Origin of the sequence: Aeromonas sp. YN13HZO-058 (genome assembly GCF_001921245.1) — a bacterium.
Taxonomy (GTDB): Bacteria; Pseudomonadota; Gammaproteobacteria; order Enterobacterales; family Aeromonadaceae; genus Aeromonas; species Aeromonas allosaccharophila.
On record NZ_MQSY01000014.1, the window covers coordinates 1 to 57,193 of the forward strand.

The 57,193-nt window shown below is 60.6% G+C and carries 50 protein-coding genes, 2 tRNA genes and 1 pseudogene (1 of these 53 cut by a window edge); 23 read left to right on the plus strand and 30 right to left on the minus strand.

The window, feature by feature from the left end; all coding sequences use genetic code 11:
* Positions 1-173 precede the first annotated feature (173 nt).
* The 3 genes from BSP75_RS01750 to BSP75_RS01760 form a co-directional block, all read right to left on the minus strand.
* Entirely contained in the window at positions 174-950 is a 777-nt protein-coding gene (locus BSP75_RS01750; protein WP_058052834.1) for a hypothetical protein, read from the minus strand.
* A gap of 250 nt (positions 951-1,200) precedes the next feature.
* Positions 1,201-2,640: a pyruvate kinase gene (gene pyk, locus BSP75_RS01755; RefSeq protein ID WP_042658698.1), complete on the minus strand. Its 1,440-nt coding sequence runs from the start codon at positions 2,638-2,640 to the stop codon at positions 1,201-1,203.
* 163 nt (positions 2,641-2,803) lie between these two features.
* Positions 2,804-3,658, minus strand: coding sequence for a MurR/RpiR family transcriptional regulator (locus BSP75_RS01760; RefSeq protein WP_167335576.1), 855 nt, complete (start codon positions 3,656-3,658; stop codon positions 2,804-2,806).
* A 347-nt stretch (positions 3,659-4,005) separates the two neighbouring features.
* On the opposite strand from BSP75_RS01760, the pseudogene glk reads away from it, so the two are divergent.
* Positions 4,006-4,977, plus strand: a pseudogene (gene glk / locus BSP75_RS01765) (glucokinase); the annotation flags it as partial.
* Positions 4,978-5,182: 205 nt separating this feature from the next.
* Here glk and BSP75_RS01770 read toward each other — a convergent pair.
* Positions 5,183-5,683 carry an SRPBCC domain-containing protein gene (locus tag BSP75_RS01770; protein ID WP_042060561.1) on the minus strand — a complete coding sequence of 167 codons (501 nt, stop codon included), beginning with the start codon at positions 5,681-5,683 and terminating at the stop codon, positions 5,183-5,185.
* Between the two features lie 161 nt (positions 5,684-5,844).
* Between BSP75_RS01770 and BSP75_RS01775 the strand changes: the two genes are divergently transcribed.
* On the plus strand, positions 5,845-6,264 hold the full coding sequence (locus tag BSP75_RS01775; RefSeq protein ID WP_075112016.1) for a GNAT family N-acetyltransferase: 420 nt from the start codon (positions 5,845-5,847) through the stop codon (positions 6,262-6,264).
* A 4-nt stretch (positions 6,265-6,268) separates the two neighbouring features.
* Here the strand turns inward: BSP75_RS01775 and BSP75_RS01780 are convergent, their stop codons facing one another.
* The 6 genes from BSP75_RS01780 to BSP75_RS01805 form a co-directional block, all read right to left on the minus strand.
* Positions 6,269-6,772 carry a hypothetical protein gene (locus tag BSP75_RS01780; protein WP_075112017.1) on the minus strand — a complete coding sequence of 168 codons (504 nt, stop codon included), beginning with the start codon at positions 6,770-6,772 and terminating at the stop codon, positions 6,269-6,271.
* Positions 6,773-6,782: 10 nt separating this feature from the next.
* The gene (locus BSP75_RS01785) at positions 6,783-7,580 is read right to left on the minus strand and encodes a winged helix-turn-helix domain-containing protein (protein ID WP_075112018.1); all 798 of its coding nucleotides are present in this window, start codon (positions 7,578-7,580) and stop codon (positions 6,783-6,785) included.
* 382 nt (positions 7,581-7,962) lie between these two features.
* Positions 7,963-9,489: a methyl-accepting chemotaxis protein gene (locus tag BSP75_RS01790; protein WP_075112019.1), complete on the minus strand. Its 1,527-nt coding sequence runs from the start codon at positions 9,487-9,489 to the stop codon at positions 7,963-7,965.
* Positions 9,490-9,554: 65 nt separating this feature from the next.
* Positions 9,555-10,286, minus strand: coding sequence for a transporter substrate-binding domain-containing protein (locus tag BSP75_RS01795; RefSeq protein ID WP_042060596.1), 732 nt, complete (start codon positions 10,284-10,286; stop codon positions 9,555-9,557).
* A 555-nt stretch (positions 10,287-10,841) separates the two neighbouring features.
* Entirely contained in the window at positions 10,842-12,080 is a 1,239-nt protein-coding gene (locus tag BSP75_RS01800; RefSeq protein WP_042060573.1) for a uracil-xanthine permease family protein, read from the minus strand.
* A gap of 417 nt (positions 12,081-12,497) precedes the next feature.
* A complete protein-coding gene (locus tag BSP75_RS01805; RefSeq protein ID WP_075112020.1) occupies positions 12,498-14,213 on the minus strand; it encodes an NAD-dependent malic enzyme in 1,716 nt (571 codons plus the stop codon).
* 275 nt (positions 14,214-14,488) lie between these two features.
* On the opposite strand from BSP75_RS01805, the gene BSP75_RS01810 reads away from it, so the two are divergent.
* Positions 14,489-15,253, plus strand: coding sequence for an ABC transporter substrate-binding protein (locus tag BSP75_RS01810; protein ID WP_075112021.1), 765 nt, complete (start codon positions 14,489-14,491; stop codon positions 15,251-15,253).
* Between the two features lie 87 nt (positions 15,254-15,340).
* On the opposite strand, the gene BSP75_RS01815 is transcribed toward BSP75_RS01810, so the two are convergent.
* From BSP75_RS01815 to BSP75_RS01855, 9 genes are all read right to left on the minus strand, one after another.
* Positions 15,341-15,751 carry a DNA breaking-rejoining protein gene (locus BSP75_RS01815; RefSeq protein ID WP_232100203.1) on the minus strand — a complete coding sequence of 137 codons (411 nt, stop codon included), beginning with the start codon at positions 15,749-15,751 and terminating at the stop codon, positions 15,341-15,343.
* Between the two features lie 159 nt (positions 15,752-15,910).
* Positions 15,911-16,882 carry a formate dehydrogenase subunit gamma gene (locus BSP75_RS01820; protein ID WP_075112022.1) on the minus strand — a complete coding sequence of 324 codons (972 nt, stop codon included), beginning with the start codon at positions 16,880-16,882 and terminating at the stop codon, positions 15,911-15,913.
* Complete coding sequence (fdh3B, locus tag BSP75_RS01825; RefSeq protein WP_075112023.1) at positions 16,879-17,538, minus strand: formate dehydrogenase FDH3 subunit beta; 660 nt, start codon at positions 17,536-17,538, stop codon at positions 16,879-16,881. Before fdh3B ends, BSP75_RS01820 begins: the two co-directional genes overlap by 4 nt.
* A gap of 4 nt (positions 17,539-17,542) precedes the next feature.
* Positions 17,543-20,419 (minus strand): formate dehydrogenase subunit alpha, encoded by a 2,877-nt coding sequence (locus tag BSP75_RS01830; RefSeq protein ID WP_075112024.1) that lies wholly within the window; start codon positions 20,417-20,419, stop codon positions 17,543-17,545.
* A 23-nt stretch (positions 20,420-20,442) separates the two neighbouring features.
* Positions 20,443-20,646, minus strand: a complete 204-nt coding sequence (locus BSP75_RS01835) for a transcriptional initiation protein Tat (RefSeq protein WP_021229865.1) — start codon at positions 20,644-20,646, stop codon at positions 20,443-20,445.
* A gap of 133 nt (positions 20,647-20,779) precedes the next feature.
* Positions 20,780-21,397: a molecular chaperone TorD family protein gene (locus BSP75_RS01840; RefSeq protein WP_075112025.1), complete on the minus strand. Its 618-nt coding sequence runs from the start codon at positions 21,395-21,397 to the stop codon at positions 20,780-20,782.
* Between the two features lie 10 nt (positions 21,398-21,407).
* Positions 21,408-23,180: a 4Fe-4S binding protein gene (locus BSP75_RS01845; protein ID WP_148140588.1), complete on the minus strand. Its 1,773-nt coding sequence runs from the start codon at positions 23,178-23,180 to the stop codon at positions 21,408-21,410.
* Between the two features lie 103 nt (positions 23,181-23,283).
* Entirely contained in the window at positions 23,284-23,877 is a 594-nt protein-coding gene (locus BSP75_RS01850; protein WP_075112027.1) for a DUF3306 domain-containing protein, read from the minus strand.
* Positions 23,870-24,448 carry a DUF3305 domain-containing protein gene (locus BSP75_RS01855; RefSeq protein ID WP_075112028.1) on the minus strand — a complete coding sequence of 193 codons (579 nt, stop codon included), beginning with the start codon at positions 24,446-24,448 and terminating at the stop codon, positions 23,870-23,872. The genes BSP75_RS01850 and BSP75_RS01855 overlap by 8 nt, the downstream gene beginning before the upstream one ends.
* Before the next feature lie 70 nt (positions 24,449-24,518).
* Between BSP75_RS01855 and BSP75_RS21415 the strand changes: the two genes are divergently transcribed.
* Positions 24,519-24,809 carry a hypothetical protein gene (locus BSP75_RS21415; RefSeq protein WP_148140589.1) on the plus strand — a complete coding sequence of 97 codons (291 nt, stop codon included), beginning with the start codon at positions 24,519-24,521 and terminating at the stop codon, positions 24,807-24,809.
* 22 nt (positions 24,810-24,831) lie between these two features.
* Here the strand turns inward: BSP75_RS21415 and BSP75_RS21420 are convergent, their stop codons facing one another.
* On the minus strand, positions 24,832-25,476 hold the full coding sequence (locus BSP75_RS21420; RefSeq protein ID WP_148140590.1) for a hypothetical protein: 645 nt from the start codon (positions 25,474-25,476) through the stop codon (positions 24,832-24,834).
* Positions 25,477-25,665: 189 nt separating this feature from the next.
* Between BSP75_RS21420 and BSP75_RS01860 the strand changes: the two genes are divergently transcribed.
* Positions 25,666-26,523 carry a formate dehydrogenase accessory sulfurtransferase FdhD gene (locus BSP75_RS01860; protein ID WP_075112029.1) on the plus strand — a complete coding sequence of 286 codons (858 nt, stop codon included), beginning with the start codon at positions 25,666-25,668 and terminating at the stop codon, positions 26,521-26,523.
* 89 nt (positions 26,524-26,612) lie between these two features.
* Positions 26,613-27,479 (plus strand): helix-turn-helix transcriptional regulator, encoded by an 867-nt coding sequence (locus BSP75_RS01865; protein WP_013723539.1) that lies wholly within the window; start codon positions 26,613-26,615, stop codon positions 27,477-27,479.
* 80 nt (positions 27,480-27,559) lie between these two features.
* On the opposite strand, the gene BSP75_RS01870 is transcribed toward BSP75_RS01865, so the two are convergent.
* Both BSP75_RS01870 and BSP75_RS01875 read right to left on the minus strand, forming a co-directional pair.
* A complete protein-coding gene (locus BSP75_RS01870) occupies positions 27,560-29,638 on the minus strand; it encodes a cache domain-containing protein (protein WP_075112051.1) in 2,079 nt (692 codons plus the stop codon).
* 25 nt (positions 29,639-29,663) lie between these two features.
* Positions 29,664-31,019, minus strand: a complete 1,356-nt coding sequence (locus tag BSP75_RS01875; protein ID WP_075112030.1) for a sigma-54 dependent transcriptional regulator — start codon at positions 31,017-31,019, stop codon at positions 29,664-29,666.
* A 252-nt stretch (positions 31,020-31,271) separates the two neighbouring features.
* Here BSP75_RS01875 and BSP75_RS01880 point away from each other — a divergent pair, with 252 nt between their 5' ends.
* The 6 genes from BSP75_RS01880 to BSP75_RS01905 all read left to right on the plus strand — a co-directional run bounded on the left by BSP75_RS01880 (position 31,272) and on the right by BSP75_RS01905 (position 37,106).
* Positions 31,272-32,114 (plus strand): substrate-binding domain-containing protein, encoded by an 843-nt coding sequence (locus BSP75_RS01880; RefSeq protein ID WP_075112031.1) that lies wholly within the window; start codon positions 31,272-31,274, stop codon positions 32,112-32,114.
* 64 nt (positions 32,115-32,178) lie between these two features.
* Positions 32,179-32,880 carry an ABC transporter permease gene (locus tag BSP75_RS01885; protein ID WP_005347674.1) on the plus strand — a complete coding sequence of 234 codons (702 nt, stop codon included), beginning with the start codon at positions 32,179-32,181 and terminating at the stop codon, positions 32,878-32,880.
* Between the two features lie 34 nt (positions 32,881-32,914).
* Positions 32,915-33,610 (plus strand): energy-coupling factor ABC transporter ATP-binding protein, encoded by a 696-nt coding sequence (locus BSP75_RS01890; RefSeq protein ID WP_042658678.1) that lies wholly within the window; start codon positions 32,915-32,917, stop codon positions 33,608-33,610.
* On the plus strand, positions 33,582-34,226 hold the full coding sequence (gene mobA, locus BSP75_RS01895; protein WP_075112032.1) for a molybdenum cofactor guanylyltransferase MobA: 645 nt from the start codon (positions 33,582-33,584) through the stop codon (positions 34,224-34,226). The genes BSP75_RS01890 and mobA overlap by 29 nt, the downstream gene beginning before the upstream one ends.
* Positions 34,223-35,986: a bifunctional molybdopterin-guanine dinucleotide biosynthesis adaptor protein MobB/molybdopterin molybdotransferase MoeA gene (locus BSP75_RS01900; protein WP_075112033.1), complete on the plus strand. Its 1,764-nt coding sequence runs from the start codon at positions 34,223-34,225 to the stop codon at positions 35,984-35,986. The genes mobA and BSP75_RS01900 overlap by 4 nt, the downstream gene beginning before the upstream one ends.
* A gap of 61 nt (positions 35,987-36,047) precedes the next feature.
* Positions 36,048-37,106: an FUSC family protein gene (locus tag BSP75_RS01905; protein WP_058052814.1), complete on the plus strand. Its 1,059-nt coding sequence runs from the start codon at positions 36,048-36,050 to the stop codon at positions 37,104-37,106.
* Between the two features lie 59 nt (positions 37,107-37,165).
* Here the strand turns inward: BSP75_RS01905 and BSP75_RS01910 are convergent, their stop codons facing one another.
* The 4 genes from BSP75_RS01910 to BSP75_RS01925 all read right to left on the minus strand — a co-directional run bounded on the left by BSP75_RS01910 (position 37,166) and on the right by BSP75_RS01925 (position 40,245).
* Positions 37,166-37,720: a DUF3332 domain-containing protein gene (locus BSP75_RS01910; RefSeq protein WP_042061387.1), complete on the minus strand. Its 555-nt coding sequence runs from the start codon at positions 37,718-37,720 to the stop codon at positions 37,166-37,168.
* A 161-nt stretch (positions 37,721-37,881) separates the two neighbouring features.
* A complete protein-coding gene (locus BSP75_RS01915) occupies positions 37,882-39,177 on the minus strand; it encodes a PAS domain-containing methyl-accepting chemotaxis protein (RefSeq protein WP_075112034.1) in 1,296 nt (431 codons plus the stop codon).
* 178 nt (positions 39,178-39,355) lie between these two features.
* Positions 39,356-39,838, minus strand: coding sequence for a GNAT family N-acetyltransferase (locus BSP75_RS01920; RefSeq protein WP_075112035.1), 483 nt, complete (start codon positions 39,836-39,838; stop codon positions 39,356-39,358).
* 206 nt (positions 39,839-40,044) lie between these two features.
* On the minus strand, positions 40,045-40,245 hold the full coding sequence (locus BSP75_RS01925; protein ID WP_005334863.1) for a YbfA family protein: 201 nt from the start codon (positions 40,243-40,245) through the stop codon (positions 40,045-40,047).
* Between the two features lie 212 nt (positions 40,246-40,457).
* Between BSP75_RS01925 and BSP75_RS01930 the strand changes: the two genes are divergently transcribed.
* Entirely contained in the window at positions 40,458-40,751 is a 294-nt protein-coding gene (locus BSP75_RS01930) for a hypothetical protein (protein WP_042658673.1), read from the plus strand.
* A gap of 50 nt (positions 40,752-40,801) precedes the next feature.
* Here the strand turns inward: BSP75_RS01930 and BSP75_RS01935 are convergent.
* Positions 40,802-40,875, minus strand: a tRNA-Cys gene (locus BSP75_RS01935).
* A 57-nt stretch (positions 40,876-40,932) separates the two neighbouring features.
* A tRNA-Gly gene (locus BSP75_RS01940) sits at positions 40,933-41,008 on the minus strand.
* A 249-nt stretch (positions 41,009-41,257) separates the two neighbouring features.
* On the opposite strand from BSP75_RS01940, the gene BSP75_RS01945 reads away from it, so the two are divergent.
* The 10 genes from BSP75_RS01945 (at position 41,258) to BSP75_RS01990 (ending at position 55,928) form a co-directional block, all read left to right on the plus strand.
* Positions 41,258-44,695: an ATP-binding protein gene (locus BSP75_RS01945; protein ID WP_075112036.1), complete on the plus strand. Its 3,438-nt coding sequence runs from the start codon at positions 41,258-41,260 to the stop codon at positions 44,693-44,695.
* 415 nt (positions 44,696-45,110) lie between these two features.
* Complete coding sequence (locus BSP75_RS01950) at positions 45,111-46,796, plus strand: ABC transporter substrate-binding protein (RefSeq protein ID WP_042061376.1); 1,686 nt, start codon at positions 45,111-45,113, stop codon at positions 46,794-46,796.
* Positions 46,797-46,914: 118 nt separating this feature from the next.
* A complete protein-coding gene (locus BSP75_RS01955; RefSeq protein ID WP_033135896.1) occupies positions 46,915-47,898 on the plus strand; it encodes an ABC transporter permease in 984 nt (327 codons plus the stop codon).
* A gap of 1 nt (position 47,899) precedes the next feature.
* A complete protein-coding gene (locus BSP75_RS01960) occupies positions 47,900-48,820 on the plus strand; it encodes an ABC transporter permease (RefSeq protein ID WP_042061373.1) in 921 nt (306 codons plus the stop codon).
* A complete protein-coding gene (locus BSP75_RS01965; protein ID WP_042658671.1) occupies positions 48,817-49,836 on the plus strand; it encodes an ABC transporter ATP-binding protein in 1,020 nt (339 codons plus the stop codon). Before BSP75_RS01960 ends, BSP75_RS01965 begins: the two co-directional genes overlap by 4 nt.
* A gap of 11 nt (positions 49,837-49,847) precedes the next feature.
* On the plus strand, positions 49,848-50,840 hold the full coding sequence (locus BSP75_RS01970; protein WP_042061369.1) for an ABC transporter ATP-binding protein: 993 nt from the start codon (positions 49,848-49,850) through the stop codon (positions 50,838-50,840).
* A gap of 114 nt (positions 50,841-50,954) precedes the next feature.
* Positions 50,955-52,712, plus strand: coding sequence for a glycoside hydrolase family 9 protein (locus BSP75_RS01975; RefSeq protein WP_075112037.1), 1,758 nt, complete (start codon positions 50,955-50,957; stop codon positions 52,710-52,712).
* Positions 52,705-53,577 carry a BadF/BadG/BcrA/BcrD ATPase family protein gene (locus BSP75_RS01980; protein ID WP_075112038.1) on the plus strand — a complete coding sequence of 291 codons (873 nt, stop codon included), beginning with the start codon at positions 52,705-52,707 and terminating at the stop codon, positions 53,575-53,577. Before BSP75_RS01975 ends, BSP75_RS01980 begins: the two co-directional genes overlap by 8 nt.
* Positions 53,562-55,427, plus strand: coding sequence for a beta-N-acetylhexosaminidase (locus BSP75_RS01985; RefSeq protein WP_075112039.1), 1,866 nt, complete (start codon positions 53,562-53,564; stop codon positions 55,425-55,427). Before BSP75_RS01980 ends, BSP75_RS01985 begins: the two co-directional genes overlap by 16 nt.
* Positions 55,428-55,583: 156 nt before the next feature.
* Complete coding sequence (locus BSP75_RS01990; RefSeq protein WP_033136943.1) at positions 55,584-55,928, plus strand: MGMT family protein; 345 nt, start codon at positions 55,584-55,586, stop codon at positions 55,926-55,928.
* 16 nt (positions 55,929-55,944) lie between these two features.
* Here the strand turns inward: BSP75_RS01990 and BSP75_RS21760 are convergent, their stop codons facing one another.
* Positions 55,945-56,109, minus strand: coding sequence for a hypothetical protein (locus BSP75_RS21760; RefSeq protein ID WP_162851498.1), 165 nt, complete (start codon positions 56,107-56,109; stop codon positions 55,945-55,947).
* A 95-nt stretch (positions 56,110-56,204) separates the two neighbouring features.
* Positions 56,205-57,193 carry the end of a type I DNA topoisomerase gene (gene topA / locus BSP75_RS01995; RefSeq protein WP_042061362.1) on the minus strand. 1,633 nt of this gene lie beyond the right edge of the window, so the window shows 989 of its 2,622 coding nt (coding positions 1,634-2,622); the start codon falls outside the window, past its right edge; the stop codon is at positions 56,205-56,207.

Consider the following 57,193-nt stretch of genomic DNA (forward strand, 5'->3'; position numbering starts at 1 on the left):
GCCAAGGCCACAGAGGTATAGTGTGAAAAAAGCCAATAAAAACAATGCCAGTCAGGCTTAACTGACTGGCATTAGGGCCAGTGGCCCTCTTTTTACTGCAAGTTGCTGCGTTTAAACAGACAACAACTCACTGTGAATAAAGAAAAATTTACGATCGCTCAAAGCATGATCAATTACTGGGTCAGATCCTTGTCGATCCAGTATTTGGAGCCGGAGATATTGGCATCAAACAACAGGCCTTTCTCGCCAATCTGGTAGATCGCCATGCCGCCGTTGTATTTGGCGGTCAGCTCGGCACTCTCCTTGCCGGCCACCACCCCCACTTCGGAGGTGGCCTCCCAACCCTGAGCCACGAAGGCATCGAATCTGGCCTTGTCTTCGAACAGGATCACCTGCTGATAGAACTTGCCGCCGATCCCGGCCGCCAGACCCGCGCCAAACATCTTCATATAGGTGTGCTTGCCGTTTTTGCGATTGACCGCCACCCCGGCGCCCTGATTGGTATGCAGCATCAGGGAAAACTTGCGCGAATCGAACACCGCATAGCCATAAGCCTTGTCAAACAGCAACTTGGCTGAGGGTTGCTCGTTGAACAACCGCACCAGTGCGGTATCTGCCATGGTGTTAAGGGCCAGCCGGGCCTCTTGCGCCGTCTTTGGATTCAACATCTCGTCGAGCTTCTTGTCGGCGACTTTCAACCACTCCTTGCCGGTCGCGATGCTCTTGTCGGTCCAGACTCCGGCGGTGTTGAAAGCATCCTCACCCCAGGCGGAGATGGAGGCCCAACTCTTCTTGGAAAAATCGCTGACATCCTGCCACACCTCCTTGCCGGTCTCGCTCACCGCCGTCCCGAGATCGGAGGCAGCGGCCTTGAGCTTGGCCCAGTCGGCATAACAGGGTGAGAAGGCCAGACTCAGTGACAAGGCCAGCAACCAGTTGCGATTGTTCATCTTCTTGCTCCCATTCCGTGTTACCCGTTTAGCCGCCCTCTCACCCGCAGCTCGGGTGATGGCCAACATAAACGGGTTTGTCGTGCATGTCGTGCGCAGGTCATCTGCGCATTATCGGGACGACGCGCCATGGAGGCAATCATTGAGTCCATCCTCACCTCACACTTGGCACACAAACCCGTGCGGCAACCAAAAAAAAAAGCTGCTCGCCAATGGCGAACAGCTTTGATGACAGCACAGGCCGGGGTGATTACTCGACCATCATCACCTTGCAGGTGTTGGTACTGCCCACGGTTTCCATCTTGTCACCGTGAGTCAGCAGCACCATGTCGCCGCTCTGCAGCAGGCCTTTGGCCTTGAGCACGTCCAGCGCGTCGCGACACACTTCGTAGACCGGCTTGGTCTCGTCACCGTCAAACATCACCGGGGTAACGCCACGGTAGAGGTTGGTCCAGGCCAGGGTCTTGTTGTGGGGAGACATGGCGAAAATCGGCAGACCGGAGCTGATACGGGACATCAGCAGCGGGGTGGTGCCGGATTCAGTCAGCGCCACGATCGCCTTGACCCCTTCCAGGTGGTTGGCGGCATACATGGTAGACATGGCCACTGCCTCTTCCACCGAGGTGAAGGTGTAGTTCATGCGATGGTTGGAGACGTTCAGGCTCGGGTGCTTCTCGGCACCGACACAGACGCTCGCCATGGAGGTAACTGTCTCGATGGGGAACTGACCGGCTGCGGTTTCGGCAGAGAGCATCACCGCATCGGTACCATCCAGCACGGCGTTGGCGACGTCCATCACTTCGGCACGGGTCGGCAACGGAGCGTTGATCATCGACTCCATCATCTGGGTCGCGGTGATGACCACACGGTTCAGACGACGAGAGTGACGGATCAGCTTCTTCTGTACGCCAACCAGCTCGGGGTCACCGATCTCGACACCGAGATCACCACGGGCGACCATGACGGCATCGGAACCGAGGATGATGTCTTCCATCGCCTCATCGGTCGCGACGGTTTCGGCACGCTCGACCTTGGCCACGATCTTGGCGTTGGAGCCTGCTTCACGGGCCAGCTCGCGGGCGTAGCGCAGATCATCGCCACAGCGCGGGAAGGAGACCGCCAGGTAGTCGACGTTCATCAGGGCCGCGGTCTTGATGTCTTCCTTGTCTTTCTCGGTCAGGGCCGGTGCGGAGAGACCGCCCCCTTTCTTGTTGATGCCCTTGTTGTTGGAGAGCGGCCCGGCCACGGTCACCGTGGTGTGAATGCGGGTGCCTTCAACCTGCTCGACTTTCAGTTGCACACGGCCATCGTCCAGCAGCAGGATGTCGCCCGGTACCACATCGTTTGGAAGGCTCTTGTAGTCGATGCCGACCTGCTCCTGACAACCTTCACCCTTGCCGAGTGCCGCGTCGAGAATGAACTTGTCACCGATGGCCAGATAGACTTTGCCATCCTTGAAAGTGGAAACACGGATTTTCGGGCCTTGCAGATCACCCATGATGGCGACGTGACGACCGAGCTTGGCAGCAATGTCACGCACCTGATTGGCGCGCAGGATATGGTCTTCAGCAGTGCCGTGAGAGAAGTTCATCCGCACCATGTCGGCCCCGGCGCGGATGATCCCTTCGAGGATCCCTTCGCGGTCGGTAGCCGGACCGAGTGTGGTTACAATCTTTGTACGTCTAGGCATGAAAGACTCCAATATGAAGTTGATATGACTTGAGATTCTGCCCCATCAAGCCCATGGCTCGATGCACCCGTTTGCAAACCATCTGGGTGGTTTTTGTTATTAAATTACAATACTACACCAAGGCGGGTGGCATAGACAGTCGGGGGCCGGAGCCCCCGACGGTTCAGGAAGAGTGCGGGGTTTCGAAGCGGGATTCGCGCAATCCCTCTTTCACTTTTTTCAGATTTTCGCGAAATTTCATCCCCCGGCGCAGGGTAAAACCGGTCGCCAGTACATCCACCAGCGCCAGCTGGGCGATGCGGGATGCCATCGGCATATAGACATCGGTATCTTCCGGTACATCCATGGAGAGCACCAGATTGCACTCGCGGGCCAGCGGGGAATCCTTGGCCGTCATGCCGATCACGGTGGCATCGTTCTCGCGCGCCAGCGCGGCGATCTCGACCAGCGCCTTGGTGCGGCCGGTGTGGGAGATCAGCACCACCACATCCCCTTCGCTGCTGTTGATGCAGCTCATGCGCATCATGACGATGTCCTCAAAACTCACCACCGGAATATTGAAGCGGAAGAATTTGTTCTGGGCATCGCGGGCAACGGCAGAGGAGGCGCCAAGGCCGAAGAAGCTGATCTTCTTGGACTGGGTCAGAATATCGACACAACGATTGATGGCGGAGATATCCAGGCTGTTTTTGGCGGCATCCAGACAGGCCATGGTGGATTCGAAGATCTTGGCGGTATAGGTATCCGGCCCGTCTTCCGCTTCCACATGACGATTTACGTAAGGGGTGCCATTGGCCAGGCTCTGGGCCAGATGGAGTTTGAAATCGGGAAAGCCCTTGGTATCGAGACGACGGCAAAAGCGGTTGACGGTCGGTTCACTGACGTCGGCCATCTTGGCCAGGGCGGCGATGCTGGAGTGAATAGCGGTCTGGGGAGACGCCAGGATCACCTCGGCAACCTTGCGTTCTGATTTACTGAAACTTTCCAAGTTGTTCGTAATTTTATCAAGGGTATTCATCATCACCACCAGGCGTTTTTGTAATTTAGCTTCAGTGTCTTTGCACTCAATCTACGGCTAAGCAGGTTTCCAATCAAGCTAAGGACTATACAAGACAAGCGGTTATGGCCACTAACGCCTGCCATACAAAGTATGACTCATCTCTAATTATTTCGTACTTTTCGTTACAAAACGTCACTTTACCGTGAAAGCGCTTACAAATGTTGCAAAGCAACAACACTGTGAGCAGGCGCACGTTTGTATCGATCCGGCGAGTGAGCGGGGCCCGGCTCGGATAGAATGGGCCGTCATAATCCAACAATAATCTCGGGACACCAGAGTCGTCCCCATCCTGTAACGAAGGAGTTGTTATGCAGCATACCCATGCGCTGGTCGGCGATGTCGGCGGCACCAATGCGCGTCTGGCCCTGTGTGAGCTGGCCACCGGTACTATCTCTCAAGCAAAGACCTACTCAGGTCTGGCCCATCCCAGCCTTGAAGCCGTGGTACGTCTCTATTTGGACGAACACAAGGTAGAAGTGGGTGAAGCCTGCATCGCCATCGCCTGCCCCATCAACGGTGACTGGGTCGCCATGACCAACCACAGCTGGGAGTTCTCCATCAGCGAGATGCAGAGCAATCTCGGGCTGGCTCGCCTGCAGGTGATCAACGACTTCACCGCCGTCTCGATGGCGGTGCCGGTACTGGCTGAATCGGATCGCATCCAGCTGGGTGGCGCGGCGCCAGTGGCTGGTAAACCCATCGCCATCTATGGCGCGGGCACCGGCCTTGGGGTCGCGCATCTGGTCAAAGCGGGCGAGCAGTGGCTAAGTCTGCCGGGTGAAGGGGGTCATGTGGATTTTGCCGCCAACAGCGAAGAAGAAGATGCGGTGCTGCAGGTGATGCGTGGCGAACTGGGTCATGTCTCGGCCGAGCGTTTCCTCTCCGGCCCGGGTCTGGTCAATCTCTATCGTGGGCTGGTGAAATCCGATGGTCGTGAGCCCGAGCCATTCGCCCCCAAAGACATCACCGAGCGCGCACTGGCCGGGGAGTGTCTCGATTGCCGTCGCACCTTGAGCCTGTTCTGCGTGCTGATGGGCCGCTTTGCCGGCAATCTGGCGCTCAATATGGGTACCTACGGCGGCATCTATATCGCTGGCGGCATAGTGCCACGCTTTCAGGAGTTCTTTACCGGTTCCGGTTTCCGGGTCGCCTTTGAAGACAAGGGGCGTTTCAAATCCTACCTCAAGGAGATCCCGGTGTTCCTGATCACCCATGAAGGGCCGGGGCTGCTCGGCGCGGGCGCTTACTTGCGCCAGTCGATGGGGATCAGCATCTGATTGAAGAGGGGCATGAGGCGGGATCATCCATGGTTCAGCCTCGATTCAGTGTGAATGGCATAAAGTAGCTGCACGTAACCAAGAGGGTTGTGCTTCACAAGGAGTGGAAAGCGACTCTCATCCGCTGGATACGTTTGTCACCTGACAAGCCTGAACTGTTTCAACCGGCCTTTTGGCCGGTTTTTTTTATGTCTGATATCCGGGATTACTGAGCCAGCGCCTTCAACTGCGCCTTGTCCGGCGGATTGTTCCAGTCGATGGGGCCGTGGGTAAAACGGTACTGCAACCGTGGCAGGCTGGTCTCCAGCCACTCTTCCCGAAAATAGGCATAACCCTGATCCCAATCCGGATCATTGGCCCAACCGCTCTGCAGAAAGTAGAGGCGAGTACCCTGCCCTTCCGGCACAAAGCGCAGGCACACCTGGGTCTTTTGCTGGCGGATATGGGGCAGGCTGGGCGGGAAATTCCAGCTGAAACTGAGCAGGTCATAGGGCATGACGGCCATGACCCGGCACCCTTCGCTGCCACGCTCTCCCAAGGGAGCATCAGGCCTGAAGTAGATCTCGAAAGGGCCATTCGGTTCGGCCACCATCAAACATTCGGGAGCCAGAAAACTGCGCAGACCGCTCTCGGTGGTCCATGCGTGCCAGACATCGTCTATGTGCGCCGGAACAAAAATGTTGCCTTCAATCTGTTTATTGTCCATAAATCAGCGATCCTCAAGCCATCCATACATGGGACTCCGGCAGTATAGCCCCATGGCAAATACAATGGACAGAGCTTAATCACACCCTTGTCATTTGCATCAGATTAAGCTGCCGCCACGCGGTTGCCTCAGCGAACAGTGACTTGACCCGGGAGGTCATCATGATCCGGCTCATGGAAGAACAAGACATTCCCCAACTGGCCCGGCTGTTTTTAAAGAGCCGCCGCCACACCTTTCACTGGGTCGATCCCGCCCGCTTCCGGCTCGAGGATTTCGAGGAACAGACACAAGGTGAACAGGTGTGGGTAGCCGAACAGGGGGGCAATATCTGCGGCTTTATCGCCATCTGGCAGCCCGACCACTTCGTCCATCACCTCTATGTATCAAGCGACTGGCACGGTCAGGGGATCGGGCGCGCCCTGCTTGAGCGGGGCCTCGCTGATTCGCCGCGCGGCTCGCTCAAGGTGGCAACACGCAACACGGCAGCATTAGCCTTCTACCATCGACTTGGCTGGCAAAACAGCGACGAGACCGGCCACTGCGAGGTCACCGGCCCCTGGTGCAAACTGCTCAGAAACTAGCGAGTCACTCCGCGCCTGCGCTTTGCGGCTGAACAGGCACCCGCGGTGCCGGGGGGAAGAACCAGCGGTAGAGATCGAACCAGCCATCTCGCTGGGCAATCACGACCTCGTGCACCGGGTCGCGCTGGAAGATCGCCACCTTGTTTTCGGTCAGCGGCACCCAGGCGTAATTGACCAGCGCATATTGCGACTGGATCAGGTTGTACTCGTTGAGATAGGAGTCATCGTTACCCGACTCGTGCAGCTGGGTGCGACTGTCGATGAGGTAAACAAGCTGGTTGAAGAAGGTCAGTTGAAAACCGGTCACCCGCCACTTCTCCCTGGTTGCCTCCTCCTCTTCAATCACGGTGATTTTTCCCCAGCGACACACCCCGTGATAGTTGACCCCGTTGGCCGACATCTTCAGCTCGTAATGACAGCCCAGACTGTTGATAAACATCCCGGCCACAAACAGCAGCACCAAAAGCAGTGGCAACAGCAGCAAGGTATTTTTCAGCGTTCGTTTCATCAGAGATCCCTTACAGCGTTTTTTCGAGCTCTTTATAGGAAAGCACGCGGACCTTGTGGCCGGAGACCAGCACCAGCGATGCCGGTTTGACTGGCGGCACGTCACTCCTGGCTTCCATCTGGCAAACAACGCCGGTCGGCGAGTCGGCACACTGCACATGGAGCCACTCGAAATGGAGATAACTGGCGACAAAGACCACCAGCACAGCCAGTACCAGATTGACGTAAACCAGACTCCTGGCCAGCATCGGCCGCCCGATACTGCCGAGGCAGGCGAGTTTGACACGGTCAGCGAAGGAACGGGCCGCGGCAGAAACAGGCTCTCTGATAGCCTCATTCTCAGGCCGTGGTGATGTCGACGATAACGGCTCAGCCACAGCGGGCGTGGGTTCGCTCACCGGCTCGGGCAAGAGCTCACTCTCTGTGGGCAGCGGCTTGCCGTAATCGCACTTCATCTTGCAGTTCAGATGAAGGGAGTAGCCTTTTTTCGGGGTGCTTCTGATATCCAGCGTCTGGGGGGATGACGCAAAGTGGCGGCGAATATTGGCGATGGCCACGTTCAGGGAGTTGGGGCTGATGGGGCGACCCAGCCAGCCGATGTCGAGCAGCAGATCCTTGTCGCACAGCTCGTCCTGATGATCGAGCAGATAGCTGAAAATAAGGCTCTCGGCCGATGACAAGCGCACCACTCTGGCGCTTTGCACGTTGTCCTTGTCGGCACAGAAGATCAGCTCTCGCCTTTTGACATCAAAGACATAATCACCGAAGTGATAGGCCGATATGTTATTGCCTGGCGCAGCCCCCGTCATACCAACCACCTGTTATTTGCATTCATCATGAAGAAGATGGGATTCCACGCCCGATGAGGCCAGATGGCGACTCAGGATGTAGTGTAATGGCGCGAAATTTTAATGGGTCGGGATCAGCGGCACAATAGATGCAATCAGGCATAAGCGGGGAAAATGAAAATATGCGTCCAGCGCTGTCGGAGTGCGTATTGGCCAGAGCATGATGCTACGATGCCCACGCGTCGCAGCCATGCCAATCGCAACAACCGCGGCGTGAGCATGGCTAAAAGCACCACGACCATACAGAGTGCCCTGTCCCTCACAACATCTCGCCGCTCCGCACAGTAAAGGGAACTGGCCCCGCAGGATGAACCGGCATCATCGGCGGGGCGGAGTTGACTGACTAGACCCGAAACTGCTTGAGCAGGGTGTCGAGCTGGGCCGACAACTGGCGCAGATCGCTACTGGCTTCGGCAACCTGTGCCACTCTGGCTGCGCTCTCGCTGTTGAGCGTCGCAATGCGGTTGACGCTGTGACTGACCGCCTCCGCCACCGAGTGCTGCTCCTCCGATGCCTGGGCGATATACATGTTCATCTCGCGGATCAGGCTGACCTGATTTTTTATCTTCTCCACCGAAGCCTGCACATCTGCCGCCTCGGCACCGGCCCGGGAGGCCTTCTCCTGGCTCTGTTGCATCCCGGCCCCGACATTCTGGGTCGCTTGCTGCAGCCGCTTGATGCTGGCACTGATCTCTTCCGTTGACTGGCGGGTACGGCCTGACAGGGTGCGCACCTCATCCGCCACCACCGCAAAACCGCGCCCCTGATCGCCCGCGCGGGCCGCCTCGATGGCAGCATTGAGGGCAAGTAAATTGGTCTGTTCGGCAATGCCGTTGATCACTTCGATGATGGTGCCGATGCTGCTGCTCTCGGTCGATAGGGTACGCATCAGCGTAGCGACCCGCTCCACCTCACCCACCAGCTGATGAATCGCCTCATTGGCATGGCCCGCCAGATGGTAACCCTGCTCCACATAGTGATTGGCCTCATCGGTGGCGCCGGAGGTTTTCACCGCGTTGCCAGCCACCTCCTGCACCGCCTGACTCATTTCGGTAATGGCGGTGGCGACCTGATCCAGCTCGGACTGCTGGGCGTCACTGCCAATACGGGTATCTGCCGAGAGAGTGTCGCAGCGTTCGGCATTTTGCAGCACTCCGGCGGACAGCTCATTAATCTCCGCCACCATATCCTGCAGCTTGGCAATAAAGTGGTTGATGTTGGTGGCCAGCGTCCCCATCTCATCCTGACGGTTGATCTTGAGTCGCCGGGTCAGATCCCCCTCCCCTTTGGCCAGATCAAATACCGCCTGATTCATCTGATGAAGTGGCCTCAGCACATTGCGGTGAATGAGCACCATCAGCAGTGCGATGATGCAGAGATCGAGCACCAGGATCTGCCAGACGGTGGTAAGCAACTGCTGGCGCAAGTGGGCCTGAATGGTGGCATCACTGGTTTGCACCAGCAATCGGGCCACGGTGTTTTTCTGGCCGCTGTCGTCATAGACCAGATCATATCCCCCATAGGCAGAGATATCGGCAGGCATGGCCGTCACGGGGATAATGGCGCCCGCCGTGTCACGGGCAAACCCGGCCACCAGCTTCTCCTTGTTGACCACCAGTAAAGTGCTGAGGATGTCGGCCGCCAGCTCGGACTTGAGCGATGCCTCGATGAAGGTCGATTCATAATTCCACAGAGGGCCGGGCAGGGAGAGCCGCAGCCGGCCGATAGCCTGTTCGACCAGCGCACTCTGTTTGCTGTAGCTCTCCGCTCTGGCGGCGTTGTAGTTGTAGGCACCAAACAATACCAGCAGCAGACTCACCGACAGGGAGGTCAACACGGCAATCCTGAACGTCAGACTTTTCCAATCCATGGCTTCCTCCCGGTTTTTACGACAGCCGGCGCAGTGCCCTTGCGTGGCACCTGCTATTGGTACTGTTACTGGTACTTGGCATTGATCTTGTCGATGGTGCCATCCGCCTTCATGGCGGCCAGGATCTCGTTGAGCCTGGTGATGAGCTCATCGGGCGTATCCTTGTTAAACGCCAAACTCATCTGGGTTTCCTTGAACACGAAGACCTGCTTGGGACTGGCGACTTTCTCCTTGTTGGCCAGATAGGGGGCCAGATACTGGCCGGTAGCCCAGAGATCGATGCGGCCTGCCTCCAGTTTCTTCACGTTGGCGGTATCGTTGGCCGCCAGCTGCAACTTGGTGAATCCCTGCGCCTTGAGATACTCGGCCGCTGCATCGCCGTTATAACCCCCCACCGAATACTGCTTGGCATCGTCCAGCGAAGAGACGGTGATATTGGCGGTCGAACTGGAGAAAAAGACCCAGTTGTTATTGACCAGCGGCCCGACCCACTTGAACAGCGCTTCCCGCTCCGGGGTACGGGTCGTAGAGTAGAGGGCGGTATTGGGGGTGCCAAGGGTATCTTCGTACGCTCGCTTCCACGGCATCAGGGTCAGCTTGTATTCAACCCCGGCACGCTTGAACAGCTCTTCGACCACCTCGGTCGACAGCCCGACAATCTTGCCCCCCTCCCCCTGCATGTTGAACGGCGGGTAATCCTCGGTCATCACGTTCAATGGCGCCGCCTGAACCGCGCTCATCGCCATCATGGAAGAGACTGAAAAAATTGCACTTTTCCACAGCAGTTGATAGTTCATTGCAACCTCGCTTTGCTTGCCATTCATCCCTGAACATCCGCCATTACCGATGGCGGTGCACGTCTGACCCGCCGGGGTCATGCCGGCTTTCACGGCTCGCCGCCCACCCATGTGCAGCAGCAAACAGATCCGGATTTGGCCAGCGCGCGATAAAACACCACTGGCGAGAGAGGCTCACAACGAATCGAGATGGAAAACATGCCAGAGCAGCATGAGGGAAGCGTGTGGACAGGGGCGGATAAAACCGGTGCCGTGCAACAGCGCCGTGGCAGAGAAGGGGCGCATCGTTCCATGACAGGGGTTTGGGAGAGAAATGATTGAAAACGCCAACATCCATTTTCCCATACAGCTCAAGGAGACCTCAGAGCCAAACCTGTCCTTTAGCTAAGGTCACGAAAAGAGATACGTCAAATGAGAGAGCTAACCTCCTCATCTGCTTCCAGATTACCTTCCTGATGGGCTCAGCCGAGCCGAAAACTGGCGCAAGAGACCTGAAAAACAGAAGGCCACCGCGAGGTGGCCTTCTCCAAATCAACAATGAACGTCTGGCGACACTCAATCCTTGGCGGCGTCCATCACACCCTCTTCGGAGTGTGCCGGCAGGATCAGATTGAGCAGGATGGCGGCAACGGAGGCCAGACCAACACCGGCCAGCGCGAAGTCACCAATCTTCATCTCCAGCGCACCGACACCCACGGTCAGGGTCACGGCGACGATGGCGATATTGCGTGACAGCCCCAGATCCACCTTGGATTCCACCAGGGTCTTGAGACCGATGGCGGCGATGGACCCGAACAGCAGCAGCATGATACCGCCCATTACCGGCATCGGGATGGAGGTGAGCAGCGCATTGAACTTGCCGAAGAAGGCCAGAATGATGGCAAACACGGCGGCCCAGGTCATGGTGACCGGATTGAAGTTGCGGGTGATCATCACGGCACCGGTCACTTCGGCGTAGGTGGTCACGGGTGGGCCACCGATGAAACCGGCGAAGCAGACACCGATGCCGTCACCGGCCAGTGTACGGTGCAGGCCCGGGTTCTTGGTGTAGTCCTGCCCGGTTACCCCACCGATGGCCAGCACGCCACCGATATGCTCGATACAGGGGGCAATCGCTACCGGCAGCATAAACAGGGCCGCGGCCCAGTTTATCTCCGGCGTTTCGAAGTGAGGCAGCGCCAGCCAGGGGGTGTTGATCAGACCGTCGAAGTTCACCTGGCCCATCAGCACGGCAGAGACATAACCGGCAATCACACCGCACAGGATGGGGATCAGCTTGATCCAGCCCTTGCAGAACACGGCTGCAATCAGGGTGACCGCCAGCGAGATACCGGCCAGCGTCAGCGCAGTTCCCGCAGGCACCACCTGCTCACCACCGGCACGACCCATCGCCATGTTGCAGGCAACCTGCGCCACGGAGAGGCCGATCACCATGATCACCGGGCCAATCACCACGGGCGGCAACAATTTGTGCACAAAGCCCATGCCCCGCACGCGAATCAGCGCGGCCAGGATGAAGTACATAAAACCGGCGGCAAACAGGCCAAACATGGTGGACGGCAATCCCCAGGTCTGGGTGGCGTAGATGATGGGGGCGATGAAGGCAAAGCTGGAACCGAGGAAAATCGGGACCTGGCGGCGGGTGCAGAGCTGGAACAACAGGGTGCCCACACCGGCGCCAAGCAGGGCCATGGAGGGGTTCAATCCGGTGAGCAGGGGCACCAGAACCATGGCACCGAAGGCGACAAACAGGATTTGCAGCCCGGCGACACTTTGCTTGACTAAGGAAAACATGGATGTCCTTAATTTTTTGATAACTGATGGGGATATTTATCACTTTTCAGTTATCACAAGACTTTTTCAAGGCACAAAATGAACACAAACGCGTCACTTGTTACCTTTTACTGCTTGGGGAAGGCATGAAACTGGCTTTTTAGGCGGGATTCGTTGCTACAAGCATCGAGTATGCGATTTTACGCATTATTGTGGCGAACGCCAATCGTTTTTCTGCCAGGTTTATTGAGATTGAATTCAACAGGGTGATGTTTTGTACGCCGGGTAAAGGAGATGGCGAAGGCGATAGCCCATCATCATGAGATGACTTGCGCTTTGGCTACCAGCTTGACAACCTGAGCGGAAAACCGCAGAAAAAAGGGGGTGGCCATGCCATCCCCCTTTACTATCAATGTGTTAGCAAAACCCGTTCGCGACCTATACCCGGCGATAGGGCAGGTAAACCGGCTCCCACATATGGTGGAGGATATGCTGCTGCAGATCCTGACCGATCAGCGGGTGGGAGGGATCCCGGCGCACGATATCTTTGAGCACCGCGGTCGCCACATGCACCGAAATGCTGCGCAGCTCGCGAATACGCGGATAGACGGAGCCCTGTGCCAAATCCTCCTCGCTCACGCACTCGGCCAGTGCAAAAGCGGCGGTGGTGAAGATATCCGGGGTGATCTCGCGGATCTGGCTAACAATCGCCGCCAGCCCCACACCGGGGAAGATAAAGACGTTGTTGCCCTGACCGATACGGTAATCCTTGCCCTCAAAAGCGACATCCTTGAACGGGCTGCCGGTGGCGACGATAGCCTTGCCGTTGCTCCAGCGGTAGATATCCTCCGGCAGCGCTTCACAGTTGGCGGTCGGGTTGGAGAGCGGGAACACCATGGGGCGCTCGCAGTGCTTTTGCAGCAACTGGATATGCTCTTCCTTGAAGGCACCACCCGAGCCGCTGGTCCCCAGCAGCACAGTGATAGGCACGTGGCGCAACACATCGGCCAGATTGGCCTTGCCCGCCACCTCGGTATCCCAGCCCGCCAGCAGCAGACCCGGCTTGGCATAGCGGCGTTTGTATTCATCGAGCCCTTCGCGGTTGTCACACACCAGTCCCTGGGTATCCAGAATGTAGATGCGATCACGCGCCGCCTGCGGATCCATCCCTTCGCGGATCATCCCCGCGCAGATCTGATCCGCGACGCCAACCCCGCCAGCACCGGCGCCATAGACCAGATAGTTCTGCTGGCCGAGGGTTTCCCCCTTGACCTTGACCGCGCCGATGATACCGGCCAGCACCACGGCGCCGGTGCCCTGAATGTCATCGTTGAACGACGGCAGCGCCTGCTGGTAGCGGGCCAGATTGTTGAAGGCGTTGGATTTGCTGAAGTCTTCCCACTGCAGCACGGCATTGGGGAAGTGACGCTTGACCCCCTGCACGAACTTGTCGATGAAATCTTCATATTCCTTGCCACGAATGCGCTTGTGCGGGCGGCCCAGATACATGGGGTCATCGAGCAGTTTCTGGTTGTCGGTACCCACATCCAGCGCGATGGGCATACAACAGGCAGGATGGATCCCGGCCCCCAGGGTATAGAGCGCCAGCTTGCCGATGGGGATCCCCATGCCACCGACCCCCTGGTCGCCGATCCCCAGAATGCCCTGGCTGTCGGTCACGACGATAATGCGGATCGACTTGGCATCGAAGTGACGGGCCTGGATCCCCATGTCATCCACGTTGTCGGGAGTGATATAGAGACCACGCGGCTTCTGGAAGCGGTGGCTGAACTCCTGACACGCCTTGCCGACGGTCGGGGTATAGATGTAGGGAGTCATCTCCTCCACATGGCGCGACAACAGAGCGTAGAAGAGGGTTTCGTTGCGATCCTGCAGCGCCCGCAGGTTCTGGTACTTCTCGATGTCGCTGCAGGCGCTCTTGAACCCTTCATAAACCCGTTCGAGCTGGGCTTCAAAGGTTTGCACCTGAGGGGGCAACAGGCCGTCGAGATCGAAATCGGCCCGCTCCTGTTCGGTGAAGGCAGTGCCCTTGTTGAGGTATCGATTGTTGAGCAGATCGGTGCCGGTCAGTGCAACGGGGCGAAAAGCCTGTCCCTGAGCATCTTTCCACAGCAGATATTGTCCGGTAGCCATAGTCATTCTCTTTGATTTACGTGAAATTGCCGTTCGGCAGGAGAGTAAGACTCATAATGAAATCAATCATATGACGTTTAATCGATCGGTTTTGTGAGCTTGGGCATACCCTGCGGCCAAAATAGGCGCCCGGCGCCCTCGGCGAGACAAATATCCACGGCAAGGAATGAGACTCATGTTAGCATTGCGGACAACCCAACCCCCTTAACCGCATTCCAGCCGGGAGTGACCCTGATGCCCTCGACTCAGCCAGCCTGCGCCCCCTTCTTGCTGCCATGCGCCTGATCCCGCTGCTTGCTCTGTGGTTGTGTCTGACCTGCCAGTCGGCTCTCGCCGCACCGGGGCGGGTGCTCAATATCATCGTCGGCGAGTGGCCCCCCTTTGTCTCGGAGCAGTCCAAACAGCACGGGCCGGTGGCCCATCTCATCCGCGATCTGTTCAAGGAGGCGGGCTATGAAGTGACGTTTCACTTCGCCCCCTGGGGGCGGGTCTATTCACTGGCAGCCAACAGCCAGCTCTACGACGCCACCGCCGTCTGGATGTACAAGCCGGAGCGAGAGCAGGATTTTCTGTTCAGCGAGGCGGTGCTGCAGGAGCAGTTTGTCTTCTTCTCCCTCAAAGCACGGAAATTGCGGGCCGAGCGCCTTGAACAAATCATCGGCATGCGGTTGGGGGGCGATATCGCCTACAGCTACGGGCCCGAGCTGGACAAGATGGTGGCCGACGGCAAGGTAACCCAACAGAAAGTCACCGACGTGAAACAGAATTTCGGCAAGCTGCTGCGCGGGCGGATCGACCTCTATCCGCAAGAGCTGCGGGTCGGTCTGGCCGAGCTGCAGAGCCAGCTCGATCCCGCCAGCGCGGCACTCATCACCCACAGTCAGACCCCTTTTCTGCGCAACGACAGCTTCGTGATGTTCCCGCGCAAGATGCCGGATTCGGCCAAACTGCGGGATCAGTTCAATCAGCAGTTGCAGCAGGCCATCGCCAGCGGGCGTTATCAGAGCTACTTCGAACGGCTGGCCCGGGGTGAATATTGACCTTGGCGAGGCAAAAACAGAGGGGATAAAACAACGGTGGCGGCCCTTTGTGGCCGCCACCGTCGTGATGCTTGTCAGCTGCTGGCATTAGCCGCTGATGCCCACCTCCAGCTTGAACGGCGTCTTGGCCTTGCTGCTCTCGGCCGCCCCCATCTGGTAGACCCGAATGGTATAAGTGCCCTTGGCAGGCAGGGTTGCCTCAAAGTTGTTCCCTTCGGTGGAGCCGATAAAGATCGCCTCCCCCGTGCTGCCTGGCGGCAGAATATTGAAGTAGGGCTTGCCGGTCAGGATCACCACCATGCTCTGGCCCTTGTTGGCCGTCAGCTTGTAATCGAGGGTCTGGCTGCCCTGAATGGTGCCGTTGATGGTCGCCCCGGACTCCCCCTTCTTGAACTGCACCTGCTGGGTCTTGATCCCATCAGCCGCCTGCGCCACGCCCGCCATACCACCGAATAGCGCCGATGCACATACCGCTGCCAGCCATGCTTTTCTCATCATTTGTCATCCCTTCTGTGAATGGAACCCCTGTTACTGTTGCTCAAGGTGGCCCAAAAAACCACCACCGTTCGCGGCACTACTCAATCAATTTGCCATCACGGTCGACCCGCCATCAAAAGGGGCGCCTCAGCGCCCCTTTCCTTTACTCTTTGTCGACCATCAGCTTGATTTACCCGCCTTGGGCTCATCAAGCGTGTGCTTCACCTCTTCATACCAGAGGTCGTGGTGCTCCTTGGCCCAGGTCTCATCCACCTCGCCGGTCACCATCCCCTCCAGCGCCCCTTCCAGCTGGAACAGGCCCATGTAGATATGGAAGATAAAACCGCAGATAAGGATCAGCGCTCCGACGATATGGATAAAGCTGGCCCACTCCATCTGGCGGCGCAGCTGGCCGAAGATGGGGAAGTCCAGAAACAGCCCGGTCGCCACCACAATGCCGCCAAACCAGATCAGCAGCCAGAAGATCGCCTTCTCGCCGCCGTTGGAGAAGCCCGCCGAGGGGTGACTCCCCTTGTGGGGGCCCAGCATGCCACCCGCCTTCATGAACCACTGCACATCCACCATGTTGACGATGTTGTGGCGGAACCACTTGATGAGCACCCCCATCAGGCAGAGGAAGAAGAGCGGCCCCACGTAGTTGTGGAACACCTTGGCAAACCAGATCCAGTTCTCCCACACCCCGAGGCTCACCACCGGCTTGATAAAGTGCTTGCCGTAGATGATGGCCAGCCCCGAGCCAGAGAGGGTCAGGAACATGCCCGCCGTGGTCCAGTGCAGCGCCCGATCCAGCCGACTCCAGCGCTTGAGCTTGCGCCCGGTGCGCGGCTTGGAGAGCTTGGTCGGCCCCACCGCCCAGTACATCAGGCCGCACATGGCCAAGGACCCAAAGATGGCGATGGCACCGAGCGGCGACACCCACTTGGTCTTCACCTCGAACCAGAGCTGACCCGGCACCGAGATCAGCACCCCGTGTTCCGGCGAGCGGGAGCTGGTCACCCCCTCCTGCCCATCCTTCACCGCCCGCCAGTAGTCGGCGCCGGCAAAGCCGATCGTCTCCTTCTGCGCATCGGCGAAGCCGGGCGTGCTGAACAGCAGCAAGGCCGTCAGCAGCGCTGTCAGCCAGTGTCTCATTGGCCATCCTCCTGCTTGCCAAGCTTGAGCCCCTTGCCTTTGCCATCGTGAGGTTTGCTGGCGTCGCGATAGAGCGCCTTATCATCCTCACCCCAGCCCGCATGAGGGGCGCCGCGATAGGCGACCCGCTCGCGGAAGATGTCGGAGATCACCTGCGCATCCCCCGCCAGCAGCGCCTTGGTGGAGCAGAGCTCGGCACACATGGGCAGCTTGCCCTCGGCGATGCGGTTGGCACCGTACTTCTGGCGCTCCGCCTCGCTGTGATCTTCCTCCGGGCCACCGGCGCAGAAGGTGCACTTGTCCATCTTGCCCCGATCGCCAAAGGCGGCGGTTTTCGGGAACTGGGGCGCACCGAACGGGCAGGCAAACAGGCAGTAGCCACAACCGATGCAGAGATCCTTGTTGTGCAGCACTATGCCATCGTCGGTGTGATAGAAGCAGTCGGCCGGGCAGACCGCCATGCAGGGGGCGTCGGTGCAGTGCATGCAGGCGACCGAGATGGAGGTCTCACCCGGCAGGCCGTCGTTGAGGGTCACCACCCGGCGGCGCTGGATGCCCCACTCGAGGGCATCATCGTTCTCGTTCTTGCACGCCGTCACACAGCCGTTGCACTCGATGCAGCGCTTGGTGTCACACATGAATTTCATTCTGGCCATGGGATCAGGCTCCTACTTTGCGAAAACGGCACAGGGTGACCTTGGTCTCCTGCATCTGGGTGACCGGGTCATAGCCATAGGTGGTGACTATGTTGACCGACTCCCCCAGCACATAGGGATCAGACCCTTCCGGATATTTGGATCGCAGATCCTGGCCCTCGAAGTGGCCGCCGAAGTGGAACGGCATAAAGGCGAGCCCCGGCTTGACCCGCGGGGTCACCAGCGCCTTCACCTTGACCCGGCCCCCTTCCGGCCCCTCCACCCAGACATCCTGACCGTCGCGCACACCGACGTCGTTTGCATCCGCCGGGTTCATCTCGACGAACATCTCCTGCTGCAATTCAGCCAGCCAGGGGTTGGAGCGGGTCTCGTCACCGCCCCCCTCGTACTCCACCAGACGGCCGGAGGTGAGGATGATGGGGAACTCCTTGCTGACATCCTTCTCCTGCACCGAGGCGTACTGGGTCGGCAGGCGCCACAGGCTCTTCGAATCAGGCCAGGTGGCGTAGTCGGCCAACAGATCCCGGCGCGGGGTGTAGAGCGGCTCACGGTGCTTGGGCACCTGATCCGGGAAGGTCCACACTACGCAGCGCGCCTTGGCGTTGCCGTAGGGCACGAAGCCGTGCTTGATGGCGACCCGCTGGATGCCGCCAGAGAGGTCGGTCTTCCAGTTCTTGCCCTCGGCCTCTTTCTTCTCGGCCTCGGTCAGCTCATCCCACCAACCGAGCTGCTTCATCAGGTCAGCAGTGATCTCGGGATAGCCATCTTCCACCTCGCTTCCCTTCGGCCAGGAGTCTTCGGCCAGCAGCGAGACGCCCTGATACTCGATGCCGAAACGGGCGCGGAAACCGCCGCCCCCTTCCGAGACCGGAATGCTGGTGTCGTAGAGGATGTGGCTGCCGGGGTGTTTCATCTCCGGAGTGCCCCAGCAGGGCCACGGCAGACCGTACACTTCGCCGCTGACCGGGCCGCCCTCGGCCTTGAGGTTGGTCTTGTGGAAGGTGTGCCAGTTCTGCTGGTGCGCCTTGAGCCGCTCCGGGCTCTGGCCGGTGTAGCCCACGCTCCACATGCCGCGGTTGTATTCGCGGGTGATGTCTTCCAGCAGTGGCTGGTTGTTCTCCACCTTGATGTGCTTGAACAGCTCATCGGCAAAGCCGAGCTTCTTGCTCAAGAGATACATGATCTCGTGGTCGACCTTGGATTCGAACAGGGGCTCGATCACCTTGTCGCGCCACTGCATGGAGCGGTTGGTGGCGGTGACGGAGCCATAGGTCTCGAACTGGGTGGTGGCGGGTAGCAGGTAGACGCCGTCGGTGCGATCGTTCATCACCGAGGCGACGGTGGGATACGGGTCGACAATCACCATCATGTCGAGCTTTTGCATCGCCTTCTTCATCTCGGGGCCGCGAGTCTGGGAGTTGACCGCATGGCCCCAGTAGAACATGGCGCGGATGTTGGAGCCCTGCTCGATGAGATCGGCGTTCTCCAGCACCCCGTCCACCCAGCGGGAGACCGGAATGCCATTGTTGTTCATCGGCAACTTGCCGTTGTAGGCCTTGTTGTCAAAACGCGCCTTGATCCACTCGTAATCGACATCCCACACCCGGGCCCAGTGCTTCCAGGAGCCCTCTTCCAGCCCGTAGTAACCGGGCAGGGAGTCGGAGGTGACGCCAAAGTCGGTGGCGCCCTGCACGTTGTCGTGACCGCGGAAGATGTTGGTGCCCGCCCCGCTCTTGCCCACGTTGCCGAGGGCCAGTTCGAGGATGCAGTAAGCGCGGGTGTTGTTGTTGCCGGTGGTGTGCTGGGTACCGCCCATGCACCAGACCACGCAGCCGGGACGGTTGTCGGCCAGCAGCTTGGCGGCATCGTGCACTTGTTGTTCGTTAAGGCCGGTCACCCGCTCCACTTCTGCCGGAGTCCAGCGCGCCACCTCTTTTTGCACCTCGTCCATGCCGTAGACGCGGGTGCGGATGAACTCCTTGTCTTCCCAGCCGTTCTTGAAGATGTGCCAGAGCATGCCCCAGATAAAGGCGACGTCGGTACCCGGGCGCAGGGAGAGGTACATGTCCGCCTTGGCGGCGGTGCGGGTGCGACGCGGGTCGACTACCAGGATCTTGCAGCCGTTGCGCTCTTTCGCCAGCAGGATGTGCTGCATGGCGACCGGGTGCGCCTCCGCTGGGTTGGAGCCGATAAACATGATCGACTTGCTGTTGTGCATGTCGTTCAGGCTGTTGGTCATGGCGCCGTAGCCCCAGGTGTTGGCGACGCCAGCCACCGTGGTGGAGTGGCAGATGCGCGCCTGGTGATCCACATTGTTGGTGCCCCACAGGGACGCCATCTTGCGAAACAGGTAGGCCTGCTCGTTGGAGTGCTTGGCCGAGCCGAGCCAGTAGACGCTGTCGGGGCCGGACTCCTTGCGCAGGCGCAGCACTTCGTTGCCCACCTCTTCGATGGCCTGATCCCAGCTGATGCGCTGCCACTTGCCGCCCACCAGCTTCATCGGGTACTTGAGGCGACGCTCACCGTGGCCGTGCTCGCGCAGGGCAGCCCCCTTGGCGCAGTGGCCGCCAAGGTTGAAGGGGTGATCAAAAGCCGGCTCCTGACCGGTCCAGACGCCATTCTGCACCTCGGCATAGACGCCGCAGCCCACCGAACAGTGGGAGCAGATGGTGCGCTTCACCTCGACCGGCACCTCGGCGGCCACGGTTTTGGCCTCGGCCCGCTGCATCATGGCAGGGGCCAGCCAACCGGCGGCCACGGCGCCACCGGCCACCAGACCCGAGTTGACCATAAAGGCGCGACGGGTCAGCCCCTGACCGCGAATGGCCTCATTGCCCTGCTCGCCCGCCTGGGGCTGCTCGGCACGTTTTGTCAGTTTCATGAGTTCTCCTTCACTGATCCGGCTCAGTCGGTGCCGCGCAGGGTGCGATAAAAGTCGTGAACGTGGGGGGTCTCCCGATAGCCCTTGTCAGGCTCGGTGTCGTGGGTCAGCACCTCTTTGCCCACCACCCGACCGGTGGCACCGGCCAGCACGCCTATGGTGGCGACCACGCCAACTCCCTTGATCAGATTGCGGCGGGACGGGTCTTTCAGCTTTTCATCGCTCATTCTTGTGACCTCTGTTTTTGTAATGTCCGGCGCCTGCGCGCCAGCTTCGCGTCCAATGGGATATCTCGTCTGCTCGTTTTGTTATGCGCAGCTCTTGTTATGCACAGCTCTTGTTGTGCACAGACAGGGGCGTTCAGCCCTTCACCACACAGGCGCCAAACGGCAGGCGCAATTCGTTTTCCAGCGTGAAGAAATCTTCGGCCAGCGCACCGACCGCCCGGTAGAAGCTGCCCCCTTTCGCCTGTTGCTGATCGCGGCAGCAGGCCAGTACCCAAGGGGCAAGGTGGCGCTCATAGAAGCGGTTGCGCTCCGGGTGTTGCTCGCCAATCAGTACCGCCATCACCTCACACAGGGCGGCGAGATGATCTTCCGGCTCGCACACTCCGCTCTGGCGCTCGAAACCGAGGGACTGCAGATCTGCGCGCAGCACCGCCAGCGGCAGCTCCATCAATGAGCCGGTGAGATACCAAGAGGCAAACGGCACGATCTCCCCGCGCCCCAGCCCGATAAAGAGATCCTGATACTCCTCGGCAAGCTCGTTTTCGTGGTGGCTGCTGGCCGCCAGCTGCACCAGCCCCAACCCTCTGGCAAAGGGGCCCGGCATAGCCTGTAACCCTTGCAGCCAGGCGAGCTGTTCGCCACGGGGGGCTGCACGCCAGAGGCTTGCCAGCAGGGCGTAGAGATCGGCGCTGCTCTGTTCCAGTTCGGTCATGGTCAGTTCGCCAGCCTTTTCGTTATGTTGTTCACTCATCACTGGCCCCTCACACCTTGAGCTGGGAGACGGGATCCGCCGCCAGCGCTGCAAACACATCCTTGACCCGGCAGTCCTCGCACATCAGCAACCGCTGGGCGGCCTCGTTCTGGAAGTGGGAGTGACCGGCCAGTTTTTGCTGGATGCGGCGGATCATCGAGGCGGGCGCGAACGGCTTGGAGCAGCGAATGCAGCAGGCAGCCTCTTCGGCCTTGAGGCTCTGCACGGCGCGGCGCGCCTCGGGCACCGGTTGCAGGCGGGGCACCAGCACGATGGCCTGCTCGGGGCACGCCTTTTCGCACATGCCGCACTGGATGCAATCCTGCTCGATAAAGTTGAGGCCGGGCGTGTGCCCCACCGCATGCAGAGCGCGGCTCGGGCAGACCGCCACGCAGCCCATGCAGAGGGTGCAGTCAGCTTCTTTCAATTCAACGCTGCCGTAAGGGGCGCCGTGGGGCACTGCCAGCGGCTCGCGGCTCCCCTCATTGGCCTGCCAGAGGGCATCGAAGGCGGCAAACAGATTTTCCCGTTTGTCCCCTTTCAGCGGCTTCTCCAGCAGGGCAACGGCTGGCTCACTGGAGATCGGCTTATCTTGTTCGGCATCCGGGTTAAGCAGGGCGATGCGATCTGCTGTGAGACCCGCGCCCGCCAGCAGCACGGCGGCGCTCGCCAGCTCCCGCTCAACCAGCGCACGGACGCTTTCGGGAGCATCGTCACCGAGCGCAATGCGCAACGCGCTGGCGCCATAGGCGAGTGCGGCGAACCAGCTCTCGATGCCTAAACTCGCGCTCTCCTCCACCCAGACTGGCAGCCAGTTGGCAGGTAGGCGGGTGAGTTCGGTTTCCACCCATTCACGCTCGTTTTCACCGGCGATCAGCAGTAGCGGCGCGTCGCCCCCTGCCTCCCGATAATGCTTGAGTAACCGGAACAGATAGTCGCCGCTGGTGTTGGCATCGGGCTGGTGATAGGCAATCGCCCCGGTCGGACAGGCCGAGGCGCAGCTGCCGAAGCCCTGACAGAGATGGGGATCGATCTGGATGCGCCCATTGATGGGCTTGAGGGCATCGGTCGGGCAGACATCGAGGCAGCGGCTGCAACCGGGCACGCCGCGGGCGGTAAAGGCGCAGGCCTCGGGGTCGAGGCGAAAATAGCGCGGCTTGTCGAAGATACCGGTCAGCGCACAGAGCTCGGCAAGCCCTTCAGCCAGCCCATCGTCATCAACCAGATACAGATAGCCGACCGGCGGGCGCTCCAGCGCAAAGAGCGGGGCGCGGCCCAGATCGGCCACCAGATCAAAGCGCGGTTCGCGTGGCTGTTCACTGACAGCAGCCGCTTGTTGTGGAAAGCCTTGTTGTGGGAAGCAAAGCGCCGCCAGATTAACCCGCTCCCCCTGCCCGGTGAGGCCGGTGAGCTGGAACTGCCCGAGATACCCTGTCAGGCTCGGCTCGCGCAGGGTCAGGGCCGCGAGGGATGCGGTGGCATCGAAAATGGCTTCGAGATCGGCCGCCTCGGCATCATGGACCGCTTCGGTCACCAGCAGGGTGGACTTCACCCCGGCAGGCAGCAGGCTGGCAGCGCGGCGAATGCGATCCTCCGGGCCGACCAGCAGCAGGCGCCCCTGACTCTGGTAAGAGACAGTGGCCGGGATCAGGTTGTCGGTCTTGACCGTATGCTGCAGGGCATAGGCGCGAGCGCGCGCGCTATGCTCGGCCGCCCCCGCCTCGCGGGCTAGATTTGGGGCCAGATTTGGGCTCAGATTTGGCAATGTTTGTTCAGTGCTCACATACGCTCCTGTGCGCGCCACCTCATGGGATGGGCGCTTGTTGGTAAGCCGAGAGAGCAAGAGGCGAGCCAACTCCCCCGGGAAAAAAGTGACTGACAGGGAGTCAGGATCCTGAGGGTTCCATTCCCTCACCTTTGGCTGGGACATTTTGTCCACCACAGGAAACCAAAATGTCCCGATCGTCAGTGGGGGTTTGAGAATGGTTATCAGCCAGCTCGTCGGCGGCAGGTTCGCTGGCAACCGCCACCGGTTCAGCGGATCCGTTGGCCGGGTTGGCCGATTCGTTCTCCGGGGCGATCACCTGATCCACCAGCCAGTTGCGCAGCCCGGCGGTCAGGGCCGCCGGCAGCAATTCGGGCTGGCTGAAATCCTGGGTGTAGTCGTCGAGCCCATCCGGTTTATGGCTGCGAAACATGGCCCGCAGCGCCTCCTTGTCGGGGAGTTTGGCCTTGCCCGGCTGGGCCGTTTTCAGCTGCGGTTCGCCACTCTCGGCCCCCTCAAAGGCAAGGGATTCACAGCTCCCCTTGTCAGTGCTGACTACGGGGCTATCCAGCGCGGTATCTGAGGTTTCACCTTCACCACTACCTTCGATGGGGGCGATAACAGTCTCGGGGATAGCCTCTTCCCTCGGCTGCAATGCCTGATGCTTGCGCGCCTCACTCTTGCGAGACGACCAGCGCTTGAGGAACTCACTCATGGGCGATGTTTCCGGCCTTGTTTACGGCACAGGTCCCGGCGTCACTGCCATGCTCGCGGCCATCGGGGCCGGTGGCTTTAACGGCACCGCAACTGGCTTGATCCTGGCTATCGACACCCAACTGATCCTGCGCCCGCCCCTTGCCCTTCTTGCCCTTGCGACGGGCCTCCAGCAGCTCGCCGTGGCGGCCGATAAAGGCCTCCACCCAGGCTTGCAGCGCCTCGGGCAGCGGGCAGGAGAGCACCTGCCGCTCGCCATCCATATAGGCAGCGGCCACGGTCTGGCTCAGGGTCAGGCCATCGGCCACAAAGCCATTGTCCACGCGGTTTCCAGTCACAAACAGGCGGGGCGAGCCGGAGCTCAAATTGAAGCGATAATCCCCCCGCTCATCACGAAACAGGGTAAGGGGCAAGGCACCGGCTGCCTCAGGTTCGGCGGGGTGGAGCGCCGCAATCTCGAAACGGCGGCTCTGCCAGCGGCCAACCTGGCTGTCGATGGCCTTTAACTCCAGTTGCAGCCAGCGCTGCGGGGGCAAGGTATTGGTTGTGTCTTGCACTGTCACGGCTCCCATCAGAAGGTCTCTGCCGGGCCGCCCTCCCCCGTGAACCACCCCGTTCGGGGCGGATCAGTGCAGGAGATTTATGGCGGCCACGGCCAGCAATGGGATAAGACTTAGCAAGAGTGGGGCCAAGGCCGGTTTGGTGGTTGATGGGGACTTTGATGCGGGTTGGCGCGGGCGTAGGTTGGCGCTGAGCGCAGCGAAGCCCAACATGCGGCGTAAAACCAATCCGCCAGCGTCTAATCGAGGGGATGGCAATAATCGAATAACACCAAATTATCCGATTATTGCTTTTGAATTATTCCACGGTAAACGTTGGGCTGCGTTCAGCACCAACCTACGATTTAGCCAATATACAAGATATGTTTTATGATATTTTTAAATTAAAAAGTTAATTATATGCCGAATCCATCCAACAACCACTTCCTTTTCTCTTTATCCAAGAAGCCATCAGGAACCCAAGAAAGGCAGCTTTTGGCTAATGGGCTATATTTTAATATCCAATATTGTTTAAAAGCTAATGCGGCAGGGCTATTTTTATCTGAATAATATACCTTGAGTTGCCTTTCGATCTCTGAAATATAAAAAGACATATATACCAGCAAATTTAATGTAGGCCTCGCTGAAGACACAATATTATCATTTGCTATATATAACTGTTTTGACTCATCAGATAAAATATCCCTTATTGTTTTCCCGGACAATGATTTAGCAGGAGAATCCAAAACAAGATCAATTTGCTTTTCTAATCTTTCTAAATTTGAGTGAAAAAGTTCTATTTCAGAAAGATGCCTTTGACGAATGGCCTCATCTCTCTGTAAATCTAACGTTATACTTTGAAGTTTTAATGTTCTTGCCAAAATTATAAACGCTAGAAAAGATAGTAGTGTTCCAGCCACACCACCGAAATATGAACCGAAGTCCCCCCACACAGATGTTTCTGAGGATATTGGCAACTTATTAATTAGTGCCATAACTAGAAAATAGAAAACGAATGTTATAGTAACTATCCCACCACCAATAAAATAGAACTTTTTCATAACACTCCTTTTCACTTTATTTAAGTTGATATTGGTTACTGTTCACAATATCAAAACATAGCGAATAGCAAAACAAAAACATTGGATATAAATATCACCAAATTCACCAAACCGATTTTCTTATAGATCTTGGAACAAAACTTGCTGTATCCCTCCCCTTAGATCCAGGCAACCGGTCGCGAGGGGCCCATGACACCGACCTTTATCAAAAGCAATGCAGCAGCCCAGCTCACCATGGCCGTCGAGGTGATGGATGAACAGGGCACAATGAACACCCGCCAAATCGCCTGTGAGCGGCCACTGACGGTCTACCTCAATTGGAAGGAGATCGTAACCCTGATGACGCTGGGTGCCCGCCCCGAGGCGCTGGTGCTGGGTTATCTGAAAAATCAGGGCTTTATCGAGGATATTGCGGCCATCGAGTCGGTCATCGTCGACTGGGAGAGCGAGGCCGCCGCCGTGGTGAGCAGCCAGCAGGCCGCCGATCTCGACAAATCCTTGGAGAAGAAGACGGTCACCTCCGGCTGCGGTCAGGGCACCATGTATGGCAGCATGATGAAGAAGCTCGAAGGGGTGGTATTGGCCGCGCCGGAGCTTAAACAGAGCACCCTCTACGCCCTGCTCAAGGCGCTGTCGGCCCATAACGAAACCTACAAGATGGCCGGTGCCGTGCATGGCTGCGCCATCTGCCGTGGCAGTGAAATCCTCTCCTTTGTCGAGGATGTGGGGCGCCACAATGCGGTGGATACCCTGGCGGGCGAGCTCTGGATGCGCGGCGAGGCTGGCCACGACAAGATCTTCTACACCACCGGGCGGCTCACCTCGGAGATGGTGATCAAGGTGGCGCAAATGGGCATTCCGGTGCTGCTGTCGCGCTCCGGCGTCACTCAGATGGGGCTGGATCTGGCCCGCCAGCTCGGCATCACCATGATTGCCCGCGCCAAGGGGCGCCATTTCGAGGTCTTTAGCGGCCACGACCATATTGTGCTGGACGAGAAGCCGCCGGTGCTGGCGCCCGGTTCAGCCGGTCGCGGGATGCGGGACTAGGCAATGAACGAGTTGATGAGTGTCGAGCAGATCGCGCTGTATCTCGACCACGCCAGCCAGAGGGTCAAACGCAAGCCATGAACGAATTTATGAATGTGAAGCAGGTGGCCGAGTACCTCGATCTCAACGAGAAGAAGGTCTACCAGCTTGCCAACGAGGCGCGCATCCCCGCCACCAAGGCAACCGGCAAGTGGCTGTTTCCCCGCTCCCTGCTCGATCGCTGGCTGCTTGGCAGCTGCCACGAGGGGGTGATGAACGACCGGCTGCTGCTGGCGGGCTCGGACGACGTATTGCTCCACTACGCCAGCAGCCGGCTGGCCCAGCAGCTCGGCACCCAGGCGCTGGTGGGCTACACCCCGTGCGGCACTAGGCAGGGGCTGGCGATGCTGGCGCGCGGCCATGTGGATCTCTGCGCCATCCACTGGGGGCAGGCCGAAGAGGCGCACCTGCGCCACCCGGCGCTGGTGCAGCAGTATCAGGGCCACCGACAATGGGTGATCGTTCATGGATTTAGGCGGGTACAGGGGCTGGTGCTGCGCCAAGGGCTGCAACCCAAGGAGGCGAAAGAGGCGCTCGACTGGCGCTGGGCTATGCGTCAGGAGGGTGCCGGCAGCCAGCGCGCCCTGCAGGAGTGGCTGCAAACCCAGGGGGAGTCGCTGACCCGGCTGGAGCGCACCCTCGAGGTCAACAGCGAGCGGGAACTGGCAGCCGCCATCAGCCGCGGCGATGCCGATGTCGGGCCCGGCGCCCAGAGTACAGCCACTGAGTTTGGCCTCGGCTTTATGCCACTGTCGCAGGAGTGTTTCGATCTGGTGATGCCGCAAGGGGTCTTCTTTCGCACCCTGCTGCAACAGCTGATCGGCTGGTTGCAATCCCCCGAGGGGCGCGAGCTGGCGGCCCGCCTCGGCGGCTATGACCTGACCCAGAGCGGCAAGCTGGTGTGGAGCCCGCAGTAAATAACCACTCACCCACCGACAAAACAGCCCGCCAACCATGTTGACGGGCTGTTTTTATAACGGGCCTTTTTATAACAGCATCAATCGCTTGTCTCACGCCCCTCGGCATTGAGCGCGATGCGCCACCCTTCCAGTTGCGCGGGCTCGCTGCCGCTGGGCAGCAGGGCGTGGCTGCGCAGCCGCACGGTAAAACAGCTCCCCTGCCCCGGGGTGGAGTCCACCAGCAGCTCGCCGCCCCAGCGACTGATGATACGGTGGCTCAGGGCCAGCCCCAGCCCGGTGCCGGTAGCGCGGGTGGTGAAAAAGGGGTCGAAGATCTTGTCGATAATCGCCGCCTCGATGCCGCTGCCGTTATCGATGACCCGCACCTCGGCCCCGCGCAGCTGACCCAGTTCATCGAACCAGTCGCGGCTCTCGACCCGGATCTCCCCCTGCTCCCCCAGCGCATGGCTGGCGTTAACCAGCAGGTTAATCAGCACCTGCAACAGCTGCTGGCGATCCGCCTCGATGGGCTGCTGCGCCCTGAGATCGGCCACCAGCTCCACCTGCTGTTGGCGCAGGGCGGAGCGCACCAGGGTCAGGCTCTCCTCGATGATGGGATTGAGGTGCTGCCACACCGGCGCCGTCTCGTAGTCGCCGGGGCGGGAGTATTGCAGCAGGCTGCGGGTGATGGCGCGGATGCGCTCGATCTGGGCCAGCACCAGCGCCAGCTCCTCGCTGACCGGCTCGGCCGCCTCCCCCAGCTCCAGCTTCATCAGCTCCACATTGCCGAGGATCACCGCCAGAGGATTGTTGATCTCGTGGGCCACCCCGGCCGACAGTTCGCCAAGGGCCGCCAGCTTCTCGCTGATCAGCAGCTGCTGGCGCGCCTCGGTCAACATATGGATATGATCTTCCAGCTCGGCGGTCTTGAGCTTGAGGCTCTGGGTGCGTTCGGCCACCTTCTGCTCCAGCTCGTCGGCGCTGCGGGCCATCTGCTGCTGGTGCGCCTCCTGCCTGTCCAGCATGGCGTCGAACTGGCGACCGAGCTGGGCCAGCTCGTGATCAGGGTCGAGGGCCAGCGGGCCGATACGAGCCGATTGGCCCGCCTGCACCTGCCGCACTACCTTGTGCATCCGCTCGATGGGGGTGAAGAGATCCCGCGCGCCGCGATAGACCAGCAGGCCGGAGAGCAGCAACAGCAGCACCACGCCGGAGCCCAGCTCCACCAGATTGGTGAGGTAGGTGCGGATGATGGGCCACTCGAGAAAGCCCACATAGAGCATGCCGATCCGTTCGCCGTTCGCCCCCAGCAGTGGCTCGTAGCCTGACACATACCAGGCATCCTGAACGAAGGCGCGATCGATCCACATCTCCCCCCGCCCCAGCACCTGCTCGCGCACCGGCAGCGAGACCCGGGTGCCTACCGCTCGGCCAATCTGGCGGCTGCTGCTGACCGGCACGTTGGTGCTCACCCGCAGATCGTCGAGAAACAGGGTGACGGTGCCAACGCTGCCATCCGGCAGGGTGTTTTTGGCAAATACCTGCCCCTTGAGCTCATCCACCAGCCGGGTGCTGCCGTTGACAAGCTCGCCCCCCTCCAGCACGGCCCAAAGGGAGCCGTCGCGGCCCATCACCGGAGCCAGAGAGAGGCTGATCAGCCCCCGGTTTTCCACCGCCCTGGTGCCATCCCGTTGCCACAGCACAGCCCGCTTTGCCAACTGCGGGGAGAGGGCGCGCATCTCCTGCTGCGACCAGACCACGAAGTGACTGACGCTGCGTCCGGCCGTGAGGGCGGCGCGCTCCTGCGCCGTCAGCTGATCCAGCGCGGGGCCTTGGCGCAAGCGCAGAAAATCGAGACCATAGTTGGCCGCCAGCGGCATCACCCAATCCTGCAGCTGATCCGGCGATTCCCGCAGCCGCAACTGAAAGGCCCAGGCATCGCGCAGATGCTCCAGATGCTCGGTCTGGCGCTGCTGCTGCACCGTGATGGCGTGGTGAGCCACCCCGAGATCGCTGCGCACCGTGGTGAGCAGGTTCTGCCAGCTGTAGGTGAGGGTCCAGTAGAGGGTGAGTGCGATCATGCCCACCAGAGTGAGCATGATAGGCACCGAGGTGAGCAGCAGCAGGCGCCAGCGTACTTTGGTTCGCACGCAGCGGGGCAGCAGGGTCAGTTTCATCAGCACGCCATCCGGTTACAGCACTTCATTCGATGGCCCACTCCTTGAACTTGCGCTCCAGCGTCTTGCGCGCCACCCCCAGCACCCGGGAGGCAGCCGACTTGTTGCCATCATGGCTCGCCACCACTTGCAGGATGTGGGCCTTCTCCACCTCGGCCAGCGGCCACGCCAGCGGATAACCCTCCTCGCTCGCCCCCTGTTCGGCGGGCTTGCTGCTCTGCCAGTAATCCGCCGGCGGCTTGCCCAACAGCAGGCAGCGTTCGATGAGGTTGCGCAGCTCGCGCACGTTGCCGGGCCAGGGGTAAGCCTGCATCGCCACCACATCCTCGTGGGTCCAGCTTAACGAGCCCATCCCCATCTCGGCGGTGAGCTGGCGGGTAAAGTGGTGTACCAGCGCGGGGATGTCGTCGATCCGATCCCGCAGCGGCGCAACCGGCAGCGCCACCACGTTGAGGCGATAGAAGAGATCTTCGCGAAAGCGGCCCGCCTCCACCTCGGCCTTGAGGTTGCGGTTGGTGGCGGCGACGATGCGCACATCCACCGCCAGCTCGCGCTCGGCACCGACCGGGCGGATGGCCTTCTGCTCCAGCGCCCGCAGCAGGGAGGATTGCATGGCCAGCGGCATCTCGCCGATCTCGTCGAGGAACAGGGTGCCCTGATGGGCGACCCGAAACAGGCCGTCACGTCCCTTGCGGGCGCCGGTAAAGGCCCCCTGCACATGGCCAAATAGCTCGCTTTCAAGCAGCTCAGGCGCAATGGCGGCGCAGTTGAGCGGCACAAAGGCCCCCATCCGGCCAGAGAGTTGATGCAGGGCGCGGGCTACCAGCTCCTTGCCAGTGCCGGACTCCCCCTCCACCAGCACGGCGGCGTTGGAGGGGGCAACCCGGGCGATCAGGGTCTTGAGCTCGCGGGTCTTGGCACTGTCGCCAATCAGGGTGGGCGGGAACAGCTTGCTCACCTCCCGGCGCAGCAGCAGGTTCTCCCGCTCCATCTGGCGGCGCTCGATGACTCTGTCTACCGCCTGCACCATCTGATCGAGATTGAAGGGCTTGAGGATAAAGTCGCTGGCGCCGAGGCGCAGCGCCTTGAGGGCGGTCTCCATATCGCCAAAACCGGTCATAAAGATGATGTCACTGCGGCGGGTGGCGGGGTCGATGGCCTCGTGCCACTCGATGCCGGAGCGCCCCGGCAGCCGGATGTCGGCGATGATCAGGTCAAAGTGAAGGCGGCAGCGCAGGGCTTCCGCCTCCTCCACGCTGGCGGCAGTCTCAATCTGGGCGAAGCGCTTGGCCAGCGCCTTGGCCAGAAAGCTGCGCATGCCGGGCTCATCGTCAACGATAAGCAGGGAGAGGGCAGACCAGCGGCTGGCAGGTGCAGTCATGAAAAAAGTACCTCGGATGCACGTAAGGTCGGAGAATGTCCCGATAACCGGAACCTGAGTGGGACATTTTGTCCTTACCGTATCAAAAGCACCAACACCAATTATTAAAAGCGATAACAAGCTCACCTAATTGATTTTAATAAGCTTCTGTTTTTAAACGGCAAACCGTGAATGCAGCGACAAAGGAACAGTTTGGCACCTTGCTTGCTTACTCTTGCCCTCCTCTCATCGTTCATGAAAAGTTGCATCAAGATGACGATTAAAACCAACCTCAAACGTTTTGCCCTCTCCCTCGCGGCCAGCCTGCTGATCGCCGGGACCGCCCACGCCGAAGCGGATACTAATGCCACAAAAGCGCCAATCCGCCTTGCCACCACCACCAGCACCGAGCAGTCCGGTCTGCTGGGCTGGTTGCTGCCCCAGTTCACCAAGGAGACCGGTTATCCGGTGCAGGTGATGGCGGCCGGTACCGGCCAGAGCCTGAAGATGGGCGAGAATGGCGATGCGGATCTGGTGATGACCCACGCCCCCTCTGCCGAGAAGACGTTTGTCGAGGCGGGCTTTGGCATCGAGCCGGTACACCTGATGTACAACGACTTCGTGATCGTCGGCCCGGCGAAAGATTCGGCGGGTCTCGGTAAGCTGCACGACGCGGCCAAGGGGCTGCAAGCCATCAAGGAGCAGGGCCAGACCTTTATCTCCCGCGGTGACGAGTCCGGTACCCACATCAAGGAGAAGACCCTGTGGCAAGCCGCTGACGTCAAACCCGAGTTTGCCGGTTACAAATCCATCGGCCAGGGGATGGGCCCGACCCTGACCATGGCCTCGGAGCTCGGTGCCTACACCCTGACCGACCGCGGCACCTGGCTCGCCTACCAGAGCAAGCTGGATCTCGCCGTGCTGCTGGAGGGTGACAAGCGGCTGTTCAACCCCTATCAGGTGATCCTGGTCAACCCCGAGCGCTACCCGGATCTCAACACCGAAGGGGCCCGCACTCTGAAGAACTGGCTGGTCTCCGAGCATGGCCAGAAGTTGATCGGCGACTTCAAGGTGGCGGGTCAGGCGCTATTTGTGGCGGATGCCAACGGGAAATAATGGCAACCCTGACTCCTGCGATGACCTTGATGGCCCTCCCCCGCTTCGCTGAGGGAGGCGCCTGATGCCGACGCTGCTTGACACGACGTTAGCGGCCCTCGCCCTGCTGTTCAGTGGTGACACCGAACTGTGGCAGGTGGTGGGGGTCTCCTTCTCCGTCTCCTGCATCGCCCTGCTGCTGGTGCTGCTGCCCGCGTTGCTGCTGGGCTTTGCCCTGGCCTATCTGCCGCTGCCCGGCCGCTGGCTCTGGCTCTCCTGCATCAATACCCTGCAATCGGTGCCGACCGTGGTGATTGGCCTGCTGCTCTACATGCTGCTGTCGCGGGCCGGCCCTTTTGGCGACTGGAAGCTGCTCTTTACCCAGCAGGCGATGGTGGTGGGGCAGATGCTGATCGCCTTTCCAGTGATCGCCACCATGGCTCACGCGGCGTTTGTCCAGAGTGACCGGCGCGCCTGGGAGACCGCCCTGACCCTGGGGGTCTCCTGGCCCAAGGCGCTGATCGGCCTGATGCACGAGTGCCGCTTTGGCCTGCTGGCCGCCATCATCGGCGCCTTCAGCCGTATCGTCACCGAGGTGGGCTGCTCCATGATGGTGGGGGGCAATATCCTGCACTTTACCCGCAATATCCCCACCGCCATCGCGCTGGAGACCCAGAAAGGGGCCTTCACCCAGGGGGTGGCCCTTGGCATAGTGCTGCTCACCCTGGCCCTGTTGCTCAACCTGCTGCTGACGGCCTGTCGCGGCCACAGTTATTTGAAGAACTGACCATGCCCCCACTGTGTATCAACAGGAGTACCCCATGGCCCTGACCGCCCAGCAACTCACCATGCGCTTTGGCGAGCGCCAGTTGTTCGAGATTGACCGGCTCGCCATCGCACCGGGGGATGCCATCTGGCTGCATGGAGCCAACGGGGTGGGCAAGACCACCCTGCTCAAGATCCTGGCGGGGCTGCTCGCCCCCACCCGTGGCCACACCAATCTGCCGGGGCGCTGGCAACAGCGGCTCAACCGGCTGCTCAAGCGGGATCTGGGGCCGGGCAGGGTCACCTATCTGCACCAGACCCCCTATCTGTTCGATCGCACCGTGCACGACAACGTAGCCTGGGCGCTGGATAAACAGCTCGGCAGCGAGATCCGGGTGTTCGAGGCGCTGCGCCGGGTCGAGCTGGAGGGTCTGGCGCGGGAGCACATCAGCATTTTGTCCGGTGGCGAACGGCAACGACTGGCGATGGCCCGCGCCTGGGCGCTGCAACCGGCCTTCCTGCTGATGGATGAGCCCACCGCCAATCTGGACACACATTCGGTTGCCCTGATGGCCGCATTGGCGCAAGATCTGCGGGAACATGGCAGCGGCCTGGTCGTCATCAGCCACCAGAGCAACGCCCTGACCGACCTGTGCGAGCGGCAATGGACCCTCGCCCGTGGCCAGCTGCAAGAGACGACCCCTTTAAAAATCATCGAGCGACATGACTTCAAGAAGCGAATCTCCCTCTAGGCTTTTTCCCGTATCGGCCGTGATCCTGGCAGGAGGCCGCGCCACCCGTATGGGAGGTGAAGACAAGGGATGGGTAGCACTGGCGGGACGCCCTCTCATCGACCACGTTTTGGCACGGCTGCGCCCCCAGGTGGATGAGGTGCTGATCAACGCCAACCGCAGTCAGGCCCGCTATCAGGCGCTGGCCCCGGTCATCAGCGATGACAACAACGACTATCTCGGCCCGCTGGCGGGCATGCAGGCAGGTCTTGCCGCCGCCCGTCACGACTGGGTGCTGTTCGTCCCCTGTGACGGTCCCGCCCTGCCGCTGGATCTGATGAGCCGCTTTCGCGCCGCCCTGACCCCGGATACGGAGCTGGTGGTGGCCCACGATGGCGACTGGCTGCAACCCGTGGTGGCCCTGCTGCACAAATCCCTGCTCCCTTCCCTCACCGCCGCCCTGGCAGAGGGTGAGCGCAAAATCGATATCTGGTTTGCCCGCCACAATATGGCGGTGGTGAGCTTTGCCGATCAGCCGGATGCCTTTATCAATCTCAATAGCCCGGACGAGCTGGCCGCCTACGAGGCCCGTCTGCTCGCCCCGGCTATCGACCCCCAACAAGGAGTCACCTCATGACCCCGGCCCCCACTCTTCCCCTGCTCGGCTTCGCCGCCTGGAGCGGCACCGGCAAGACCACCTTGCTGGAACAGTTGATCCCCCTGCTGGTGGATCGCGGCCTGCGCATCGGGGTGCTCAAGCATGCCCACCACGACTTTGATATCGACCAACCGGGCAAGGACAGCTACCGCCTGCGCAAGGCGGGTGCCCAGCAGATGATGGTGGCCTCCCGCCGTCGCCACGCTCGCATCATTGAAACAGAGCTGGCCGAAGCCGATTTTCGCCAGCTGCTGGCAAGCTTCGATCAGACAGAGCTCGATCTGCTGCTGGTAGAGGGGTTCAAACACGAACACTTCCCGAAAATCGAGCTGCACCGCGCCGAGATTGGCAAGCCGCTGCTCTTCCCCGAAGACGGCGACATCATCGCATTGGCCTGCGATCAGCCCCAACAGAGTGGCGAACAACAGCAGACAAGCCTGCCCCGCCTCGATATCAACGATCTGGCGGCCATTGCCGACTTCGTCTGTAGCTGGCTTGACGGCTGCCAGCGCAAGGAGCCGGAGGCGGGCAAGGGCTTTCTCTCGGTCGAGGCAGCCCGCAACGCCATTCTGGCAGCCCTCACCCCGAGCAACGCCTGCTGCGACAAGCCGCTGGCCGAGTGCCACGGCGCCGTGCTGGCCGCCGATCTGGTCAGCCCCATCAATGTGCCGCCCCACGCCAACTCGGCGATGGATGGCATTGGCCTTCGCAGCGACGATCTCGCCGCCGGTCGCTGGTTGCTGGTGGGTGAAGTGCTGGCGGGCCAGCAGCGCCACGAGCCGGTGCTGGCCGGTCAGGCGGTGCAGATCATGACCGGCGCCCCGCTTCCCCCCGGTGTCGATACCGTGGTGATGCGGGAAGAGACGCTGATTGAAGGTGAGTGGGTCACCGTCACCGCCCCCGTTCGCGCAGGGCAGAATGTGCGCCTCGCCGGAGAAGATCTCGCCAAGGGGGCGGTCGCCATTCCGGCTGGTACCTGGCTTGGTGCCCCCCAGTTGGGGCTGGCTGCATCACTCGGTCAAGCCAGTCTCACTGTGCGCACCCCGCTGAAAGTGGCGTTGTTCAGTACCGGTGACGAGGTGCAGGCACCGGGCGAACAGCTCGCCCCCGGCCACATCTTCGACAGCAACCGCTTCACCCTGATGGCCCTGATCCGCGCCGCCGGTTGCGAGGTGATGGATCTGGGGATCATCCCAGATGATCCGGTTATCCTGCGCCAGCAGCTGGAGCAGGCGGCCGCCAGCGCCGATCTGGTGCTGAGCTCGGGCGGGGTCTCGGTGGGTAACGCCGACTTTATCAAGCTGGTGCTGGCGGAGCTGGGCCAGATCGATTTCTGGCGCATCCAGATGCGGCCGGGCCGCCCGCTCGCCTTTGGCAAGCTGGGGCAGACCCCCTTCTTCGGCCTGCCGGGCAATCCGGTAGCGGCGATGATCTGCGTGCTGCAATTTGTCGAGCCCGCCATCGCCCGCTTGCAGGGCAAGCGGTGGCAGCCGCTGCGCCTCTCGGCACTGGCGGACGAGAAGATGAAGAGCCGCCCGGGGCGCACTGAGTTTCTGCGCGGCATCTTCCATCAGGACCGTAACGGCCAGCTGCGGGTGCGCACCACCGGGCCGCAGGGCTCCGGCATTCTGAGCTCCATGGCCGATGCCAACTGCCTGATCGAAATCGTGCCGGACCAACCCGGGATCGCCGTTGGCGAGCGGGTCTGGATCCACCCATTGCAGGGACGACTGGCCTGAATCCCGACGGGGCGTCGGCCGGATGTAGGCGCCCTGTCAGCAACCTTATACGAGGCTCACTGTGCGTCTTGATGCCCCCCTCTCCCGACTCGATCTGCTGGTCTATGGCCGCTACCGGATCGTCCATGGCCTGCGCATTGCGCTCGCCTTTATGCTCACCTTTCTGCTGACCCGCGAGCTAAAACTGCCGGAGAGCACCTGGCCGCTGATCACGCTCGTGGTGGTGATGGGCCCCATCTCGTTTTGGGGCAATGTGCTCTCCCGCGCCCTGCAGCGGGTGGTGGGCACCATCTTCGGCGCCAGTTGCGGGGTGGTGGCGCTTTATCTGGAGATCTACTCCCTGCCGCTCACCCTGATCTGGTGCGGGTGCATCATGTTCCTGTGCGGCTATCTGGCCCTCGGCAAGCGCCCCTATGTGGGGCTGCTGATCGGCATCACGCTGGGGGTCACCATGGGAGCCATGCCGGGGGATATCGAGACGGCGCTGTGGCGCAGTGCCGACGTGATATTGGGCTCCCTGCTGGCGCTGCTCTTTTGCAGCATCTACCCCCAGCGGGCCTATAGCCACTGGCGGCTGCAACTGCACCAGATCCTGCAGCAGTCGGGGCGGCTCTATCACACCCACCTCTCCCCCAATGTGCTGGAACGCCCGCGCCTCAAGCACAATCTCTCCCAACTGCTAGCCCAGACCGGTAAACTGCGGGCCCTGCTGGCCCCCGCGGCCAAAGAGACGCGCCACAGTATCTCGCTGTTTGATGCGGTGCAGGTCACCATGCGCAACACCCTCTGCACTCTGGAGATGCTGGCCAACACCTACTGGAACGATCGGGAGAGCCACTTCCTGATGCAGAGCACCCGCGAACTGCACGCCTGCCATCAGGCCACCGAGGAGGCGATCAACCAGCTTGCCCTGATGATGCTAACCGGTGACGGGCGCGGCGCGGATGCCGCCATCGCCCGCCTGCACGAGGTGGCGACCCAGGTGTCACTCCCCCCCAACACCGAAGCGGCCATCAATGGCTACCTCTGGCTCAACGTCCAGCTGACCGAGCAGCTCACCCACCTGCGCCGCCTGCTGGGGCTGATCCTCACCCCGCCCCATCGCAAGCAGCCCGACTAGGCCCAATGCAAAACGCCCCGCAGTTGCGGGGCGTTGTTGGTCGGTATCAGCCGTGATGATCAGGCTGCGGCGCTGGCGTTCGCGCTCATCTGCTCCAGCTCTGATCGGGTCAGGGTAGAGACAAACTTGCCGTCGAAGTAGATATCCATCAGCTCGCCGCGCTTCTCGCCGCGCATCATGCTACTGCGGCCATCCAGATAGTGCACTTCCATCTGGGCAGTACGCTCGTTCGGGTAGCTGATCTCCACCTCGCGCACCCCTTGTGGCAGCATGGCCAGCGGCACCTTCTTGAGGGCCGGATCCAGATGCTGGTTCACCTTGATCACCGGGTTGGCCTTCATGTCCACCACGGCCGGGGATTTGCCGGTAATGGGGTTTTTGCCAGACCAGAACTCGATGGTATTGAAGACGAACAGGTCAGCGGTCGCTGCCAGACCGTAGACTGGTGCAAGCAGCATAAAGACCCCGGCACGACCGTAGCGGTTATCCACCACGCTCAGGTTGCCCTTGGTGACCATGCCGGAAAGCCCCATCTGCCCCATACAGCCGCCCAGACCCATGCTCGCGACCATAACCAGCAGGGCCATTGCCCGCCCCTTCTGTTGTAATGCCATCTTGTTCTGTTCCTGCTCTGAAATGAATGAGGCGGCAAGCCTAATCAAGAGGTCAAACCAGAACAATTCACAATGGCGGGACGATACAGGAGGGGTTCAGATTGGGGCACTGACTGCTCAAAGATGAGTCAATGCCCCGGCATGGCAGAACGTCCGGGGGCTCAGATCGCCAGATCCGAGACGGTGCTGGAGACGTTGTTGGCCTCCCGCCGGATCTCGCTCATCACCTCGTTCACCTCGCCCACCTGCTGTTTGCCCAGCTCGGCGCTGCTGGCGACGTCGGACATCTCGGAGGTGACCCTGGCGGTCAGCTCGCGGTTGTTCTGCACCACCTTGGCAATCTCGTCGGTAGAGAGGGAGGTGCGGGCCGCCAGCTGGCGAACCTCATCGGCCACTACCGCAAAGCCGCGCCCCTGATCCCCCGCCCGCGCCGCCTCGATGGCCGCGTTGAGGGCCAGCAGGTTGGTCTGATCGGCGATGCTGCTGATGGTGGAGACGATCGCCTCGATGTTGCGCGACTGCTCGTTCAGCTGGTTGATCAGGCCAATGCTGTGGGTGAGCTGGCTGGCAATCAGGCTGGAGGTGTCGACCACCGAGGCGAGCAAACCTGCCCCGCGCTCGGCACAGTTCAGGGTCTCCCGCGCCGCGCTGTGAGCCAGCATGGCCGCTTCGCGCACCGCATCGCTCTTGTTGATCCGCTCGGTGATGTCACTGGCGAACTTGATCACCTTCACCACCTTGCGATGCTCGTCGAGGATCGGGTTGTAGGTCGCCTCCAGCCACACCTTGCCGCCGTGACTGTTCTGACGACAGAAGAGGCCGGACTTGTACTGGCCACGGCCCAGCTCCTCCCAGAAGTGGGGCTGTTCACGATAAAACTGATCATCGCAGAAGATACGGTGATGCTTGCCCTGCACCTGCGCCAGGGTATAGCCCATGGTATGGAGGAAGTTGCCATTGGCGGTAACGACCTCTCCGCTTGGGGTAAATTCAATCATTGCCATCGAGCGGTCCAGCGCCGTCACCACTGCCTGCTGGCTGAGCAGTTGCAGATGGTGCTCGGTAATGTCGGCGGCAATCTTGATCACCTTGGTCACCACACCCCGCAACTTGACGGGAAAGTAGGTCGCCTCCAGCCAGATCGCCTCGCCCCGTTTGTTGAAGCGCTGGAACACCCCGGTACGGGAGCGCCCCTGTTTCAAATCGGCCCAAAACTGCTGATAGGCGCTGCTCTGGGCATACTGCGGGTCACAAAACATCCGGTGATGATGACCCACGACCTCGGGCGCACTGAAACCCACCACGTTGAGAAAGAGATCATTGGCGGCCAGCACAGTGCCATCCGGAGTAAAGGTAATGGTCGCCACGCTGCCGTGCACGGCGTCGAAAAATCCCTGCTGTGCCAGAAGTTGCTCCTGGCACTGCTGCAACTCGGCTTTCAGTTTGCTATTGAACATCGAAACATATCCTCCAGACTGGCCCCCACCATGGCCAAACCACACAGTGGATCAATAAGATAATGGTGGCGAGCTCCATCAGCATAGTTGGCCGCGTCATCACGCTCCCATCTGACGCCATATTTATTGCGGTAAATCAAACGGACCGGCCGGGACTCACCAGAACGGGGTTGCCCCCTTATCCGGCCCCCGGTTGCCACTCCAGCGAGGCAGGATTAGTGACAAACCCGATCCGCTCATAGAGGGGGCGCCCCTCATCGCTGGCATGGAGCCACACCTTGCCGAGCTGACGCGCTCTGGCACAAGCGGTAATGGCGTCGAGCAGCGCCGTGGCGATCCCCTGCCGGCGCCATTGCGGCAGCGTATACATGTTGAGCAGATACCCCTCCACCCCCGCCAGATTGCCGGGATAGGGTGGCCGCACAAACAGCGCCAGCGTTCCCGCCGCCACGATCTGCTTGCCGCCCTCCTGCTTATCGGCCTCGGCCAGCCAGGATAAAGCCCCCTCTTCACTCATCGCACGGGTAAAGTAGTCAACCGTTGCCTGCCACAGGGCAGGATCGGCCTGCGGGCTCGCCAGCTCACCCACCTCGCAGAACAGCTGCATGCGCAGCGCCACCAGCGCGGGAATATCTACGGCTCGGGCCTGACGAATGATCATCGCATCTCCTTGCATCACAGAGCAGGTCGAGAGAGGGGCCAAACGGAAGTGGGCCTGCTCGGCAAATCTGCACGACACAGGAACCACCGACGCCGACCATGTAACCGGAATGCGGATAATAGCAGAGCACATCGTTAACTATATGTTTTTAAACATATAAAAAAAGACAGCCGAAGCTGTCTTTTTCATCGAAATCAAATTGCGGATTAGTAGAAGATCCGCTCGCCACGCTCGCTCATTTTGAGCCAAACCGGTTTGGTGCTGGTTTTGTTCCAGATCCGGTGCAGATAGCTGTAGAAGCGGGCACGATCGCTGCGAAACAGCATCACGGGGAACGCCAGAATGCCCACCAGCAATACATAAATGCGACGAAGAATAATCTGAGTCAGGGAAAAGGGATGAAACATGATGTAACTCCTTACTGGTAAGACCACTGAGCAAAGATTACTCCACTCCATGTAGGATTACTACATCACCAACCCATTTTTTTATAAAAAAATGGCGAAAAACGGGAAATACTGAAAACGGGTTACGTCATTAACCAACAGTTAACAAACTTGCGAAAATCGTGCGCTTTGCCACAGTTATCAGGGGAAAAACATGCCGTAGGGAGATGCGCATGAAACTGTCGGAAGTGGCACTGCTGGTGCTGATGATTGCCCTGACACGGGCACAACTGGAGGAGTGGCAGTTGAACAGGGACGATGCCATCGTGCTGGCCGAACGGGGTGTACCCACCGTCAGCCTGTGGCAATGCGGCACCCTGAAACAACGGATGGCGGATCTCGGACACCAGAGTGCCGAGCTGCAATTTCAATATCGGGGGCAAAACATGGCGGATGTGAGCCACTATCTTGAGCGCGAATGGAAACAGGCAGGTTGCGAACAGTTATTGGTGCAGCAAGGATACTGACCGAGGTTCACGGCTCTAAGATTGATGATTCAGGAAAAACAGAGGGAAGATGGAGGCACGTTCCGGAGTCGAACCGGACTAAACGGATTTGCAATCCGCTGCATAACCGCTTTGCTAACGCGCCATGCTGACAAGACTGATTGTCTTGAAAGTGAGTTCCATCGTTGGTGCGATGGATATTTGGAGCGGGAAACGAGACTCGAACTCGCGACCCCGACCTTGGCAAGGTCGTGCTCTACCAACTGAGCTATTCCCGCGCTACTGCTTTCGTGCCAGTTTCCTGACAACGAGGCGCATTATACGTACCACGAGCGCCAGCACAACCCCTTTTTCGCAATTTAAGCCCTGACGCAGACTGTTTGCTCAGGGTTTAGACGGCTTGCTGCAATTTTCTCCATCCTGCTGTGACCCACCAAGCGAATTTGGGATAAAGTCGTTGAAATGATTACGCTTTCGTTCGAGACTTGAGCGGCTTAATAACCGGATTATCAATTGAAAATCACAAGATGAAATGGATCTTCAAGCTTCGTGGACTCAGGCCGCAGCTAATGCTGGCTTTTTTCATGTTGGGGATGGTGCCATTTTTGGTCATCACCCTCTTCTTCCTCTACAGCCACGGCAAGGATCTCACCACCCAGACCTCCAACCATCTGGTCTCCGTCCGTAATATCAAGAAGAGTCAGCTCGAGGATTACTTCAACAACCTCAAAGAGCAGATCATCAACTTCTCCCAGCAGGATTTCGCCGGCAACAGTATCGGCCGTTTCTATGGCTTTACCGGTGCCTTCGAGAAGCTGGGCACCACGCCGCAAGAGGCCCGCAGCCGCGCCCAGGCCCGCTACCTGCCCGGCACCTGGGATCAACTGCGTAAACCGGACAGCCAGGTGGAGATCGAGCCCTCCATCAGTGCCCTGATCCTCGCCGACGAGATGTATGGCCGGGTGCACCAGCGCTTTCATCGCGGCTATGCCGACATGGTGCGCAAGTCCAACTACAGCGACATCTTTCTGGTGGACCTCAACGGTGATGTGGTCTATTCGGTCACCAAGCATCCTAACTTTGCCACTAATCTGCTCTCCGGCCCCTATCAGGGCAGCGGCTTGGGTCAGACCTTCGCCAAGATCAAACGCCGCCTCGATGGTGGCCAGAAGCCGCAGCAGATCTTCGAGTTCACCGATTTTGGCCGCAACGAGCTGACCGGGCAGGTGGTCGCCTACATGGCGGCGCCCGTGATGCAGTACGACTATGTGCGCGGAGTGGTGATTTTCGAGCTGCTGCCGGACAAGCTCAACCAGATCATGGCAGAGCGGGAGGGGCTGGGCGAGACCGGCGAGACCATCCTGATCGGCCCTGACAAGCGGATGCGCGCCGATGCCTGGCTGGCACCGGAGTTCAGCGTCGAGAACAGCTTCAGCCCCAACTTCCGGCCGCTGCAAACGCCCCTCATCACCAAGACTCTCTCCGGCGAGCAGGGGGTCGGGCTGTTCTACTCCTATCAGGATGACGAGGTGCTGGCCGCCTACACCCAAGTGAAGGTGTTCGATACCGAGTGGGCCTTTATCGCCGAGATCTCCACCCGGGAAGCCTATGCCCCGATCCGCCAGCTGGAAACCCTGGTGATAGTGCTGGGGGCGGGCTCGGTACTGCTGCTGATCCTCTTCTCCCGCTGGCTCTCCCACTCCATCACGGCACCGCTGCGATCGCTTACCGAAGCGGCCGAGCAGGTGGCCGACGGCGCGCTGGATCACCCCATCGCCATCGAGCGCACCGGCGATGATATCGACCGGCTAGCCGAGGCGTTTCGTCATATGCAGCGCTCGGTGAAGGACAAGATCGAACTGATCGAGCTGCAGACCCAGGAGCTGCAACAGCAGGTCAAGCTGACCCACAAGCAGAACCTCAGCCTGCAACAGGCGGACAAGCTCAAGGATGAGCTGCTGGCCAACACCTCCCACGAGCTGCGCACCCCCATTCACGGCATCAAGGGGATGGCCGAGTCGATGCTCGCCAGCCAGCAGGATTTGACCGAAGGGCAGCAAAAGCAGCTCGGCCTCATCATCAAGAGCGCCGATGGCCTGGCCCGTCTGGTGGACGATCTGCTCGACTACCACCAGATGCGCTACGGCCAGCTGGAGATCCACCCCCAGCCCGTCTCATCCAAAGGAGTTATCCGGCTGGTACTGGATCTCTGCCAGCATCTGGTGCAGGCCAAACCCCTCACCCTGGTTGATATCAGCCCGGCCGAACTGCCGCCTGTGCTGGCCGACGAACAGCGGCTCGAACAGGTGCTCTACAACCTGGTGGGCAACGCCATCAAATACACGCCGCAGGGCAAGGTGGTGCTCAGTGCCATCGTCGAGAACAACTTCCTGCGCATCAAGGTCACGGATACCGGCATCGGCATCGCCCCCGACCATCTGGAACATATCTTCGAGCCGCTGGTGCAGATGAGCCCTGAGGTGAGCAAGCAGGGGGCGGGCCTTGGCCTCTCCATCACCCGCCAGCTGGTACACCTGATGGGGGGAGAGCTGTTTGTCGAGAGCGAGCCGAGCGTCGGCTCCACCTTCACCTTTACCCTGCCCCTTGCCACCGGCAAAGCCGCCAATCTGACCCTCGACAGCCGCCAGATCGAGCATCAGCTGGTGCGCCAGCAACCGTTGATCCTGCCGGACTGGGAGAGCGACGATCTGCCCCCTCCCCCCGAGGATGCGCCGCTCATTCTGGTGGTGGATGACGAGCCCATCAATCTGCACATCCTGCGCCATCTGCTGCAGCCCTGCGGCTACCGCATCCTGCCCAGCAGCGACGGTCACGATGCGCTGGCCAAGCTGGCCGAGGAGCCGGTGGATCTCATCCTGCTGGACGTGATGATGCCGACCCTCTCCGGTTTTGACGTCTGCCGCCGTCTGCGCGAGCAGCACCCGAAAGAGATGTTACCGGTGCTGCTGCTCACCGCCCTCAACCAGCCCAAGGATATCGAGGAGGGCTTCGGGGCCGGTGCCAATGACTATCTGGTCAAACCCTTCTGCAAGGAGGAGCTGTTTGCCCGGGTCAAGGCGCTGCTGGAGGCCAAGGCCGGACGCGCCTCGCTGGTGGAAAACCGGCTGTTGAAGCAGGAGATCGAACATCGCCTCACCTTGCAGGATCGGCTGCATCAGGATCAGCAGCGGCTGCTGGCCCTGCTCGGTGAAGGGGCCGACCCCATGCTCTTTATCGACGAGCAGGGCACTGTGCTGTTTGCCTCGCGGGTGCTGGCGCGCCTGCTGGGACAGGAGCCGGAAGCCATGGAGGGGCAGCCCCTCAATGAGTGGCTCGCCACCCCGCTGCAACAGCAGTGGCCCGACCTTGCCAGCGAGCGGGAACATAATCTGGAATTTCTGGTGGCCGGGCAGAAGGACGTGCTCAATGCCCGCGCCCTGCCCATCGCACTGGGGGGAGAGGCCGCCTTCGCCCTCACCCTGAGTACCGAACAGCGTCAGGACGAAAACCGGGTGATGGCACTGGAGAACGCCCTCAAGAACCTCTCGCGGCAAGCCATCATCGAAGATGAGCAGCTGCTGGGCGAGCTGAGCCGCCTGGGCGGCGAGTTCCGCTCGCTGGCCGATGACCTCATTCGCCAGCAGGATGACGAACCGCTGCGCCGGGCGCTGGTCGAGACCATGCAGCTCACCCTGGATGCCTGGCAGCAGGGCACCGGCAAGGGCAAAATCGTGCTGGCGGAGAAGAGCAAGCTGTGGCGGGTCTATATGGACAGATCCAGCCCGCAGACCCGCACCCTCGACAAGTATCTGAGTCTGGATACCCTGCCCAAGTCGCCGCGCTGGAAGACGGTGGTGGCCACTACCGAGTATGTGCTGGGCCACTGCCCGCTCAATGACCACCAGCGCCAGCAGTTGCAACACAGCGCCCAGACCCTGCGTCAACTCGCCAACCGCAAGCCGTGACCCGCGCCCTAAACGGGCGCCGGATCACAATTGGCAATCTGGTTTCTTTTTGCGCAAAACAAAGCCCCGCACAACCCCGAAATCGAGAGCCGATCCAATTCACAATTTTGTCATATACGCCATTTTCACAGCCACTTTTTGCACGAAAACAAATAACGCAAACCAATGATTTTAAACAGATAAAAATTAATTTTGACGAGATTGACGTGACACCGTCAATTTTTACGAAAACGACGAAATCAATAGTTGTTGTTTTCCTGTTAATTCTGGTTTGCTAGGGACGTTGGAAAACAGAATGACAAAGGTTAGACACCTGACCAACACAGAGGGCCGATTTCATCAGCATGCGAAGTCGGTGCTCACACAAAACAAGGCGACCCCTCGGGAATGCCAAAAAAATAAGAAAGGAAAACATATGCTTGCCAAAGTATCCAAAATCTCTACTGCTGTAATGCTGGGCACCATGATGCTCGCCGGCGCCGCCGGCAACGCCATGGCTGCAGAAAACAAAACCGTGCTGACCATGGTCGCACAACAGGAAACCGCGTGGGTCAAGAACTTCAACCCCTTCCTGCAAGCGGGCCTGCTGCACACCACCCGTCACTTCATCTATGAACCGCTGGTGATCTTCAACGATATGCAAGGGGGCAAACCCGTCTATCGTCTGGCCACCAACTATGCGTTCAGCGATGACCTGAAATCCGTCACCTTCGATCTGCGTGACGGCGTGAAGTGGTCTGACGGCGAAGCCTTTGATGCCGATGACATCATCTTCTCCTTCAATCTGGTCAAGGCCAACAAGGCGCTGGATGAGCGCTCAATCTGGACCCAGATCAAGAGCGTCGAGAAGCTGGCCCCCAACAAGGTCAAATTCGACCTGACCGAGGTCAACACCAACGTGGTGAATGATCTGGTGCTGGTACCTATCGTGCCGGAGCACCAGTGGAAATCGGTGAAAGATCCGGTTGCCTTCACCAACGACAAGCCGGTCGGTACTGGCCCCTTCACCGAAGTGGACAACTTCTCCGCCCAGCTCTACACCCAGTGCCGCAACCCGCACTACTGGGATAACGCCAACCTCGCCATCGACTGTCTGCGCATGCCGCAGATGGCCACCAACGACCAGGTGCTGGCTGCTGTCATGAAGGGTGACATCGACTGGTTCGGCTCCTTCGTGCCGGACATCGAGCGCCTCTACGTCGGCAACGATCCGAAGAACAACAAATACTGGTTCCCGGCCTCCGGTACCGTGGCGTTCAACGTCAACTTCCAGACCAAGAACCCGGGCAACCACGAAGCCTTCAACGACATCAACTTCCGTCGCGCCTTCTCCATGGCGATGGATCGCCAGTCCATGGTGGATATCGCGGGCTACGGCTACCCCACCGTCAACGAGTACCCGTCAGGTCTGGGCAAAGCCTTTGACTCCTGGAACAACCCGGAAGTGGACAAGAAGTACGGCAAGTACAACAAGTTCGATCTGGAAGGGGCCAAGGCACTGCTGAAAGAGGCAGGCTACAAGGATTGTGACGGCGACAAGTTCCTCGACACTCCGAGCTGCAAAAAGATCGAGTTCAAGGTACTGGTACCGAACGGCTGGACCGACTGGGTCAACACAGTACAGATTGGTGTAGAAGGGCTGCAGGCGCTGGGCCTGAACGCCAAGACCGCTACCCCGGAAGCGACTGTCTGGACCGAGAACCTCATCACTGGCGACTTTGATGTGGCGCTGCAGGGCTACTTTGCCGGTGCCAACCCGCACAAGTACTTCGAGACCGCGTTCCACTCCCGCAACATGGGTGACCGTGGCAACCGCTTCGCCGCGCCCCGTTACAAGGACCCCGAGCTCGACAAGCTGATCGATGACTTCACCCAGACCGCCGATGCGGCCAAGCAGAAGGAGATCATGTTCGCCATCCAGGATCGTGTTGGTGCCAACCAGACCATCATTCCGGTCTTCAACAACCCGACCTGGTATGAGTACAGCACCAAGCGCTTCAACGGCTGGTTCAGTGCTGATAACCCGGTAGCCAAACCTCAGCTCCACCCGGACACCCCTGAGCGTCTGCTGCACGTGTTGTCCCTCAAGCCAAACAGCTAAACAATCCCGGCCCCCTGCGGGGGGCCATCTTCCCCGTTAATCCCCTTCTTGCCCGGTTCTGCCGGGGTTGGGGTAGCTATACCCGACGCGGGGCAGGCTTGCAGTAAAAGGTACCATCATGGGATTCATACTGAGACGCTTTTCCTTCTACCTGGTTGCCTTTCTGGTAGCCGCCACCATCAACTTCCTGTTACCTCGTGCCATGCCTGGCGACCCCGTATCTGTTATGTTTGCCCGTGCTGGCGCCATGATGGAACCCGCCGCCCTGGAAGCGCTCAAAGCCACCTTCGGTTTTGTTGACGGCCCCATCGGCACCCAATTTCTCACCTATGTGAAGAGTGTCTTCACCTGGGATCTCGGCACCTCGGTGCGCTTCTACCCGCAGCAGGTCTCTGACGTGCTGGGCCGTGCCATCGGCTGGACCCTGTTTCTGGTCGGCACCTCCACCATCCTGAGCTTCTCCATCGGTTCCATCGTCGGCATCTTCGCCGCCTGGTATCGCGGCGGCCGGATGGACAGCATTCTCTCCCCGCTCACCCTGGTGATGCAGGCCATTCCGCCAGTGGTGGTCTCCCTGCTCGCCCTGTTCCTGTTCGGGGTCAGCCTCGAGTGGCTGCCTATCGGCTACGCCTACAGTCCGGAAATTCCGGCAGACTGGGGCTGGGAGCACATCAAGAGCATCATGACCCACGCCATCATGCCGGTGCTGACCCTGGCCATCGTGCAGGTGGGGGGCTTTCTCATCACCATGCGCAACAACATGATCAACCTGCTCGGTGAGGATTACATCACCATGGCCAAGGCCAAGGGGCTCTCCAGCAACCGGGTGATCTTCAACTACGGCGCCCGCAACGCCATTCTGCCCAGCGTCACCGCCCTCTCCATGGCGCTCGGTTTCGTCATCGGTGGCTCCCTCATCACCGAGGTGATCTTCAACTACCCGGGCCTGGGCCTGACCCTCTATCAGGGCATTCTGGCCCGCGACTACCCGCTCATTCAGGGGCAGCTGCTCATCATGACCATCACCATGCTCAGCTTTAACTTCCTGGCCGACGTGCTCTACGTCTTCCTGGATCCCCGTCTGCGTACAGGAGGCAAATAAGATGCAAATGCCCACCATCCTCAAAATATTACTGGGCAACCGCAAAGCCGCCTGCGGCCTCGCCATCGTGGTTGCCTTCGTGCTGATGGCCATCTTTGCCCCCATTCTGGCCAGCAACGAGCCGACCAAACGGGTGGCTCGCCCGCACCAGCCGCCCAGCACCGAGTTCGTGATGGGGTCCACCCGCATGGGCCACGATATCTGGTCCCAGTTCACCAACGGCGCCCGGATCTCGCTGCTGGTGGGCTTTAGCGCAGGCCTGCTGGTCTGCACCCTGGCCGTTGCCATCGGCATCACCGCCGGTTACTTCGGTGGTCTGGTGGATGAGTGCCTCACCTTCCTGATGAACGTGGTGCTGGTGATCCCCAACCTCCCCTTGCTACTGGTGCTGGCGAGCTTTATCGGGGAGGCGTCGCCGACGGTGATTGCCGTGATAATAGGGTTGACCTCGTGGGCCTATGGCGCGCGGGTGATCCGCGCCCAGACCCTGGCGCTGCGCGAAAAAGAGTTCGTCATCGCCGCCGAAGTGCTGGGCGAGCCGGCCTGGCGCATCATTCTGGTGGAGATCCTGCCCAACCTCATCTCCATCATCGGGGTGAGCTTCATCGGCTCCATCATCTACGCCATCGTCACCGAAGCTACTCTGGAGTTCCTCGGTCTCGGTGACCCGACCGTGGTGAGCTGGGGCATCATGCTCTACAACGCCCAGACCTCCAGTGCCATCCTGATCGGCGCCTGGTGGGAAGTGCTGGCCCCCTGCTTCGCCATCGCCACCCTGGGTGCCGGTCTGGCCCTGCTCAACTTCGCCATCGACGAGATCGCCAACCCGCAACTGCGCTCCCACAAAGGGCTCAACCGCTGGAAGAAACTGGCTACACCGGTCGCCACACCGCTCTCTGCCGCACAGGAGAAGACAGCATGAACAAGCATCCCCTGCTGTCAGTACGCAATCTTTGCGTCGACTACATCACCGAAAATGGCGACGTGCGCGCCGTCAACTCGGTCAGCTTCGATATCAGACAGGGTGAGGTGTTCGGCCTCGCCGGCGAGTCGGGCTGCGGCAAGTCCACCGTCGCCTTCTCGGTCGCCCGGCTGCACAAGCCACCCGCCTACATCAGCGGTGGCGAGATCCTGTTCAAGGGGGAGAACATCCTCCACTACAACGAGGAGCGGCTGCGCTCCTACCGCTGGCAACAGGTGTCGGTGGTGTTCCAGTCCGCCATGAATGCCCTGAACCCGGTGCTGCGGATGGAGGAGCAGTTCTGCGACGTGCTGCTGGCCCACAACCCCGGCATGACCCGTTACGAGGCGATCAAGCGTGCGCAGGAGCTGCTCACCATCGTCGATATCCACCCGAGTCGGCTCAAAGATTATCCGCACCAGTTCTCCGGCGGCATGCGCCAGCGGCTGGTGATCGCCATCGCCATGGCGCTCAACCCCGAGCTCTTGATCATGGATGAGCCAACCACGGCGCTCGACGTGGTGGTGCAGCGGGAGATCCTGCAGAAGGTCTATGCCCTGAAAGAGAAGTTCAACTTCTCCATTCTGTTCATCACCCACGACCTCTCCTTGATGGTGGAGTTCTGCGATCGCATCGGCATCATGTATGCCGGCGAACTGATTGAAGTCGCCCCCTCCAAGGCGATCCTGACCGCGCCGCTGCACCCCTATACCAAGGGACTCGGCAACTCCTTCCCGCCCCTGCACGGGCCGAAGACGGTGCTGGAGGGGATCCCGGGCACCCCGCTCAACCTGCTGGAGGTGCCGGTCGGCTGCCGCTTTCAGGCCCGCTGCGGCAAGGTGCACGATCGCTGCCGTCAGGAGTACACCAAGTTGGCCGAGATCCGCCCCGGGCAACAGACCGCCTGCCACCTCTATGAAGAGCAGGGGCGGCAACAAGATTCCGTGATCTATCTGGACAAGGCCGCTGGCTGTTAAGGATGTCTGTCATGCAAATCGCCAAAACCGATGCACCCATCATCGAAGTCCAGCACCTCTACAAGGACTTCCCCATCAACTCCAATGCCATCAAGAGTGGCAAGATGCGGGCACTGTCCGACATCACCTTCAACCTGCACCGGGGCCGCGCCCTGGCGGTGGTCGGGGAGTCGGGCTCCGGCAAGAGCACCATCGCCAAGATCATCGCCAAGATGTACAAGCTCAGTGCCGGGCGCATTCTCTATCGCGGCCACGATCTGGAGGAGTTCAACAAGGGCACCGCCCTGCTGGACTATCGCCAGAGCGTGCAGATGGTGTGGCAAGACCCGTTCGGTTCATTGAACCCTACCCACACCATCTATCACCACATCGCCCGCCCCCTGCTGCTGCACAGCAAGGTGATCGACAAGAAAGATCTGCCCGACATGGTCCACGCCCTGCTGGAGAAAGTCGGCCTGACCCCTGCCAAGGCGACAGCGGCCAAATATCCGCACCAGCTCTCCGGCGGTCAGCGCCAGCGGGTCAACATCGCCCGCAATCTGGCGGTGGAGGCGGAAGTGGTGCTGGCGGACGAGCCGACTTCCATGCTCGATGTCTCCATTCGCATCGGCATCCTCAACCTGATGGAGCAGATGAAGAACGAACTGGGGGTCTCCATGCTCTACATCACCCACGACATCGCCACCGCCCGCTATGTAGCGGAAGATCTGGCGGTGATGTATGTGGGTCACATGGTGGAGTGGGGCGAGGTGGACGAGATCCTGCACCACCCGCAGCACCCCTACACCCAGTTGCTCATCTCGGCAGTGCCCGATCCCGAGAAGAGCATCCACGCCGAGCTGGAGGGTGGCCGCAAGGGGGAGATCCCGCTCTGGACACCGGAGTCCTGCGGCTGCCCCTTTGCAGGGCGCTGCAATCAGGCGATGCCTCGCTGCAAGGAAGCGCTGCCTGCCATCACCAAGCTTGCTGACAACCACTTCGTGCGCTGCTACCTCTACGAGTGATGGTGCACCTTAGACCGGCCGGACAGCCCTGTCCGGCCATGCCTCGATACGGGGCGGCCACAGCCCCGTGATGTGCCTCACCGTTCGGCGGTGAACCACAGGAGTAAGAAGTTGATGGAACTCTTGATCAATCAGGTGGGCTACGAGTGCGACGGCCACAAGGTCGCCCTGCTGCAAACCACCCCCGCCCATGATCTCGGCGGCTATGTCAGGCTGCAACGCCTTGATGATGGCCAGATCCTGTTTGAAACCCCGCTGCAACCGGCTGGCAGCGTCCCCGGCTGGCAGGGCCGCGCTTACTTAAGCGCCGACTTCTCCGCGTTCAAGGAGCCCGGCCACTACCGGCTGGAGGCGATCACGGCCCCCATCGGCGCAGCCGCTACGGAGCAGCGCATTGTCCGTTCGACCCGTTTCGCCATCGGCCAGGATCTGCTGGCCAGCCGCTGCCTTTCCGATGTCATCCACTACTTCAAAGGGCAGCGCGCCAGCGGCACCTTCGATCGGGCCGACCGCAGCGCCCGCCTGTTTGGCACCGACCAGCACAAAGATGTGCACGGCGGCTGGTTCGATGCCAGTGGCGACATGAGCAAATACCTGAGCCACCTCTCCTACGCCAACTACCTCAATCCCCAGCAGACCCCCATGGTGGTGTGGGCCCTGCTCAAGTGCCGCGAACTCTTGGCCCCGCGCCGCGATATCGACGGAGTGAATCTCTGCAAGCGGCTCAATGACGAGGCGCTGCACGGCGCCGATTTCCTCTGCCGGATGCAGGATGAGTCGGGCTTCTTCTACATGACCCTGTTCGACAAGTGGAGCAAGGATCCAGCCCAGCGCGAGCTGTGCGCCTATGCCACCCAACAAGGGATCAAGTCCGCCAACTGGCAGGCCGGTTTTCGCCAGGGGGGTGGCATGGCCATCGCCGCGCTGGCCCGCGCCGCCCGCGAGAGCGTCAGTGGCGACTTCGATGCCAGCCGCTACGCCGAGGCGGCCAAACGCGGCTACCAGCACCTGTGCGAGCACAACCTCGCCTATCTGGATGACGGGGTCGAGAACATCATCGACGACTACTGCGCCCTGTTGGCGGCGGTGGAGCTGACCCGCACCTTCGGCGCCGAGTGGCTGGTCGAGGCGAGAGCCCGCGCCAGCAAGCTCTGCGCCCGCCAGCGCATTCATCCGGAGCTGGGTCACTACTGGTCGGCCAACGAGGATGGCTCGCGCCCCTACTACCATGCCGCCGAGGCGGGTCTGCCGGTGCTGGCGCTGCTGGAATATTTAGACGTGGAGCCGGATCAGGAGCACAAGGCCCGGGTACAAACCGTGGTGGAGCAGGCGCTGGCCGCCGAGCTGGCGCTCTGCACCCGGGCGGGCAATCCCTTCTCCCTCGCCCGCCAATATGTGAAAGGGGTGGATGAAGCGCCGCGCGTCAGCTTCTTTATGCCCCACCACAACGAATCCGGTTACTGGTGGCAGGGAGAGAACGCCCGCCTCGCGTCGCTGGCGACCATGGCCTTTGCTGGCGCCCGCCACTTCCCCCGCCAGAGCCAGCCGCTGCTCACCTTCGGCCAGCGCCAGCTCGACTGGATCCTCGGGCAGAACCCGTTCAACGCCTGCATGCTGGCGGGCCACGGCATCAACAACCCCGCCTATACCGCCGGGTATCCCAATGCGCAGGGGGGGATCTGCAACGGCATCACCGCCGGATTCGATGACGAGAATGATGTGGCCTTTATTCCGGAAGCGTACAAGGATCTGCTGGATCAGAACTGGCGCTGGGGTGAGCAATGGATCCCCCACGCCGCCTGGTTTGCCCTGGCCATCAGCTGGCAGAGCGCCCTGAGTGATCGAAATGAGCAGGGAGGTCGCCATGATTGAGTTCTGGGTCGGTGTCGATGGCGGGGGTACCCACACCCGCGCCCGCATTCGCGATCGGGCTGGCAAGCTGCTCGGCGAGGGGCGCGCCGCTGGCTCCAATCTGGAGCTGGGCATCCCCCATGCCCACGCCAATGTGCTGGCCGCCATCGCCAGCGCCCGCCTTGCCGCTGGGCTCGGCATCGAGAGCGAACAGCAGATGGGGGTCGGCCTGGCGCTCGCCTCCGCCGAGCTCGCCGACTGCTATCACGCCATGCTCGCCATGCCCTTCCCCTTTGCCAGCGTCAGGCTCACCTCCGATGCCTTCGGCGCCTGCCTCGGCGCTTTTGGTGGCCGTGAGGGGGCCATCCTCATCGCCGGTACCGGCTCGGTGGGGCTGATCTATCACGCAGGTCAAATTCGCACCTGTTCCGGCCGCGGCTTCCCCATTTCGGACATAGGCAGCGGCGCATGGCTGGGGCTGCGCGCCATCCAGCAATCCCTGCTCTGCCACGACGGCATTCTGCCTCCCAGCACCCTCGCCATCCGCTTGATGGATCGCTTCAAGCGGGATCAGGCGGAAGTAGTGCGCTGGGCCGCCCGCGCCATTCCGGCCGACTATGGCCACTTTGCCCCCTGGGTATTCGATGCCGCCAGCGATGGCGACGAGCTAGCCAACCAGCTGCTGGACGAAACCTGCGAACAGCTGCGGATCCTGCTGGACGGGATGACCATGCTCGGTGCCAGCCAGATCGCTCTGCTGGGAGGGATTGGCTCGCGCCTCGCTCCCCGTCTCGGCCAGCTCAACCTGATCCCCCCCCAGGCAGATGCGCTCGATGGCGCCATCCTGTTTGCCCAATCAGAGGATTTTCCATGTCTACACCCCTGATCCACACCCAGGTCGCCCGACGTGACGGCGAGGATGTCTGGTTCACCTTCACCCTCTCCCGCATGCCGGATACCCGGTGGAAGCTGCACTTCTGTCTGGCCCGCCATATCGACCCCGACTCATTGCAAGGGGGCGAACTGGAGCGCCAGAGCGGCAGCTACAAGGTGATTGTCCCGCAAGCGGGCAGCTGCGAGCTGCGCTTTTGCTGTCGTCAGACCCCCATCAAGAAGCTCTCCGACATGCCGCAGGGGTTCTTCCTCAGCTTGCCGGAGGCGACCACCGGTGCCCAGCTGCTACCGGTGACGCTGGCGGCGCAGGATCTTGGACTGGAGAACCCGCCGGTAACCCGCCCCGACCTGCCCGAAGTCGAGCCCCTGCTTGGAATAGTGCCGCAACCGGCCCATCAGGTGCTGCTGGAGGGGAACTTCCGGCTGGCCGAGCGGGCCCATGTCAGCGCCCCCCGCGATGTCCCGGGTCTGCTGGCCCACTTCAACGAGCTGACGTCGCTGGCACTGGAGCAGGATCACGACGCAGAAATCCGGCTGACCGAGGCCAAACTGGCCCCCGAAGCCTACCAGCTCACTATCACGCCACAGGAGGTAGTGATTGCCGCCGCCGACGAAGCGGGCTGGCGTCATGGGCTGGTGACCCTGGCCCAGTGGTATCTGCAACATGGCGAGAGCCTGCCCTGCGTCACGCTGGAGGATGCCCCGCGCTTCGGCTTTCGCGGCATTTTTCTCGACTGTGCCCGCCACTTCCACACTCCGGCAACCATCAAGCGCCTGCTCAAGCTGATGAGCCTCTACAAGTTCAACCGCTTCCACTGGCACCTGACCGATGACGAGGGGTGGCGGATCGAGATCAAGGCCTTCCCCGCGCTGACCGACGTGGGCGCCTGGCGCGGCCACGATCTGGCGATCGGCCCCCAGCTCAGTGGCGGCGCCGAACCCTATGGCGGCTACTACACCCAGAGCGAGGTGAAGGAGCTGGTGAGCTATGCCAGTGAGCTCGGTATCACCGTCATTCCCGAGATCGACATTCCGGGCCACTGCCACGCCGCCATCAAGGCGCTGCCCGAGCTGCTGGTGGAAACGGCGGATCACTCCCGCTACCTCTCGGTTCAGCATTTCGATGACAACGTGCTCAACCCCGCCCTGCCCGGCACCTACCGCTTCCTGGAGACTGTGCTGGACGAGGTGTGTGAACTCTTCCCCGGCCCGCAGATCCACATGGGCGGTGACGAGGTGCCTACCGGAGTCTGGACTGACAGCCCCGCCTGCCAGCAGCTGATGACCGAGCAGGGCTACGCCGACTGCCGCGAGCTGCAGGGCCATCTGCTGCGCCACTGCCAGCGCTATCTGGCCGACAAGGGCAAGCGGATGATCGGCTGGGAAGAGATCCTGCACGGCGACAAGGTAAGCCGCAAAGCCGCCGTCTGTGCCTGGACCAGCTTCCAGGCGGGGCTGGACGCCGCCGCAGCCGGTTATCCGGTGGTAATGGCGCCAGCCCAGTCCCTCTATCTGGATCTGGCCTGGAGCCAGGACATTCATGAACCCGGCCTCTACTGGGCGGGGACCCTCAATCTGGAGCAGGTCTATGCGTGCGATCCTGCGCCATCCGATTTCCATGCCAACGATAACATCCTCGGGGTGCTGAGCCCCTTGTGGTCAGAATTGATCACCAGCCGTGATCGTCTCGACTACATGTTGTTCCCGCGTATGCTGGCCACGGCCGAGGTGGCCTGGAGCGATCCCGCCCACAAGGGCTGGGATCACTTCGCCGCCCGCCTGCCGGGCCAGCTGCAGATCCTCGATCAGTTGCAGGTGCGCTACCGGATGCCACAGAGGTAATGTTGTCTCTATTTTGGCGGCCGCTTGGCCGCCTTTTTTCATTTCAGCCCCCGCCCAACCTTATTCCGCCCACTCCCCGAGCCCTTGCTCCCGACACAGCCAAGAGGCCACAATGACCCATCCGTACAACAGCAACTACAGCAACTACAGGCATCCATGTTTCACCCCTCCCATGAAAAAGTGGCCAGAATCGAGGCGATCATCGCCCTGATCCCGGCTGGCAGAGTGGTCAGTTATGGTCAGGTGGCCGATCTGGCCGGGCTGCCCGGACGGGCCAGACTGGTGGGCAAGGTGCTGCGGGAAACCGACAAGGTACTGCCCTGGCATCGGGTGCTGGGCGCGGCGGGCACCATCTCGCTACCAAAAGGATCGCAAGGTTTTGCCGAACAGACGGGACGCCTGCAGCAGGAGGGGGTCGTGGTGATCGGGGGGCGGGTCAGAATGAAGGAGTGGCAATGGCAGCCCGACTTGGCCGAGCTGCTTTTTCTACTGCCGTTTTGAGGGGGTCACTGCCGGATCACTCCAGCGGCGCCAGGATCTCTTCGCTGCGCACCTGCACCGGTATAGTCTCGTCCTCGCGCTGCAGCAGCACCAGCAGGCTCTGCCGGTCCACCTCCAGCACATAGGCCGCCCCTTCCCGGGTCATGCAGCTCATGCCCGGCCGGATCTCGTTAATCTCCATCTCAACCTCCTTGTTACAACGCTACACTCCTTGCAGCTGTCTCAGTATACCGCTATCCATAAGCAAAGAGGCCCCATGTCGGGGCCTCTTTGTCATCAGGCTTTTTTGGCCTTCGGCAAACTCTCTTGCCAGGTACCGTTATCGTAGTGAGCGGTCCAACCGGTCGCCTTGCCGTTGACCTCGCTCATCACGTACTGCTCCTTGGTCTTGCGACTGAAGCGCACGATGGCGGGGTTGCCGTCCGGATCGGTGAGCGGGGCACCGGCCAGATACTTGTGCTTGGCGGAGATGCGATCCTTGAAGCGTTGCAGCTCTTCCACCAGCGGCGCGCGGGTCTCGCGGGATTTGGGGAAGTTGCTGGCCGCCAGGAACAGACCGGCAGCACCGTCACGCAGCACAAAGTGGGCGTCGGACTGGGTGCACTTGAGCTCGGGCAACGGCACCGGATCCTCTTTCGGCGGTGCGATATCGCCGTTTTTCAGGATCTTGCGGGTGTTCTTGCAGGTCTCGTTGGTGCAACCCATGTACTTGCCGAAACGGCCGTTCTTGAGCTGCATCTCGCTGCCGCAACGGTCGCACTCGATGCTCGGCCCTTCATAGCCCTTGAGCTTGAACTGGCCCTTCTCGATTTCGTAGCCATCGCAGTCCGGATTTCGGCCACAGACATGCAGCTTGCGGCTGTCGTCGATGATGTAGGCATCCATCGCGGTGCCACAGACGCCGCAGCGGTGCTTGGCGCGCAGCGCTTCGGTTTCCGCCTCATCACCGTCAGTGGTGGAAACGAACTCGTCGGCAGAGACCAGGTTGATGGTCTTCTTGCAGCGCTCTTTCGGCGGCAGGGCATAGCCGGAGCAGCCGAGGAACACGCCGGTGGTGGCGGTACGAATACCCATCTTGCGGCCGCAATCCGGGCAGTCGATATCGGTCATCACCATCTGGTTGGCACGCATGCCGCCCTCTTCGGGCGCCTTGTCAGCCTTCTCCAGCTCCTGGGTAAACTCGGCGTAGAAGGCATCGAGCACCTTCTTCCACTCCAGCGTCCCTTCAGCGATGCCATCGAGCTTGTCTTCCATCTTGGCGGTGA

Excerpts from the sequence above, each read along its gene's own strand:
- BSP75_RS01815 (WP_232100203.1), bottom strand. The coding sequence starts at position 15,751 with ATGATGAGAAAAGCATGGCTGGCAGCGGTATGTGCATCGGCGCTATTC.
- BSP75_RS21420 (WP_148140590.1), bottom strand. The coding sequence starts at position 25,476 with ATGAAAAAGTTCTATTTTATTGGTGGTGGGATAGTTACTATAACATTC.
- BSP75_RS01830 (WP_075112024.1), bottom strand. The coding sequence starts at position 20,419 with ATGAAACTGACAAAACGTGCCGAGCAGCCCCAGGCGGGCGAGCAGGGC.
- BSP75_RS01990 (WP_033136943.1), top strand. The coding sequence starts at position 55,584 with ATGTTTCACCCCTCCCATGAAAAAGTGGCCAGAATCGAGGCGATCATC.
- BSP75_RS01770 (WP_042060561.1), bottom strand. The coding sequence starts at position 5,683 with ATGGACAATAAACAGATTGAAGGCAACATTTTTGTTCCGGCGCACATA.
- pyk (WP_042658698.1), bottom strand. The coding sequence starts at position 2,640 with ATGCCTAGACGTACAAAGATTGTAACCACACTCGGTCCGGCTACCGAC.
- BSP75_RS01835 (WP_021229865.1), bottom strand. The coding sequence starts at position 20,646 with ATGAGCGATGAAAAGCTGAAAGACCCGTCCCGCCGCAATCTGATCAAG.
- BSP75_RS01790 (WP_075112019.1), bottom strand. The coding sequence starts at position 9,489 with ATGGATTGGAAAAGTCTGACGTTCAGGATTGCCGTGTTGACCTCCCTG.
- BSP75_RS01850 (WP_075112027.1), bottom strand. The coding sequence starts at position 23,877 with ATGAGTGAGTTCCTCAAGCGCTGGTCGTCTCGCAAGAGTGAGGCGCGC.
- BSP75_RS01880 (WP_075112031.1), top strand. The coding sequence starts at position 31,272 with ATGACGATTAAAACCAACCTCAAACGTTTTGCCCTCTCCCTCGCGGCC.
- BSP75_RS01965 (WP_042658671.1), top strand. The coding sequence starts at position 48,817 with ATGAACAAGCATCCCCTGCTGTCAGTACGCAATCTTTGCGTCGACTAC.
- BSP75_RS01975 (WP_075112037.1), top strand. The coding sequence starts at position 50,955 with ATGGAACTCTTGATCAATCAGGTGGGCTACGAGTGCGACGGCCACAAG.
- BSP75_RS01900 (WP_075112033.1), top strand. The coding sequence starts at position 34,223 with ATGACCCCGGCCCCCACTCTTCCCCTGCTCGGCTTCGCCGCCTGGAGC.
- BSP75_RS01950 (WP_042061376.1), top strand. The coding sequence starts at position 45,111 with ATGCTTGCCAAAGTATCCAAAATCTCTACTGCTGTAATGCTGGGCACC.
- BSP75_RS01800 (WP_042060573.1), bottom strand. The coding sequence starts at position 12,080 with ATGTTTTCCTTAGTCAAGCAAAGTGTCGCCGGGCTGCAAATCCTGTTT.
- BSP75_RS21760 (WP_162851498.1), bottom strand. The coding sequence starts at position 56,109 with ATGGAGATTAACGAGATCCGGCCGGGCATGAGCTGCATGACCCGGGAA.
- BSP75_RS01760 (WP_167335576.1), bottom strand. The coding sequence starts at position 3,658 with ATGAATACCCTTGATAAAATTACGAACAACTTGGAAAGTTTCAGTAAA.
- BSP75_RS01930 (WP_042658673.1), top strand. The coding sequence starts at position 40,458 with ATGAAACTGTCGGAAGTGGCACTGCTGGTGCTGATGATTGCCCTGACA.
- BSP75_RS01915 (WP_075112034.1), bottom strand. The coding sequence starts at position 39,177 with ATGTTCAATAGCAAACTGAAAGCCGAGTTGCAGCAGTGCCAGGAGCAA.
- BSP75_RS01860 (WP_075112029.1), top strand. The coding sequence starts at position 25,666 with ATGACACCGACCTTTATCAAAAGCAATGCAGCAGCCCAGCTCACCATG.
- BSP75_RS01985 (WP_075112039.1), top strand. The coding sequence starts at position 53,562 with ATGTCTACACCCCTGATCCACACCCAGGTCGCCCGACGTGACGGCGAG.
- BSP75_RS01970 (WP_042061369.1), top strand. The coding sequence starts at position 49,848 with ATGCAAATCGCCAAAACCGATGCACCCATCATCGAAGTCCAGCACCTC.
- BSP75_RS21415 (WP_148140589.1), top strand. The coding sequence starts at position 24,519 with ATGGCGGCCACGGCCAGCAATGGGATAAGACTTAGCAAGAGTGGGGCC.
- BSP75_RS01910 (WP_042061387.1), bottom strand. The coding sequence starts at position 37,720 with ATGGCATTACAACAGAAGGGGCGGGCAATGGCCCTGCTGGTTATGGTC.
- BSP75_RS01795 (WP_042060596.1), bottom strand. The coding sequence starts at position 10,286 with ATGAACTATCAACTGCTGTGGAAAAGTGCAATTTTTTCAGTCTCTTCC.
- BSP75_RS01955 (WP_033135896.1), top strand. The coding sequence starts at position 46,915 with ATGGGATTCATACTGAGACGCTTTTCCTTCTACCTGGTTGCCTTTCTG.
- BSP75_RS01945 (WP_075112036.1), top strand. The coding sequence starts at position 41,258 with ATGAAATGGATCTTCAAGCTTCGTGGACTCAGGCCGCAGCTAATGCTG.
- fdh3B (WP_075112023.1), bottom strand. The coding sequence starts at position 17,538 with ATGGCCAGAATGAAATTCATGTGTGACACCAAGCGCTGCATCGAGTGC.
- BSP75_RS01785 (WP_075112018.1), bottom strand. The coding sequence starts at position 7,580 with ATGACGGGGGCTGCGCCAGGCAATAACATATCGGCCTATCACTTCGGT.
- BSP75_RS01840 (WP_075112025.1), bottom strand. The coding sequence starts at position 21,397 with ATGAGTGAACAACATAACGAAAAGGCTGGCGAACTGACCATGACCGAA.
- BSP75_RS01780 (WP_075112017.1), bottom strand. The coding sequence starts at position 6,772 with ATGAAACGAACGCTGAAAAATACCTTGCTGCTGTTGCCACTGCTTTTG.
- BSP75_RS01920 (WP_075112035.1), bottom strand. The coding sequence starts at position 39,838 with ATGATCATTCGTCAGGCCCGAGCCGTAGATATTCCCGCGCTGGTGGCG.
- BSP75_RS01925 (WP_005334863.1), bottom strand. The coding sequence starts at position 40,245 with ATGTTTCATCCCTTTTCCCTGACTCAGATTATTCTTCGTCGCATTTAT.
- BSP75_RS01855 (WP_075112028.1), bottom strand. The coding sequence starts at position 24,448 with ATGGGAGCCGTGACAGTGCAAGACACAACCAATACCTTGCCCCCGCAG.
- BSP75_RS01870 (WP_075112051.1), bottom strand. The coding sequence starts at position 29,638 with ATGAAACTGACCCTGCTGCCCCGCTGCGTGCGAACCAAAGTACGCTGG.
- BSP75_RS01960 (WP_042061373.1), top strand. The coding sequence starts at position 47,900 with ATGCAAATGCCCACCATCCTCAAAATATTACTGGGCAACCGCAAAGCC.
- BSP75_RS01980 (WP_075112038.1), top strand. The coding sequence starts at position 52,705 with ATGATTGAGTTCTGGGTCGGTGTCGATGGCGGGGGTACCCACACCCGC.
- BSP75_RS01805 (WP_075112020.1), bottom strand. The coding sequence starts at position 14,213 with ATGGCTACCGGACAATATCTGCTGTGGAAAGATGCTCAGGGACAGGCT.
- mobA (WP_075112032.1), top strand. The coding sequence starts at position 33,582 with ATGACTTCAAGAAGCGAATCTCCCTCTAGGCTTTTTCCCGTATCGGCC.
- BSP75_RS01775 (WP_075112016.1), top strand. The coding sequence starts at position 5,845 with ATGATCCGGCTCATGGAAGAACAAGACATTCCCCAACTGGCCCGGCTG.
- BSP75_RS01820 (WP_075112022.1), bottom strand. The coding sequence starts at position 16,882 with ATGAGACACTGGCTGACAGCGCTGCTGACGGCCTTGCTGCTGTTCAGC.
- BSP75_RS01750 (WP_058052834.1), bottom strand. The coding sequence starts at position 950 with ATGAACAATCGCAACTGGTTGCTGGCCTTGTCACTGAGTCTGGCCTTC.
- BSP75_RS01875 (WP_075112030.1), bottom strand. The coding sequence starts at position 31,019 with ATGACTGCACCTGCCAGCCGCTGGTCTGCCCTCTCCCTGCTTATCGTT.
- BSP75_RS01890 (WP_042658678.1), top strand. The coding sequence starts at position 32,915 with ATGGCCCTGACCGCCCAGCAACTCACCATGCGCTTTGGCGAGCGCCAG.
- BSP75_RS01885 (WP_005347674.1), top strand. The coding sequence starts at position 32,179 with ATGCCGACGCTGCTTGACACGACGTTAGCGGCCCTCGCCCTGCTGTTC.
- BSP75_RS01865 (WP_013723539.1), top strand. The coding sequence starts at position 26,613 with ATGAATGTGAAGCAGGTGGCCGAGTACCTCGATCTCAACGAGAAGAAG.
- BSP75_RS01810 (WP_075112021.1), top strand. The coding sequence starts at position 14,489 with ATGCGCCTGATCCCGCTGCTTGCTCTGTGGTTGTGTCTGACCTGCCAG.